Origin of the sequence: Martelella mangrovi (genome assembly GCF_040545495.1) — a bacterium.
Taxonomy (GTDB): domain Bacteria; phylum Pseudomonadota; class Alphaproteobacteria; order Rhizobiales; family Rhizobiaceae; genus Martelella; species Martelella mangrovi.
The window spans coordinates 172065-229735 of record NZ_JBEPLY010000006.1 but is presented as its reverse complement, the minus strand read 5'-3'; the positions used below and the strand labels follow the sequence as shown (position 1 = coordinate 229735).

The window sequence follows — 57671 nt, the reverse complement described above, 5'->3', positions numbered from 1 at the left end:
ACGTCACAAGGGCAGCCGGCAAATGCGCTGGGCAGGACGCTGGCCGATATCCAGAGCGGAAACGACGTGTCGGCACAGACCAACGGTCCCGACGAACTCTATATCACCAACAGTACCCTCGGCTTCACGCAGCATGGCGAGACAACCATCGTGAAAAACGTCAATGCCGAGCTGGACTGGCCCGTTTTGTCCGGCCGGGCACAGCTTTCCGGTTCGGCATTGCTTGCCGACCGGGACACGCAGGTGAACCTTGACGCCGGACAGGCTGCCGCCATTCTCGCGGGCCACTCTTCACCGATCCAGCTGGGCATTTCCAGCGACACGGCAAATATCAACTTTGACGGCACCGCCTCCAGAAACCGCCCTTACCTGCTTGACGGGACATTCTCGCTTTCCACGAATGCGCTTCAGGACCTGATGGCGAAACTGGGCGTCGAATCGCGCCTTTTGAGCCACGTCGACAACGCATCCCTCAACGGCAAGGTATCGCGCAGTGGCGATTCGCTGCGTTTTTCGCCGGTAGAACTGACCATCGGCGCTGCCGAAGGCAATGGCGTTCTGGATATCGTTCCCGCCTCACCGGACGGTCCGGTGGGCATTTCCGCGACAATGGCCTTTCAGGACGTCCCGCTTTTCGATGCGCAATCCTCTTTTCCGGCATGGATTGATGCCGTCGCCACCGGTCTGGATGACAGCGTCGACGCCGATCTACCCTTGCCGGACCTCGACCTGCGCGTTTCGGCCGGTTCCGTGCGGCTTTCCGACGTGACACTGCGCGACGTCGCCGCCAGTATCATGCGCACCAGAGAGCAGACGAGTTTTGACATTGCCGACAGCCGCCTCGATGACGGATCCCTGTTCGCCCATGTGGTCGTGCGCAATGACGGCACAGCCAGCGTCCGCATGAACGCGGAGAATGTGCGCTCTGCGCCGCTGTTCAAGCAGCTGGGCCTGTCCGTGCCGCTTGAAAGCGAAGCACTGGGTCTTGAGTTCGCATATCAGGCGATGTTCCCACTGGAACTGAATGGCAGTGACAGTCTTTCGGGCAATTTCCGCTTTTCCGCCGGCCAGGGTCAACTTACCTGGCTCGACCTCAACGCGATCCTTGAAACCGCCCGAAACAGCAACGCCTTCGCCTTCTCACCGCTGAAACAGGCGCCCTACAACTTTCGTTCGATCAAGGGGAGCGGCAGGCTGGAAGGCACAACGCTCATCCTGGAACAGATCACAATAGAGGCGGCCGACGAGACGATCACGATCGAAGGCAGGATCGACACGGATACGGGAAAGCTGGCGGCACGCCTGACGGACGTTCCACGAGATGCCAACGCGTCATCATTCTCGCTCGAAATTGACGGAAACGCGCTCGCCGCCTTCGCCCGTGTCCAGGAAATGCCACCGGAACCGGTTTTAGAATAGACACACAATTCGCGTTTTACAGATCTGCCTCGGAGCGTTTCCCGGCATAGAGAGACAATCGCGCCTTCATGAAGTGGGTCAGCCTATCGGCGACCCGGCGGATTTCGTGCCTGTGGCGGTCGTCATTATGTAGCACGAGCCACTGACCATGGGTCAGTTCCTCGATGATTGGCCCGGCGCGTTCAAGGTTCCGGTTGGTATCGCCAATGAAACACGGCAATATCGCAATACCGGCGCCCTCTTCCACCAGATCGAGCATGGAGCGCGGTCGGCTGACCGTGATGATGAGAGAATCGGCGCAATGGCGATGCGGCCAGAGCAGGTAGCCGGAAATCGCTTCTTCGCGCGTGACCGCGATCCACCGTTCGGCGTGTGACACCGGCGAATTTCTGGCTCTGAATGGCGCATAGGCAACCGAACCGATGCGACGGGCGGCAAGATTGGTCTCCTCCGGCCTGAACGCGCGCACGCCGATATGGTTTTCACGATGGGCAAGGCTCGCGCGCTGTTCTCCGACGATAAACTGGAGGCGGAGGGATTCGTCCGCGCTGCAAATCTCGTTGATATGGCGGCTGACAAGAAACGCGTTCCACGTACCAAGCGCAAGGCGCACAAGTGTCGGCGCAGCCTTCTCGCCCTGCCAGTCCTCGACACGCCGCAGATTGCCTTCGGCCTCCTTCAGCATCGCATGGAGCGTCTCGCCGTCGGCTGTAAGGTCGTAACCGCGCCGACTGCGATTGAACAGTGCTCTGCCGAGCCGCTGCTCCAGATCCAACATATGGCGGCCGACGGTGGCCGGGCTCAATCCGCTTTCCTGCCCCGCACCGGACAATCCGCCATAACGGACAACCAGAAGAAACAACTGATAGTGGGACCAGGGCGCATTTTTCATGAATGAAAAATAACCACCATTCAAGCCTGTATCAAACGATAATTTTTGCTCTTAATAAGGGCGATGGCTCTTAAAGACGGAGACATCGCCATGAACCGACACCAACGCCACCGCACTTTTTGCGACGTAGCCGCGCATCGTCGCCTTGCTGAAGAAGAATACTACAACACCTTCGCCCGGCCGCTACCCAAGCCTTGGTACAGATTGCTCGCCGTGCTGCACGCTCTCTCTGGAAGGCTCACGCAGCATCGCCGGCGGCAACGCCCGATGCCCACGCCCACTGGAAATTGTAGCCGCCGAGCCAGCCGGTGACGTCGACACATTCGCCGATGAAATAGAGGCCCGGCAGGGATCGCGCTTCCATGGTCCGCGACGACAGCGCGGCGGTGTCGATACCGCCGAGTGTGACTTCGGCAGTGCGATAGCCCTCGGTGCCTGCAGGTTTGAACCGCCAGTCCTGAACAGATGCTGCAAGCCGCCCGAGCGCCTTGTCCGAGACATCGGCAAGCGGACCGTTCAACCCGGCCTGTTCGACAAAATATTGTGCCAGCCGTTTCGGCAGATGATTTGCGAGCACGCCTGCTGCGCCCTGGCGGCCATTTTTCCGTTTCGCCGCCGTAAGTACTTCTGCCAGAGCGATATCGGGCCTGATCCGGACTGCCACTTCCTCACCCGGCGACCAGTATGAGGAGGTCTGCAGCACGGCGGGGCCGGACAGGCCGCGATGTGTAAACAACATTGCCTCGCGAAACCTTCCCGCACTGCAGGTCATTTCCACCGGCACGCCAATGCCCGACAGCGGCTTGAGTTCGGCCTGAAGCCCGGGATCGAGCGTAAACGGCACCAGCCCCGGACGCGGTTCCATGACGCGGATGCCAAACCTGGCGGCAACGTCATAGGCAAATCCCGTCGCCCCCATCTTGGGGATGGACTTACCGCCCGTGGCGAGCACCAGCGAATGGGCAATCACGGCCCTGCCGCCAACGGAAAGCCGGAACCGCTCACCGACATGCTCAATCTCCGAGACGGCCGTTTCAAGCCGGACCTCGACACCGCCGGCCGTGCATTCATCCAGCAGCATGTCGATGATCTGCCGTGCCGAACCATCGCAAAAAAGCTGCCCAAGCGTTTTCTCGTGCCACGCAATGCCATAGCGCTCGACAAGGGCAATGAAATCGGCGGGGGTGTAGCGCGCCAGCGCCGATTTGGCGAAGTGCGGGTTTTCGCTCAGAAAATTTCCCGGACCGGTACCGATATTGGTGAAATTGCAGCGACCGCCGCCCGATATGCGGATCTTTTCCGCAGGCTTTCTGGCATGATCGATAACGAGCACCTTGCGGCCGCGCTGGCCCGCACGCGCCGCACACATCAGGCCTGCAGCCCCGGCGCCGACGACGATCACATCAAATTCGTTCATGGTTTCCCTGCCCGTTCATGCAGTGTCCTGCCCCGGCGCGGTGCAGAAAGTCAACAAGCCCCCTCGCCAAGACGCATACTGTGGTTATGATACGCCCACGCGCAATGACAAACCGGCCAGGGAAATGCCAGCAAAAAAAGCCACAATCAAAGCCGCAAGCAGAACACCCACCAGCAAGGCCAAGCGGGCCAAGAAACCGGCAACGCCCCAACCACCCACACCGCCCCGTGGTGTCGAAGACTGGAAGGCCGCCGCCCGCTGGCTGAAACAGCGCGGGATCGAGGATATCGAATGCATCACCCCGGATCTTGCCGGCGTGCCGCGTGGCAAGATGATGCCGTCTTCCAAGTTCACTTCGAACACCTCGCTCGCCCTGCCCTCGGCGCTCTATCGCCACACCATTTCGGGCGATTACCCTGAGGAAACCGGCAGCTTCCGTTACGAGCCGCGGGACAACGACCTCAAACTGGTGCCGGATCTGTCGACGCTGACCACCGTGCCCTGGGAGACCGATCCCACCGCGCAGGTGATCTGCGATATCGTCGGAGCCGACGGCGAGGAAGTGCCCTATACGCCGCGGAACGTGCTGAAGCGGGTCGTTGACCTTTATGCACAACGCGGCTGGCGGCCCGTGGTGGCGCCGGAAATCGAATTCTACCTCGTGGCCCAGAACGATGATCCGGACCTGCCGCTGACCCCACCGGTCGGCCGGTCAGGTCGCCCGATCGTCGCCGGCCAGGCCTATTCGATTGCCGGCATCAACGAATTCGACGAACTGATCGACGACATCTACCAGTTCTGCGAGGATCAGGGTTTGGAAATTGATACGCTGATCCATGAGGAAGGGCCTGCGCAGCTTGAAATCAACCTGCGCCACGGCGACCCGCTGGAGCTTGCCGATCAGGTGTTTTATTTCAAACGCACCATCCGCGAGGCGGCCATCAAGCATGGCACATTCGCCACCTTCATGGCCAAGCCGATGCAGGGCCAGCCGGGTTCGGCCATGCACATCCATCAGTCGGTCGTCGACATCGAGACCGGCCGAAGCGTGTTCTCGCTGGAAAACGGCGAACCCTCGCCGGAATTCTTCCACTTTATCGGCGGGATGCAGAAATATGTGCCGGCAACGCTGGTGATGATGGCGCCCTATGTCAATTCCTACCGGCGGCTGACGCCGGACATGGCCTGTCCGGTCAACACCGCCTGGGGCTATGACAACCGCACCACGGCGTTCCGCATCCCGGTTTCCGACCCGCAGGCGCGGCGCGTGGAAAACCGGTTGCCGAGTTCGGATGCCAATCCCTATCTGGCGCTCGCCGCCTCGCTTGCCTGCGGCTATCTCGGCATCGAAAACCTGGTCGACCCTTCGGCTCCGACAGCAGATACCGCCAATGAAGGCGCGATCGACCTGCCGCGCGGCCTTCTGGAAGCGGTGGCGCTGATGGAGGGAGAACTGGCGCTTGCGCCGGTGCTTTCACGCGAGTTTGTCGATATTTATGCCGGGATCAAGCGTGGGGAGTTCGAAACCTTCATGCAGGTGATCAGTCCCTGGGAGAGGGAATTTCTGCTTCTTCATGTATGATGAAGCGACCATCATCCTCTCATAGACAATGGAGCGACCAACAGAATGGTATGGCAAAGCCCGATTGCACCAGGCATTTCATGGTATCAGGCGACGCTTCCAGAACGCCCGACCTATCCCGCCCTTGACGGTTCGACGACGGCGGATGTGGCGATCATCGGCGGCGGCTTCACCGGGCTGCAGGCCGCCTGTCAGCTTGCCGAGGACGGGGTCGATGTGGTGCTGATCGATGCCGCCCGTTTCGGCGACGGGGCTTCCGGGCGCAATGGCGGCCAACTCGGCACCGGCCAGCACTGGTGGCCGGAGGAGCTTGAAAACCATCTCGGCAAGGAGCGCTCCCAGGCGTTCTTCCGGGTTGCCGAAGACGCCAAGTCGCATCTGCTGGATTTCGCGCGCAACCACGAGATCAATATCGACTTCACCCCCGGACAGCTCAGTGTCGCCCACAAGAAGGGCATGGAATACACCTATCGCCACCATGTCGACACGCTGGCCGAGCGCTACGACTATCCGCACCTTTCCTTCATGAGCAAAAACGAGACGGCCGAAAGGCTAGGGTCGGACCGCTTTTTCTGCGGCATTCGCGATATCGGCACCGGCCATATTCATCCGCTGAAACTTCTGATCGGCACAGCCAGAGCCGCAGCAGCAGCCGGCGCACGCCTTCACGAAATGACCAAGGCGGACAATATCGACCGTGTTGACGGCAGGAACGTGATCGAGACGGCCCGCGGCACAATCACTGCCGAGCGGGTGCTGGTTGCCTGCAACGGCTATATCGAGGACCATCTGGAGCCGAAAACGGCGTCGAAAATCATGCCGATCCGCTCGTTCATCGCCGCGACGACGCCCGTTGCCAGGGAAAGCAAGATCCTGCCCGGCGGCGAATCCGTTGACGACAGCCGATTCGTGGTGCGCTATTTCCGCAAGGCGCCGACCGGCGAAATGCTGTTCGGCGGACGCGAGGTCTATTCGGCAGACAATCCGAAGAACATCTCCAAACACCTGCGAAAACAGATTGCCGAGGTCTATCCGCAATTAAAGGACGTCGAGATTACCCATGCCTGGGGTGGTTCGGTGGGGATCACCATGCCCCGGCGCCCTCTGGTCGAGGAAATCATGCCCGGCGTCACCTCGATCGGCGGTTTTTCCGGCCATGGCGTGATGCTGTCAAACTATTGCGGCAAACTGTATGCCGACGAGGTTGCCGGACGTTCGCGTGATCTGGAACTTTACCGGGATTTGGATATACCATCGTTTCCGGGTGGCGGTCCGCTGCGCAAGCCCTTGCTGTTTCTGGCGCTCACATGGTTCGCCCTGCGCGACCGCTTCTAGCCGGAGATGCTGCGTTCGAAACGCCGAAAACACAAAAAATCCGATTTTTCGGATTGGGACTGGCATTTTTAAATCGATTTGATAAAACAACTCCAACCCTGTTGACGATTGAGAGGACTGACCATGAGCAGTCAAATGATCCCCGTTGAACCCTTTGACTATGTCGTCTTCGGCGCCACCGGCGACCTGACGGAGCGGAAGCTTCTGCCCGCGCTCTATCACAGGCAGATTGCCGGCCAGTTCACCGAACCGACGCGCATCATCGGCGCCTCCCGTTCGGAACTGACCTCCGACGATTTCCGCAAGCGCGCCCAACAGGCGCTGAAGGAACATCTCAAGGACGGCGAATACGACAACGACCAGGTTGCCAAGTTCCTGGCGCGCATCGAATATGTGCCTGTCGACGCGACGACGAACAAGGGCTGGGACGCGCTCAAGAAGATGCTTGAGGAAGGCAAGGACCGGGTTCGTGCTTTCTACATGGCGGTTGCGCCGAGCATTTTCGGGCCGATCTGCGATGGCATCCGTGACCACAAGCTGATCACCAAACAGACCCGCATCGTCGTTGAAAAACCGCTCGGTCGCGACCTCGAATCGGCGCTGGAACTCAACAACACGATCGGCAAGGTGTTCCGGGAAGAACAGGTCTTCCGTATCGACCACTATCTCGGCAAGGAAACCGTGCAGAACCTCATGGCGCTGCGCTTTGCCAATGCCCTTTACGAGCCGCTGTGGAACGCCAACCATATCGACCACGTGCAGATCACCGTGGCCGAGGAAGTCGGGCTGGAAGGCCGTGCCGGCTATTATGACAAGTCCGGCGCGCTGCGCGACATGGTGCAGAACCATATCCTCAACGTGCTCTGCATGGTGGCGATGGAAACGCCGCATTCGATGGAATCCGAAGCCGTCCGCGACGAAAAGCTCAAGGTTCTGCGCTCGCTGAAGCCGATCACCGCCGAAAATGCCGGTTATCTGACCGTGCGCGGCCAGTACCGCGCCGGCGCCTCCAAGGGCGGCCCGGTCAAGGGCTATCTGGAAGAACTCGACGGCGAATCCAACACCGAGACCTTCGTGGCCATCAAGGCCGAGATCGAAAACTGGCGCTGGGCGGGCGTTCCCTTCTATCTGCGCACCGGCAAGCGGCTTGCAAACCGGCTTTCGGAAATCGTCATCACCTTCAAGCAGATCCCGCATTCGATCTTCGGTCCCAATGCCGGACGGATCGCCTCCAACCAGCTGGTGCTGCGTCTGCAGCCCGACGAAGGCGTGAAACAGTGGCTGATGATTAAGGACCCGGGCCCCGGCGGCATGCGCCTGCGCGAGGTCGCGCTCGACATGAGCTTTGCGCAAGCCTTCGACGTGCGCAATCCGGATGCCTATGAACGGCTGCTGCTCGACGTGATCCGCGCCAACCAGACCCTGTTCATGCGCCGTGACGAGGTTGAAATTGCCTGGAACTGGGTCGATCCGATTCTGAAAGCCTGGGAGGAAACCAGCCAGCCGGTTCAAGGGTATACCGCCGGCACCTGGGGTCCGAGCAAGTCGATCGCCCTGATCGAGCGTGACGGCCGGACCTGGCACGAATAGCGCCGCACCAAACCCGTTGAGAGCATGCAGAGAAGATCATGACCGAGAAAATGCATAAGTTTGAAAACGGCAGTGCGCTGGCGGCAGCGCTTGCCGCCGAAGTTGCCGACAAGCTCGCGCTCGCCATCGCAGACAAGGGAACGGCATCGATCGCCGTTTCCGGCGGCTCGACGCCGAAGGCATTCTTCAAGGCGCTCTCGTCCGCGCCGATCGACTGGGAAAAGGTGACCGTCACCCTCGTTGACGAACGCTTCGTGCCGGAAGACAGCCCGCGTTCGAACCACAAGCTGGTCAAGGAAAACCTGCTTTTGGGCCCGGCCGCCCAGGCCCGTTTCATTCCGCTTTACCAGAATGTCGAAAATGTCGGGGAAGCGGCCGAAATCGTCACCAACAAGGTGTCGGCAACAAGCCTGCCCTTCGATGTCGTGGTGCTCGGCATGGGAACCGACGGTCACACGGCCTCGTTCTTTCCCGGCGGCGACACGCTGGCCAGGGCGCTCGACATCAACACGCCTGCCGGCGTGATGGCCATGCATGCCGAAGGCGCCGGCGAGGCCCGCCTCACCTTCACCTTCTCCAGCCTGGAAAATGCCGGCCTTCTGATCCTTCACATCGAAGGCCAGGAAAAAATGGAAGTTCTGAACAAGGCCCTCGAGGGTAACGACGAAACGGAAATGCCCATCCGCGCCGTTCTTTCCCGGGCATCCTCCCCCGTTAATATCTACTGGGCGCCCTGACAGTTCTGCCGGGCGCCTTCCGCGTTTCTTTTGAAAACAGGAAAAGCCCATGACCGCCGATCCCCGCATTGCAGAGATCACCGCCCGCATTGTCGAGCGGTCCAAACCCACGCGCGAAGCCTATCTCGATCGCGTCAGCCAAGCCATTTCCAAGGGCGTGCACCGTTCGGTTCTGTCCTGCGGTAACCTTGCCCATGGTTTTGCCGTCTGTTCCCCCGCCGAAAAGGACGCGCTGTCGGGTGACAGCGTGCCCAATCTCGGCATCATCACCGCCTATAACGACATGCTTTCGGCGCATCAGCCGTTCGAGACCTTCCCGGAAACCATCCGCACCGCCGCGCGTGAGGCTGGTGGCGTGGCACAGGTGGCCGGCGGCGTTCCGGCCATGTGCGATGGCGTCACCCAGGGCCAGCCGGGCATGGAACTGTCGCTTTTCTCCCGCGACCTGATTGCCATGTCGGCCGCTGTCGGCCTGTCGCACAACATGTTCGATGCCGCCGTCTATCTCGGCGTCTGCGACAAGATCGTGCCCGGCCTTGCCATGGCGGCATTGACCTTCGGCCACCTGCCGACGATCTTCATTCCCGCAGGCCCGATGACCACCGGTCAGGGCAATGACGAAAAATCCCAGATCCGCCAGCTTTATGCAGAGGGCAAGGTCGGCCGCAAGGAACTGCTGGAATCGGAATCGAAATCCTATCACGGCCCCGGCACCTGCACCTTCTACGGCACGGCCAACTCCAACCAGATGTTGATGGAAATGATGGGCCTGCACATGCCGGGTTCCTCCTTCATCAACCCGAATACGCCGCTGCGCGATGCGCTGACCAAGGAAGCGGTGAAACGCGCCTTCGCCATCACCGTCAACGGCAACGAGTTCACCCCCGTCGGCCAGATGATCGACGAACGTTCGATCGTCAACGGCGTGGTCGGGCTGCATGCCACCGGTGGATCGACCAACCACACCATGCACCTGATCGCCATGGCGCGGGCCGGCGGCATCCAGCTCACCTGGCAGGATATTTCCGACCTCTCCGACATCGTGCCCCTTCTGGCCCGCGTCTATCCGAACGGGCTGGCCGATGTGAACCACTTCCACGCCGCCGGCGGCATGGGGTATCTGATCCGCCAGCTTCTGAATGCCGGCTACCTGCATGACGATGTCCGCACTGTGTTCGGCGAAGGCATGGAAGCCTATGCCATCGACGTCAAGCTCGGTGAGAATGGCACGGTCAAGCGTGAGACAATCGGCAACGGCCCGAGTGCCGATCCGAAGGTGCTGACGACCCATGACAAACCGTTCCAGCCCAATGGCGGGCTGAAGATTCTGACCGGCAATATCGGCAAGGCCGTCATCAAGATTTCTGCCGTTAAGCCGGAGCGCCGGGTCATCGAAGCGCCGGCCGTGGTGTTCCACGACCAGCAGGAACTGCAAGATGCCTTCAAGGCGGGCGAACTCAATCGCGATTTCATCGCCGTCGTGCGCTTCCAGGGACCAAAATCGAACGGCATGCCCGAACTGCACCGCCTGACGCCGCCGCTCGGCGTGCTGCAGGACCGCGGTTACAAGGTGGCGCTCGTCACCGACGGCCGCATGTCGGGCGCTTCGGGCAAGGTGCCCGCTGCCATTCACGTCACCCCCGAAGCCAAGGATGGCGGGCCAATCGCCAAAATCCGCGATGGCGACATGCTGCGGCTCGACGCCGAAACCGGCACGCTGGAAGCGCTCGTCCCGGCTGCGGAATTCGATGCCCGCGACGTGGCCAGCGCCGATCTCTCCGGCAATGAATTCGGCATGGGCCGCGAACTCTTCGCCCCCTTCCGCCACCACGTCGGCACCGCCGATCAGGGCGCAAGCGTCGTCTTCGGATAAACATGAAGGGCCATCGGCTGATCAGCCGGTGGCCCGCTCTTATCATCGATCCGGTTTGCAGCCAGCCGCATCAAGTGTGGCAAAGTCCTCGGCTGACAGAACAAGCACGGGTTCCTCGGCCCTGGCAAGGGATGGAGAACGGCGGCGATAGGCTGCACACTACCCCTCTGATCTGCCGCCGGTTTGAAGATGTTCCCGGGTTCGTTAACACACTGAATCAATCCGTGATCGCCCGCCGCAATGCGCGCGTCTTGCTGCCACTAAATAGACATAACCACTCTCTAATCGGGGGCCACGGGAAACAATTTCCCGGTCCTTTTCGTTTGGGAGACATGAATGCAATCGGGCAGCCTTGGGGGTGTTACATTCCGGCAACACGGCCGATCGATTTCACGCTTAAGGCAATATTTTAATTGAACGATTGATCATTCGAACCATTTATCCCTCATCGAAAGTCAAGATGGAGACAGTTATGAAAAAGATTCTTCTCGCTTCCGCCGCGATCATCGCAATGGCCGCCACCGCAGAAGCTGCGGATGTCGTCACCCAGGCACCGGCAGAACCCTATGTTGCACCGCAGGTTATCCCGCAGAGCTTCGACTGGTCGGGCTTCTACCTTGGTGGCACCGCCGGTTATGACTGGGCAAGCGCCAACCTGCACGCCAACGGCGTCAAAGTCGGCAGCGAAGATTTCGACGGCGCCAAGCTCGGCGGCTTTGCCGGCTACAACTACCAGTTCGACAACAACATCGTTGTCGGTGTTGAAGGTGAACTCGACTACAACTGGAATGAACAGACCATCGCGCCCGGCATCAAGGCCGGTTCTGACTGGGAAGGTTCTGTCCGTGGTCGTCTCGGTTATGCCTTCGACAACGCCCTGCTTTATGCAACGGGTGGTTGGGCGCTTGCCAACGGTTACATCGAAGGTGATGGCCTGGATCAGGACCAGACCTTCAGCGGCTGGACGGTCGGCGCCGGTCTCGACTACGCCTTCACCGAAAACCTCTTCGGTGGTCTTGAATACCGCTACACCGACTTCGGCAAGAAGAGCTTCGACGGCGCTCTTTCCGGCCTTGAAGGCAAGGACTACGAATCCAACCGCGTCATGGCTCGCGTTGGTTACAAGTTCTGATAAAGCTGACAGGGCGCCCTCCCGCCCTGTCACATTTTCCCGGCGTTCCCTCCTCCCTTTATTGCGCCAGGAAAGAAAAAGCCCCGACGGTATTGCCGCCGGGGTTTTTTATATGCGCCGATTATGTGCGTTCGGGTCAGCGGTAGAGGTAGCTGCGGCCGTTTTCGTCGAAGATATGGCGCTTTTCCGGATCGGCGACGAAGCGCATCGTGTCACCCGGCTTGCCTTCGTGAATACCGGGCAATTTGACGATGATCGGATCGTCATCGACGAGGTCGCCCTCGATATAGATAAGCGTCACTTCACCGAGCGCTTCGATGATCGATATCTTGCCTTCGAACAGGAAGTCATCGTCCTCTGCGGCCTCGCGCACATCTTCCGGGCGCACACCGAAGCTCACATCCTTGCCCATCTCCTGTTCACCGGTCTTAACCGGCACCTCAAGGCGCTTGCCGTCACGAAGTTCGAGTTCCGTGACCTCGCCGGTCCGGGTGATCTTGGCAGGCATGATGTTCATCGCCGGTGAGCCGATGAACTGGGCGACAAACAGGTTTGCCGGGCGTTCGTAAAGTTCAAGCGGTGCGCCGACCTGTTCGATATAGCCGCCCGAAAGCACCACGATCCGGTCGGCAAGCGTCATCGCCTCCACCTGGTCGTGGGTCACATAGATCATCGTCGTATCGGGCATCTGGTCGTTGAGCTTGGCAATCTCGATACGGGTTGCGACGCGCAGCGCGGCATCGAGGTTCGACAACGGCTCATCGAACAGGAACACCTTGGGATCGCGGCAGATGGCCCGACCAATGGCGACGCGCTGGCGCTGACCGCCGGAAAGCGCCTTGGGCAGACGATCAAGGTAAGGCGTGATCTGCAGCATATCGGCGGCAGCCCGCACGCGCCGGTCGATCTCGGCCTTGCTTTCCTTGGCGATCCGCATGCCGAACGCCATGTTGTCATAGACCGACATATGCGGATAGAGCGCATAGGTCTGGAACACCATGGCGATGCCGCGCTTCGACGGCGGGATCTGGTTGACCACCTGATCGTCAATCGAGATCTCGCCACCGGAGATTTCCTCCAGACCCGCGATCATACGCAGCAGGGTGGACTTGCCACAGCCCGAAGGACCGACAAAAACCACGAATTCGCCGGGGTTGATTTCAAGGTCAATGCCGTGAAGAACCTCGACATTGCCGTAGGATTTCTTGACCTTATTGAGGGTTACACCAGTCATCTTTCGCCCCTTTCCCCTATTGTCCTTGGCGGGCGAAATAGCCGCCCCAGGCAGGAAGTTTTACCATGGTCCCGTCCTCCTCGTAGGAAAAACCATGGTCGCCGGTTGAAAAAGCAGTCCATGCACCTTCGGGCAGGCGCACCGTTGCCGGCTCGGCCGACATATTGAACACGCACAGGATCGTTTCATCCGAGAGATCGCGTGCAAAGACCAGCACCGTTTCGTCATCGCACGGCAGGAAGCGGATCGCGCCTTTGGCAAGCGCCGGATGCGCCCTGCGGAAGGTGAGGAAACGCCGATAGTGCTCCAGCACGGACGCCGGATTGCCGGCCTGCACATCCACCGCTTTCATCACATGGTCGGCAGAGACCGGAAGCCAGGTCTGCTCCGCCGTCGAAAAGCCGGCATTCTTGGCACCCGCCTGCCACACCATCGGCGTGCGGCAGCCGTCGCGGCCCTTGAATTCGGGCCAGAACTCGATGCCGTAGGGGTCCTGCAGGTCCTCGAAAGCGATGTCGGCCTCGGTCAGACCAAGTTCCTCGCCCTCGTAAAGGCAGATCGAGCCTTTCAGCGTCATCAAAAGACTGCCCAGCATTTTCGCATAGGCCGTCTGGTCGGCGATATCCGCGCCCCAGCGGGTCAGGTGACGCACGACATCATGGTTGGAAAACGCCCAGCAGGCCCAGCCTTCGGGGGCAGCCGCATCAAAGGCATTGATCGAATCGACCACCCGTTTCGGCGTCACACGTTGCGGCGCCAGGAACTCGAAGGCGTAGCACATCTGCATCTTGTCATCGCCGGAGGTATATTCGCCGACGATCTTAAGCCCGCGCTGGCTGTCGCCGACCTCGCCGACGGCGGCGATAGCCGGATATTCCTCCATCAGTGCACGCAACCGCTTGAGGAATTCCAGATTTTCAGGCCGGCTCTTGTCGTAGAGATGTTCCTGATAATTGTAGGGATTGACGGCGGGCGCGGTGCTGTCGTTTCTCAGTTCCGGCGCGAGCGCCGGATTGTCGCGCAGTTCCCTGTCGCAGAAATAGAAGTTGATCGTATCGAGCCGGAAGCCATCGACACCGCGTTCCAGCCAGAACTTCGCCGCATCGAGCAATGCGTCCTGAACATCCGGATTGTGGAAGTTGAGGTCGGGCTGTGAGACCAGGAAATTGTGCATGTAATATTGCAGCCGGCGCGAATCCCACTGCCATGCCGAACCGCCGAAAATCGACAGCCAGTTATTGGGTGGCGAGCCATCGGGCCTGGCCTCGGCCCAGACATACCAGTCGGATCTGGGGTTGTCGCGGCTTGCGCGGCTTTCCACGAACCAGGGATGCTGGTCGGAGGTGTGCGAGAGCACCAGATCGATCATGATCTTGAGGCCGAGAGAATGGGCCTTCTCGATCATCGCGTCGAAATCCGCCAGCGTGCCGAACATCGGGTCGATGTCCTTGTAGTTCGACACGTCATAGCCGAAATCCTTCATCGGCGAGGTAAAGAACGGCGAGATCCACACGGCATCGGCCCCGAGCCCGGCAATATAGTCGAGCCGGTCGGCAATGCCGCGGATATCACCGACGCCATCACCGGATGAATCCTGAAACGAACGCGGATAGACCTGATAGATGACGGCGCCACGCCACCAGTCCTTGTCCGCCTGAATGAGATTGCTGTCGGTCATTGTTTTTCTTTTCTGTTTCTGATGTCGCGATTGTCCATCGGGGCGGCATCAGCCGCCCTTGACCGAACCGGCCAGAAGGCCGCGCACGAGATAGCGCTGCAGGGCGAAGAACACGACCAGCGGCACGATGATCGACACGAAGGCGGAGGCCGTCAGAATTTCCCAATTGCCGCCGCGTGAGCCGAGCAATTCCCGCAACCGCGCCGTCAGCACGATCGTCTGCTCGGAATTACCGAGGAACACGGTTGCCACCAGCAGGTCGTTCCAGGTCCACAGGAACTGGAAGATCGCAAAGGAGGCGAGGGCCGGATAGGACAGCGGCAGGATGATCTTGTTGAAGATCATGAAGTCATTGGCCCCGTCGACGCGCGCCGATTCCATCAGTTCGCGCGGCAGGCCGGCGATATAATTGCGCAATAGATAGATCGCCAGCGGCAGACCGAAACCCATATGCGCCAGCCATATGCCGACATAGGTTTTCGCCGGCACATCGAAGGTCTGGCCGATGGCGTTGTACATCTTCAAAAGCGGGATCAGCGACATCTGCAGCGGCACGACCAGAAGGCCGACAATGATGGCCAGAAGCAGGTTGCGAAACGGAAACTTCATCCAGGACAGCGCATAGGCCGCATAGGCCGCCACCAGAACCGGAATGATGGTCGAGGGGATGGCAACCGTCAGCGAATTGAGGAAGGACTGCCCGATCCCCTCCGCCGTCAGCACGTTGCGATAGTTTTCAAACGTGAAGCGCGGCGGAATTTCTGCGGTGACGAAGATGCGCTCGCCCCGTCGGCCGAAGGATTCCGGCGAGGTCAGACGATAGTCGCCGTTTTCCTCGACGGTCAGTTGCATCCCGTCGTCGAGATCGACGGTCTGGCCGACCTCGAATTCCTGCGGACGCAGCGAGGACGTGCCGAAACGCGAAACCTTGCCTGCACCATCTTCCAGCGCATTGCCGGTATTGATGTAGAGGCCGTCCTCCTCGGTCTGCCCGGCCTCGCCCGGCGTGCGGTAAATCAGGTTCTGCGTCGAAGTGGACAGCGAGGTCCACCAGCCGGACGCGACGATCTGGTCTTTATCGCGCAGCGACGTCACCAGAAGGCCGAAGGTCGGGATGGTCCACAGCACGACAAGCACGAGAACGGTGATGTGCGAGAACCAGACAAGCGGCGATTTCTTGTGCGAATACATTTACCGGCCCTCCATCTCTTTGCGCGCATTGCGGATGTTCCAGACCATGATCGGAATAACCAGGACCATGATGACGATGGCGATCGTCGCGCCACGGCCGAAGTCGCCGCCGCCGCGGAACATCCAGTCGAACATGAGATTGGCGAGCACTTGTGTATCCCATTGCCCGTTGGTCATCGCGAGAACGATATCGAAGATCTTCAGGACAATGATGGTGATCGTGGTCCAGACGACCGCGATGGTGTTGTATATCTGCGGGATCATGATCTTGAAGAAGATCTGCACCCCGTTGGCGCCGTCGATGACGGCGGCCTCGATGGTTTCTTCGGGAATACCGCGCAGTGCGGCCGACAGCAGCACCATGGCAAAGCCGGTCTGGATCCACAAAAGGATGATCATCAGGAAGAAATTGTTCCAGAACGGCATGGCGATCCACACATGCGGCTCGCCGCCCATGGCCACGACAATGGCGTTCAGAATGCCGATCTGCTCACTGCCCTCGCCGCGATAGTCATAGACGAATTTCCAGATGACCGAGGCGCCGACGAAGGAGATCGCCATCGGCATGAAGATCATCATCTTGGCAAAGGAACCCCACCATATCCGGTCCGTCAGCCAGGCGATGATCAGCCCGAAAAAGGTCGACAGCGCCGGCACGAAGATCAGCCAGAGCATGTTGTTGAACATCGATTGGCGGAATTCGGAATCGCCGAACATCCAGCGGTAGTTGGCCAGCCCGACGAAATTGTCGCCGGTCGGCCCCCTGAACGATATCCAGGCAGAGGCAACGACCGGATAGACGAGGTAGATGCCAAGCGACAGGAGTGCGGGACCGAGAAACAGCCAGGGGCGTATCATCCCGGAGATGCGCAGATTGTTTGCGCCCTCGGCGGGGTCCTTGGTCTGCGACGGAAAAATCAGGTCGAGTAACTTGTTGGAGCCGTAGAAATAGATCACGGCAGCCAAAACGCCCGCGACCACAGCCAACAAGGCTATTAAAATCTGTTCCACGCCGTTTGTCTCCCTAGAACCTTTCCGTGTTTCCCGGATTAGCGAAAAGGCTCTATCTCTTTGTTTTTCCGCAATTCCGGACGGTGAACCGGTGTCCACTGCACCCAGAATTGCTCCAGAACGGATATGAAACTGAGTTCGCCGGACCGTTCTGTTCTTGTCTTCTCAGCTTTTCGACACGCGCGCGGCAAGACCAACCCAGCCGCAAGACGCACATCTTCCTGTCCATGCGCGTCTTCGGAACAGTGCGCTGCCGCGCTATCTCATTTTCGAGGAGTAGCGCACCGGCCCCTCCCGGGCCCGGTGCAGTATGACAAAACACAAGCCGTTTGACGACCGTTACTTGAGCGTGTCCCAGGAGTTCTGGATTTCGGTCGCCGCATCTTCGGCAGACTGGCCGCCGACGAAATCGATCATACCGGTCCAGAATGCGCCTGCGCCGATCTTGCCGGGCATCAGGTCGGAACCGTCGAAGCGGAAAGTCGTGGCTTCCGTCAGGATTTCGCCTTCGCCACGCAGCGTGTCGTTGGCATAGGCTTCCGGGTTGACGTCCTTGAAGGGTGTCAGGAAACCGGACTGGGCCATCCAGATCTCGTGGGCAATCGGCGTTTCGAGGAACTCGATGAAAGCCTGAGCCGACGGGCTATCCTCGGTGATGCCGAACAGCGTGCCGGCGCCGAGAACAGGCTTACCCAGATCTTCGCCCTCATAGGCCGGGAAGTAGAAGAAATCGGCATCAAGACCGAGTTCCGTGCCTTCCGGGAAGAATGAGGGTATGAACGATGCCATGTGGTGCATGTAGCACTTCGGCGGGCTGTCGAAGAGGCCCTTCGGGCTGTCGCGGAAATCGGTCGAGGCAACGGCATCGGCGCCGCCGTCAACGAACTGATCGTTCTTGGCGAACCAGCCGAACTCGTCGATCGCGTTGACGACACGCGGATCGTTGAACGGAATTTCGTTCGTGACCCACTGGTCATAGACTTCCGGCGGCTGCGTACGCAGCATCATATCCTCGACCCAGTCGGTCGCCGGCCAGCCGGTCGCACCGCCGGAACCGAGACCGATGCACCAGGGCGTGCCGCCGTCGGCAACGATCTGCTCGGTCAGCGCCTTCAGCTCTTCCATGGTTTCGGGAACGTCGTAACCGGCATCGTCGAAGTTGTCGGGAACATACCAGACCAGTGATTTGACGTCGGCTTTGTAAGGGAAGACATAGAGGTGGGACTCGCCATCCGGCCCTTCATAGGTCGAAAGATCGACCCAGGACTGTCCAGCCGCATATTTTTCCGCCAGGAATTCACCGGTCTCTGCGGGCAGTTCCGTCAGAAAACCCTTGGCTGCGAGGTCGGCGGCAAGGCCGGGCTGCGGGAACACGGCGATATTGGCCGGGCTGCCGGCCTGCGTGTCGATGACGATCTGCTGTTCGAAGGAGTCGGAGCCGGAATATTCGACATTCGCGCCGGTGGCTTCCTCGAAATAAGCCAGTACGCTTTCGATCAGATCCTTGTCGGGCCCGAGCCAGGGGCCGAAGATCGTCAGCGTCTGGCCGCTCAGATCGTGGGAATCGGAAAACTGGGTAAAGCTGTCCCAGTTGAAGCGGGAATCCTCGCCGGGGGCGAACTTCAGGTCGGCAGCCTGGGCCGCACCGGTAACGAGGGCGAGCGTAGCGACGCCCGTCAACAGAACTTTATGCATGTGATTTACCTCCCATCACATTCGACCCTCTCGAAGGTCTCGGTTGTCATTCGGCGCTCAATTCAAAGCGCTTTGACATCTCCAGAGAATTCGCGTGTGATGGGCTTGAGTCAACCCCTTTCCCTAAAACAAGACCAAATTTTGCCGTTTTTTCGGAGCTGGGACGTTTTTTAATCGATTTTTCCCAAAAAGGGCTTTCCACATCGCCACAAGGGTTGATAAAAAACTCAAACCGCTTTGGAAAGACACTGAGGGAACCGCTTCACGTTAAGCGCGACGCGCCGGAGCCGTGCAGAACATATTTTCCCAGAACCAACCTTGCCGGTAAACGTTTTGGAGCGCAGGAAGTTTCACAGAATTTTCAATGTGTAGCGCGCCTCCAGGGAGGACACGGGAGTGAATCTGAAACAATTGTCGGCGCAGCTCGGTCTTTCGCCGACGACTGTGAGCCGGGCCCTGAACGGATATCCCGAGGTTAACGCCGCGACCCGCGAACGCGTGCTGAAGGCTGCACGCGAAACGGGCTACAGACCCAACCGCACGGCACAGCGGCTTGCAACCGGCAAGGCCGGCTCGATCGGCCTGTTGATGCCGATCGGCGACCAGGTGATTTCCGACCTGCATTTCGGGGAGTTTCTGAACGGACTGGGGGAAAAGGCCCAGGCGGAAGATTTCCATCTCGTGGTCATGCCGGCCAATCCCGCCGACGAGGTCTCCGCGCTTCAAAGCCTGGCGACCAGCGGTTACGTCGACGGGCTGTGCCTCGCCTATATCCGCGAGAGCGACAGCCGCATCGACCTGATGGAATCCTTCGGGTTACCGTTCATCGTTCACGGTCGTTTTTTCGATCCGCCGCATCCCTACCCTTCGCTCGATGTCGATAACGAAGCGGCATTTTATGACGCGACGCGGCTTCTGCTGCAGCTCGGCCACCGTCGCATCGGCCTTATCAATGGCGACGAGAAATTCGGGTTTGCCATCAGACGGCGCGATGGCGTGATCAAGGCGCTGGCGGAGGCCGGCCTCAGCCTCAGCGAGGATTTCCACGTCTCCGCGCAGATGACCGAGGCTGACGGTCAGCGCGCTGCCGAACGCTTTCTCGACGGCCCCGAAACGCCGACCGCCATGCTGTGCTCCAGCATGGTACAGGCGCTCGGCATTGTGCGGGCCGTCGCTCATTCCGGCAAGCAGCTCGGCAAGGACGTTTCGCTGATATCCTATGACGATGTCCTGCCCCTGCTGCGCCCGGAACTGTTTTCCGTGCCGCTGACGACCACGCGTTCATCGCTGCGCACGGCGGGCAAGCGCATTGCCGAAAGGCTGATTCACCGTATCAACGGGCTGGAAAAAGACGAAACCCAGGAATTGTGGCGCCCTGAACTTGTGGTGCGCGCCTCGACAGGCCGGGCCCCTGAATAACCTGCACCTCTTTCAAGAAACGCGCTATTTTACAAAGTAAAAATTTTGGCAGGCAGCAAAACCAAAACAGCCTCCCGTTGAACAGGTCCCGACGACATAACCCTGACGGGCACAGCGCCGCAACCAGTCACGAAAACCCGCATTGCCACCTGAGCCATAGAGGAAAAACCAACCGTCCGGTCTCAAAGGCGCACATGCCTGTCTTCAAAATGACGTCAGAACTGCCGGATCCAGCTGCTAAGTGCCGAAAACCCTTCAGGATTAATGGCATAGAAACGCTTCGTGCCAACCGGGGTCACCCGGACAAGCTTGCTGTCCAGCAAGGCTTTGAGGTGCTGGGACACCGCCGGCCGGCTGATCGGCAACCCTTCCGATAGCTCGGTCACCGTTTTCGGCTCGCGCCGCATAGCCATCAGAAGATGGCGGCGATTGGGGTCGGCGATTGCGACAAAAGGATCAAACGTGGTCATGCCGGCACATTACGTCAAAGTTATCGGCGCGACAAGTACTTCTTTTATGCAAAAGTAGACGTTAAAACCTATCCTGATCGAAATACTCAACAATGGAACGTTGATTTGTATTTCCGTCTGCTTTTCTTTCTAAACTTGCAGACTGATATCCATTACTTGTTTCATTACTTATATCTGACGTATCAGCACCCTCGCCGGCACTGTCCGAAAGAACCGACCCCGGACGGTCACCCTTGACCGGCGCTTCAGGTGTCGTCGCGTTGATGCGCGCAACACTCGGGCGGAACAGGGTTCTGAAGTCATTGTCCTCGTTATAGGCCACTTCGGTGGTTTCGCCCATGACCGACAGCTTGCGCGCCAGTTCGCTATGCGCTGACTTGCGCGGGTCACGCGTCGGCTCGGGCACACCGGCAGACGTGCGGCTTGCCGCCTGAATCTGCTCCGGCGTGATCTGCGCGCCTTCATCCAGCCCGGCATAGGCAAGACGCGGGCTTGGAACCGGCACTTCGCCATCGATAAAGCCGAAGCGATCATTTTCGAAACCGGCATCATTGCCGAACGAAGCAACCTCAACCGGCGCCGGCTCGACAGGTGCCGCAGCATCGGCCACGAGCACATCCCCCACCGTCATGCCCTGCTCCGGGCCGAGTGAGGCCGGTCGCGAGCGGGGAAGCGGAATGTTGGCCGCGATCGCCAAACCAGGTTGCGCCTCCGGCGGGTTGGGATCGACAAGGGCCGTTGCAAGCGGCGTACCGAGCTCAGCGTTATCCACGCCCGGACGGGTCAGCGGCAGAGGGATATCGAGATTGTCGAAGCTCACGGCCGCCGTCAGGATATCGACCGGCCGCTGCGCCGGCGCCGTCTGGCGCGTGGGGGTTGCCGCACGCTGCTGGGAGCCGCCGGAGCTGCTGCTGTCATTGCCGGAGCGATCGCGGTTGAACAGCATCGAAAGCAGGGTCCGCCCCTCGTCCTCGTCACCGTCATCCGCGGTATTATTATTGCTGGCGACCCGTACGGGCTGCGAACCGGACACACTGCCCTTGGCCTTGTATTCGGCCAGAGCCTGCTGATATCCGGGCAAAGGCTTGCCGTCGGCTGGAAGGTGAAGCGTATGCCCTTCCGGGAACAGAGAAACAAGCTGGCTTCGGCTCATGCGCGGCCATGCACGCACGCTCGCCACGTCCAGATGCACGAAAGGAGACCCGGAACGTGGATAATAGCCCACGCCGCCGCGCTGCATCTTCATCGCGGTCGCGCGCAGTTTTGCCAGCGGCACGCCGGGAATGAAGAAGTCCATGGCATTGCCGAGCATATGCTGGGACTTCTTGGCCACGCCGGACGATGTCTTGCGCAGCATCGCGTTGGTCTGCGGCGAACGATAGGCGGAGACGACATTGATATAATCCGTCGCGCCGACCTGCTGGTATACTTCCCAGACCAGATCGAACAGCTTGGGGTTCATCGTGGTCGGCTCCTTGCGGCGCCAGTCGCGCAGGAACCAGTTGAGTTGCTCGAGCCCCTTCTTGTCATAGCGGCCATTGCGCTTGAAGGTGATCTCGGCTTTTTCGCCTGTGTGAAGGAAATAGAGTTTCAGCGACCGGGTTTCCGCCCGTGCCTGATCAAATCCGAAAACGCAGAACATGGCCGCAAGCATCGCCAGAACGGCAAAGGTCCGTTTCAGGAATATGCTTGATGGACGGTCAGTCAAACCGAACTCTCCCTGGATACTCTGAATGTCTTGATCGGGGCCCCGCTTTGTCCGCGCTCTTCAAAGGTCCCGGACAGCGACCCTTTTTTGAAGGTCCAATGCGGCGCAAACGAGGCAGATTTCCCGCCTGACTTTCAGCTTGCCATTTTATAGGCAATATTTGGTTAAATTCCTAGAGCCATCGATAACCGATTAACCTTTCGCAAGTGTTAAGTCCTTGTCGCAAATCAACCCGACACTTCCTCCATCGGAGCCTATTTTTATCAATAGAAGACTGGCGCGATATTTTCCGCGCTTGCGATTGCGGGGCGACATCGTGACACATATGTTGAAGCCGAGCCCAACGGCGACGACCGCATAAAAAACAGGAAAGACAGATCCATGTTCAACGCTTCATTTCCGCGCATTCCGGCTGACAGCTCCGCTCAGGCGGCCGAGACCGGCGACGAGGCCCTGGGCCAGCTGCCCGAATGGGATCTCACACATCTTTATCCCGGCGCGTCCTCGCCCGAATTCAACAATGCTTTCGATGAAGCCGCCAAACAGGCCCGCTCCTTCTCAACCCGCTGGAAGGGCAAGCTTGCAGAGGCAGCCGCCAAAACCGGCGATGACGGCCTTGGCGCCGCCATCGAAGCCTATGAAGCGCTTGGCGACACGCTCGGACGTCTCGGTTCGTTTGCAGGGCTTTCCTATTATGCCAACGCCGCAGACCCGGCGCTGCGCAAGCTTTACGGCGACACCTCTGCACGGATTACCGAAATCTATGCCGACCTTCTGTTCTTCGAACTGGAGCTAAACCGGCTGGACGAGGACACGATCAACAAGGCGCTTGAAGCCGATCCGCGCTTTGCCCGCTACCGTCCCTGGGTGCTGGACCTCAGGCTGGAAAAGCCGCATCAGCTCGATGACCGGATCGAACAGCTGTTCATGGAAAAATCCACGACCGGCAATCAGGCCTTCAACCGCCTGTTCGACCAGACCATGGACCGCATGCGCTTTACCGTGGACGGCGAGGAAATGCCGATCGAAAAGGCGCTCAACCTTTTGAGCGACACCAAGGAACCGGTACGTCGCAAGGCGGCGGAAGCGCTGGCCGCCACCTTCAAGGACAATCTGCCGACATTTTCGCTGATCATGAACACGGTGGCGAAAGACACCGAGATCAACAGCCGCTGGCATGCCTTCGAGGATATCGCCGACAGCCGTCACCTGTCCAACCGGGTCGAGCGCGAGGTTGTCGATGCGCTTACCGAAGCCGTGCGCGAAGCCTATCCGCGCCTGTCCCATCGCTACTACGCGATGAAGGCGAAATGGCTCGGCATGGACCAGATGAACTACTGGGACCGTAACGCGCCGCTGCCCGACACTGCCGAACGCGTTATCCCGTGGGACGAGGCACGCGACACGGTGCTTTCCGCCTATGGCGCGTTTTCGCCGGAAATGGCCGGCATTGCCCGACGCTTTTTCGACGAGCAGTGGATCGATGCCCCGATCCGCCAGGGAAAACGCACCGGCGCCTTTGCCCATCCGACCGTGCCCTCCGCCCACCCTTATGTTCTGGTCAACTACCTCGGCAAGCCGCGCGATGTGATGACGCTCGCCCACGAGCTCGGCCATGGCGTGCATCAGGTGCTGGCGGCCAAACAGGGCGCGCTGATGTGCTCGACCCCGCTGACGCTGGCCGAAACGGCATCCGTCTTCGGCGAAATGCTGACCTTCCGTGCACTGCTTGCCCAGACCTCCGACAAGGCCAAGCGCAAGGCGATGCTCGCCCAGAAGGTCGAGGACATGATCAACACGGTCGTGCGCCAGATCGCCTTTTACCAGTTCGAGCGCAAGGTCCATACCGCCCGCCGCGAGGGCGAACTGACGGAAGACCAGATCAACGACATGTGGATGTCGGTACAGGCCGAAAGCCTTGGGCCCGCGATCAAGCTTGCCGATGGCTACGAGACCTATTGGAGCTATGTGCCCCACTTCATCCATTCGCCGTTCTATGTCTATGCCTATGCCTTTGGCGACTGCCTGGTGAATTCGCTCTATGCCGTCTACCAGAATGCCGAAAGCGGCTTTCAGGACAAGTATTTCGAGATGCTGAAGGCCGGCGGCACCAAGCACCATTCCGAACTGCTGAAGCCGTTCGGCCTCGACGCATCCGACCCGGCCTTCTGGAGCAAGGGGCTTTCGATGATCGAGGGCCTGATCGACGAACTCGAAGCACTCGACAAGGAATAGGATGAAGCGCGCCGTCTTCCGGGACGACCTTGCCGGTCGCATGCTGAGCTTTTGCGACCCGCATGCGCTGATTGTGGCCGAAACCCCGGCAGATGTGCCGGGCGCCTTCGCCCACATGGAAGAAGCCCGCGCCGCAGGCCACTGGCTGGCGGGCTACATCTCTTACGAGGCGGGGTTCCTGCTGGACCCCGCCTTTTCCGCGCATCCGCCTGAAAAAGGGGAAACGCCCTATATCTGTTTCGGGGTTTTCGATGCGCCCGCAAAGACCGGTCTCGCGACCGCCAGCGTGGAAAGTCCCTTCCTCTCCGGCGTTCGCCCCGCCTGGGATTTTGCGGCCTATCGCCGGCGTTTCGAAAACCTGCATGCCCATCTGATGGCCGGCGACTGCTACCAGGGCAATCTGACATTCGCGGTTCATGCCCGCTGGAGCGGCGATCCGGTTGAAGCCTTTCATGGCTTTGCCGAACGTCAGCCGGTGCGCTACGGCGCCTATGTCGACCTTGCCGGACCGCGCATTCTCTCGCGTTCGCCGGAACTGTTCTTTTCGGTCGACAGCGACGGTTTCATCGAAACCCATCCGATGAAGGGAACGGCCGCGCGCGGGGCCACTCCGGCCGAAGACGAGGCGATCATCGCGGCAATGCTGGATGACGACAAGACGCTTGCCGAAAACTGCATGATCGTCGACCTGCTGCGCAACGACATCTCGCGGATTGCCGAACCGGGCAGCGTGCATGTGCCGAAACTGTTTGCAATCGAGACATATCCGACCCTTCACCAGATGGTCAGCCATGTGCGTGCGAAGCTGAATGCCGATGCTGACCTGCAATCGATTTTCGCCGCACTGTTTCCCTGCGGCTCGATCACCGGCGCGCCGAAGATATCGGCGATGAAAATCCTGCAGGCGCTGGAAGACGGGCCGCGTGGCGCCTATTGCGGCGCGATCGGCCATATCGCGCCGGACGGCACCATGCGCTTCAATGTCGCCATCCGCACGATCACGCTGTTCGATGACGGGCGGGCGGTGTTCAATGTCGGCGGCGGCGTTGTCCTTGATTCGACCGCGCGCGCCGAATATGAAGAAGCCTTGCTGAAAGCCCGTTTTGCCGCCGGCGACCTGTCCGCCGCGCCGGCCGGTTAACCGGCCGATTAAGGAGACCGCGATGATCCTGATTTCGCTGACCTATGTGGCGCCCATGGAAGCTGTCGAGAAGCATTTCGACGGCCATATCGAATGGTTGAACCGCCATTATGCCAGTGGCGATTTCATCGCCTCGGGACGCAAGGTTCCCCGCACCGGCGGCGTCATCATCGCGCGCGGCAGCCTGGAGGCGGTGCGCACGATCTGCGAAACCGACCCCTTCGTCAGCGAGGGCGTGGCAACCTACGAACTGACCGAAGTGGATTTTTCCAGAACCATCGCCAGCGCCGAAGGGCTGAAGTCGTCGTGACGGTATGACCAGCGAACGCCCCTTCCGGATGTTGCCCTGCGCCCGATCCTACAAGGGCATGAAGGACGCCGATATCGATGCCCTTCGCGATCATCTTGGAGAAGTTTTGAACTGACTTCTGGAATGGCGGCAACAAATCCGCTTTACTGTTGCGCGACGCTGTGGTCACGCTTCATGCGCGACAGCAGGCGTCGGGGAACAAAACAGCCGCGCCAGGATTTCCCTTGCGTTCGCGGCAATCGCTTCGTGCGCTGGCACCAACCGAGAAGGAAACGGAAATGCTTCAGGAATACCCGATCCACGCCGAAATCACCGGACCCATTGTCATGATCGGTTTCGGGTCCATCGGGAGAGGCGCCCTGCCCCTGATCGAGCGGCATTTCAATTTCGACAAGTCGCGCATGGTGATTATCGACCCCAACGATGCCCACGCCAATATCGCGGCGAACCACGGCGTCCGCTTCATCCATGCCGCCGTAACCAAGGACAATTACGAGGAACTGCTGGAACCGCTTCTGACCGAAGGCGATGGCCAGGGCTTTTGCGTGAACCTGTCCGTCGACACCTCGTCGCTCGACCTGATGAAGCTCTGCCGCTCGCTCGGCGTGCTTTACATCGACACCGTGATCGAACCCTGGCTCGGGTTTTATTTCGACGAAAACGCCGACAATGCCGCACGCACCAACTACGCGCTGCGCGAAACGGTGCGCAAGGAAAAGCGCAAGAACCCCGGCGGCACCACCGCCGTTTCCTGCTGCGGGGCCAATCCCGGCATGGTGTCGTGGTTCGTCAAGCAGGCGCTCGTCAATCTGGCCCGCGACACGGCCATGAATTTCGTCGAGCCGATGGCGGACGACCGCGAGGGCTGGGCGCAGCTGATGAAGGATGCCGGCGTCAAGGGCGTTCATATCGCCGAACGCGACACCCAGCGCTCCAAGTTTTTGCGCCCGCAGAACACATTCTGGAACACATGGTCGGTCGAAGGCTTCGTGGCCGAGGGCATGCAGCCCGCCGAACTTGGCTGGGGCACGCACGAAAAATGGATGCCGAAAAATGCCAAGAACCACAAGAAGGGCTGCAAGGCCTCGATCTATCTCGAGCAGCCCGGCGCCAATACGCGGGTGAGAAGCTGGTGCCCGACGCCCGGTCCCCAATACGGCTTCCTCGTCACCCACAATGAATCGGTTTCGATTGCCGACTACTTCACGGTTAAAAACGACAAGGACGAGGTGACCTACCGGCCAACCTGCCACTATGCCTACCATCCGGCCGATGTCGCCGTACTCTCCCTTGATGAAATGTTCGGCAATGGCGGCAATGCGCAGCCGGAAAGCCTGGTGCTGGAAGAAGCCGATATCCTGACCGGGATCGACGAACTCGGCGTGCTGCTCTACGGCCACGACAAGAACGCCTACTGGTACGGCTCAAGGCTTTCGATCGAGGAAACCCGCGATCTGGTGCCCTATCAGAACGCAACGGCGCTTCAGGTCACCTCCGCCGTTCTCGCCGGCATGGTCTGGGCGCTGGAAAACCCGGAAGCCGGTATCGTCGAAACAGACGAAATGGACTATCGCCGCTGCCTTGAAATCCAGTCTCCCTACCTCGGCCCCGTCGAGGGCCACTACACCGACTGGACCCCGCTCACCGACCGCCAGACCTTCTTCGAGGAGCGCAAGGACGAGAAAGACCCCTGGCAGTTCAAGAACATTCTGGTGCAGTTCTGAGAACTGGTTCGCCAATCGCGATGCGTCATCCTCGGGCTTGACCCGAGGATCCAAACACGTGTCCACACGGCCGACGCTGGCGGTCGGCTCGCCGCAGCGCCAGCGCTTACGTTTCTCGCGACAGACGTAGCTGGATGCTCGGGTCAAGCCCGAGCATGACACACGTTGAAGGAGACCGCGTTCGGGAAACACCGAAGATGTGCCCCAACGCCGGCAATTCGACCGCCCGGTTTCCTTGCTCGAATCCGCGTCTCACCCCACCCGAAAATGCTTCGACAGCTTCAGCCCCTGCGCCTGATAATTCGAGCCCAGCCCCGAGCCGTAAAGCGCCGTCGGCGGGTCCATCATGTGCTCGTAGACAAGGCGGCCGACGATCTGGCCGTGCTCGAGGATAAACGGCACCTCGTGGCTTCTGACCTCCAGCACCGCGCGCGCGCCCTTGCCGCCGGCACCCGCATGGCCGAAGCCCGGATCGAAAAAGCCGGCATAATGAACGCGGAATTCGCCGACCAGCGGATCGAATGGCGTCATCTCCGCGGCATAAAGCGGCGGCACGTGGACGGCTTCGCGCGAGACGAGAATATAGAATTCGTCCGGGTCGAGGATCAGCTCCCCCTTGCCGCGCCCCTCGATCGGCTCCCAGAAATCGAGAATATCGTAACCGGCCTTGCGGTCGACATCGATGACACCGGTGTGGTGCTTGCCGCGATAACCGACCAGCCCTTCGCCCTCCAGATCGATCGAAAGCGCGATGCCGCCATCGGAAATGTTGGGCATGTCGCTGGCCACCAGCGTTTCGGCGCGGTGCAGCACCATCAGCGCATCTTCGGCAAGCACCGCATGGCCGGAGCGGAAGCGGATCTGTGAAAGCCGCGAGCCCTGCCGCACGATGACAGGAAAGGTCCGCGGTGAAATTTCGAGATAAAGCCGTCCCTCGTAACCTGCCGGGATGATATCGAATTCCTGTGCGAAATCGGTGATCACCCGGGTGAAGATATCGAGCCGTCCGGTCGAGCTTTTCGGGTTGGTCGAGGCCGACAGGTTTTCCGGCAGGTTCAACCCCTCCATCAGTTCGACAATATAGACGCAGCCGGTTTCCAGCACCGCGCCTTGCGTCAGGTCGATCTCGTGCATGCTGAGCCGTTCAAGCTTGTCGCTCACCCGGTGTTGCGGGCCAGGCAGAAAACTGGCGCGCACCCGATAGGCTTTGGCGCCAAGCCTGAGGTCGAGACTTGCGGGCTGAATCTGGTCATGATCGAGCGGACTGACAGTCGTCAGGTTGTTGTGCTCGAGTAATGCGGCAATGGCGTGATCGGCCAGTATTCCGGGCTTCTTTGACATGTTTTGCTCCTGTTGGCCGACAAAACCAATCTTTCAGAATTGACGCAAGCGCTTAGAGGGATTATGCCGCATTATCCCTGTGGTGATTTGGCCGGTCGGCTTGCAGCCACGTAAAACAACTCGCTAAAAGACCGGGTAACCGGTCCCTTCGCGACCGGTTTTTTTGTTTGGAGAAAGAAGATGAAGAAGTCCTTGCGTCCGCAAACCAAACTCGTTCATGCAGGCAGCCTGCGCTCGCAGTATGGCGAGATGTCGGAAGGCATCTTCATGACGCAGGGCTTTCTTTATGAAAACTCCGCCGCAGCCGAGGCGCGCTTCAAGGGCGAGGACGATGGCTTCATCTACGCCCGTTACGGCAGCCCGACCAATGCCATGTTCGAGCAGCGCATGTGCGCGCTGGAAGGGGCGGAAGATGCCCGCGCCACAGCATCGGGCATGGCCGCCGTCTCCGCCGCCATCCTGTGTCAGCTGAATGCCGGCGATCATATCGTTGCCGCCCGTGCGCTGTTCGGTTCCTGCCGCTGGGTCGTGGAAACGCTGGCGCCGAAATACGGCATTGAATGCACGCTGGTCGATGGCCGCGATATCGCCACCTGGGAAGCCGCCGTCAGGCCCAATACAAAACTGTTCTTCCTCGAAAGCCCGACCAATCCGACGCTTGAGGTTGTCGATATCAAGGCCGTCGCCGACCTTGCCCATCAGGCCGGTGCCCGCCTCGTGGTCGACAACGTATTTGCCACCGCGCTCTACCAGAAGCCGCTCGAACTGGGCGCCGATGTCGTCATCTATTCGGCCACCAAGCATATCGACGGTCAGGGCCGCTGCCTTGGCGGCGTCATCCTGTCGTCGAAGGAATGGATCGAGGAGGAACTGCAGGACTATTTCCGCCATACCGGTCCGGCACTTTCGCCCTTCAATGCCTGGCTGTTGATGAAGGGGCTGGAAACCTTCCCGCTGCGTGTGCGCCAGCAGACGGCCAGTGCGGGAAAGATCGCCGACTTCCTCGCCGATCAGAAACAGGTGGCCCGCGTAATCTATCCCGGCCGTGCCGACCACCCCCAGGCCGACATCATCAGCAAGCAGATGACGGCCGGTTCGACGCTGATCGCCTTTGAACTGAAGGGCGGCAAGGAAGCGGCCTTCGCGCTGCAGGACACGCTGGACATCGTCTCGATCTCCAACAATCTCGGCGATGCCAAGAGCCTGATCACCCATCCGGCGACCACGACGCACAAGAACCTTTCCGACGAGGCACGCGCCGAACTCGGCATTACCGGCGGCACGATCCGGTTTTCCGCCGGCATCGAGGATACCGATGATCTGATTGACGATTTTGCCCAGGCACTTGCAAAACTGCCGGGATAAGCGTCAAGATTGCGGCTCGGGACCGATCGGAGGCGGCCATTGGAGAGCATAACGACGGATGAAGTCGAAGTCAGGGTGGAAACCCGTTTTCTCGACGAACACTCCTCCCCTTCAGAGGACCAGTTCGTCTGGGCCTATGACATCGAGATCGTCAATCACGGTGCAATCGAGGTCCAGATCATCTCCCGCTACTGGACCATCACCAATGCCGACGGGGCTGTTGAAGTCGTCAACGGCCCCGGCGTTGCCGGCAAACAGCCGGTTCTCGCCAGCGGCGAACGCTTTTCCTATCAGTCAGCCGCTCCGCTCGATACGGCCTCGGGCATCATGGTCGGCCATTACGTGATGCGCACCGGCGATAACCGTCTGCTAAAGGTGGCAATCCCACCGTTTTCTCTCGATTCGCCCTACGAAGATCGCCCGCATCACTGAGCGCGGAAACGAAAACCGCCCCTCCTGCTGGAAAGAGCGGTTTTCCGATTTCACCAAAACCTTAGCGCTTACCCGCGTGACATGACATCCTCGACATCGTCGCCGTCATATTCCTGCAGCTCGATATCGCGCTGTTCCCTGCGGAACCGGTCGAAGACCTCCTGCGAAACCCGGCCTCGCACCGCCATCAGGAACACCAGGATCGACAGCAGGGCAGCCAGGATCGAATCGATCGGATGAGGGATGACCCCGAGACCGCCGCCATAGCCGCCGAGATAGGAGAGAACGGCGATCCCGGCCATATAGACGCCGAACCAGACCGCGCTCATCGGCTCAAGGTCCTCACGCCCGATCACCGCCAGCCTGAGGAAGAACAGCGCCGCGCCAACGGCCAGAAGCGCAATCAGCAGCCAGATCGTGCTCCAGCCCGACCAGTAGATCATCAAGCTTGCAATCATGAAGGCAACAGCGCCGGTGAGGCCGGCTGCCGGCACCACAAAGGGACGGTGTGCATTGGGCGCGAGATAGCGGAAGGCGACCATCGAAACCGGACCGGCAATGAACGACAGAACCACAGCTGCACTGTTGAGCGCGAGAATTTCCTGGAACGGCAGGACGACCAGCATGAACAGCGCCACGACATAGTTGAGGAGCAGCGCCCACAGCGGCACGCCATGGACGTTCAGCCTCGCAAAAAGGCGCGGAAATACGCCATTATTCGACATCGCAAGCGCCAGACGGGCGTTGGAGCCGACCGAGACGAGGCCGCTGCCGGCCGGCGAGATCACGGCCGCGACATTCAACATGCTCAGCAACCAGAGAACGCCGACCGAGGTGGCCAGCGCACCGAGCGGGCCCAGTTCGTGGCTGGCCTCGATCGTCTGCCAGCCATTGGCCAGAGACGCCGGGTCGATGGCGCCGACAAAGGCGACCTGCAGACCGATATAGATCGCCAGGCAGATGAGCACCGAGAAAATCAGCGCCAGCGGGATCACCCGTTGCGCATTTTTCACTTCACCGGCCAGATCAATGGCATGCCGGAACCCGATAAAGGCAAAGACAACCCCGCCGGTCGATACCGCGGCGAAGATGCCCGGCACCCCGAACGGCGCAAAACCGCCCGCAGATGTGAAATTCGATGGCTCGAACCGTGCAGCAATGATGGCGACGATGAAAATCACCGGGACGACCAACTTGAACCAGGTCATCGTCGTGTTGATACGGGCAAACCAGGCAACACCGAAAACATTGACCACCGTCAGCACCGCGAGGAAGAGGGCGGCGGCAAGATAGCCCGCCAGGGTCAGCCCGCCGGCGGCATTGGTCAGCCACGGAAGGTAGGAGGAGGCATAGCCGAGCGAGGCCTTCACCTCGATCGGCGCGGTGGTGCAATAGCCCACCCATGCGCTCCACCCCATGGCCAGCGCCAGAAGCCGCCCGTGGGAAAATTGCGGAATACGGGCGATGCCGCCCGCAATCGGAAAAAGTGTCGAGTTTTCTGCATAGGTCAGGGCGATCAGCAGCATCGCCACTGCCCCGATCAACCAAGAAATAATCGAGGCCGGACCGGCCAGCTGGGCCGTATCGAGTGGTGCAAACAACCACCCCGATCCCAGAACGCCGCCCACGGCGACAAAAGTCAGTCCAACCAGGCCAATATCGCGTCGCATTGCCATTTTGGTGCTCCCCCAGCGTAACGCGTTTTATCGAACGCAGCTGACCACCCCTGCTGGCTCACTACAGTGAATTTGCATTTCTGCAATTATGAGTATTCATGCGCACGTAATTTCGTGTCAACTTATTTACGCGTCGTTCCGTCAGATTCTGCTGTCGACGTGAACACAGGCTTTGACCCGAAAGTCGAGAAATTCTCCGCTCTTATTGCGGAGAAAGAAGGGCGCTCGGGCCAAGCATTGGCCGGACTAGGCATTGCTCGCCCGAAGCTTGACCAGATCTTCGACCGGGCGGAAGCTGTCGGAACTTGCCGCACGCCACCAGTCGGCATAGATCGTGGAATCCGGATCGGACAACAGCACGCCTTCAGCCAGGAAGGGATGCAGCTTGTCCAGCGGCACGGATTCATGCGAGCCAACCCGGTGCATGATGTGGTGCGGCTGCAGGTCCTGCGGATGGGCGTAGCCACAGGCCGCGACGATATCGGCCAGTGCTTCAAGCGTCTTCTTGTGAAAGCGGGCGGCGTGGCGCCCCTGTTCCTCGGGCACAAGGGCGCGCTGGCGCCACTTGTCCTGGGTGGTCACCCCGGTGGGACAGGTGCCGGTGTGACAGCGCTGGGCCTGAATACAGCCGACAGACATCATGAAGGCGCGCGCCGCGTTGCACCAGTCGGCGCCCAACGCCAGATTGTGGGCAAGCCCCATGCCGGAAAACACCTTGCCGCTGCCCGCCAGCCTGACATGCTGTTTCAGACCCGCGCCGACCAGCGCGTTGCGCATCAGAAGAAGCCCGTCCCAAAGCGGCATGCCCACCCAGTCGGCAAGCTCAAGCGGCGCTGCCCCCGTGCCGCCTTCCGCGCCGTCGACGACGATGAAATCCGGATAGATGCCGGTGGTCATCATCGCCTTGACCAGCGCGAAGGGTTCATGCGGCTGACCGACGCAGAATTTGATGCCGACGGGCTTGCCGCCGGAAAGCTCGCGCATCGACGCGGCAAATTCCAGCATCTGCGCGGGCGTGGAAAACGCCGAATGCCCGCGCGGCGACAGACAGTTCTCATAGACCGGAACACCGCGCACCTCGGCAATCTCGGGCGTGACCTTGGAACCCAGAAGCATGCCGCCATGGCCGGGCTTGGCCCCCTGGCTGACCTTGATTTCGGTCATCTTGACCGCATCATTGGACGCCTTGTCGCGGAATTTTTCCGGATCGAAGTGGCCATCCTTGTCACGCGCGCCGAAATAGCCCGAGCCGATTTCCCATACGAGGTCACCGCCATATTCGAGGTGGTGGCGGCTGAGACCGCCCTCGCCCGTATCCTGATAGAAACCACCGTCGCGGGCGCCGATATTCATCGCCTTGACGGCATTGGCGGAAAGCGCGCCGAAACTCATCGCCGAAATATTGAGGATCGAGGCCGAATAAGGTTTCGAGCTCTGTTCGTTGCCGACCATCACCCGCGGAGACAGATCAGGGTTCCGCTCGGGCACCATGGAGTGCGAGATCCAGTGATGCGGCTCCTCGTAGAAATCAAGTTCCGTCCCGAAGGGAATAGTATCGGCAAGCCCGTGCGAGCGGGTCTTGATCAATTCGCGCGCGGCATAGGAATAGGGCGTTCCGTGCGTATCGTCTTCCACCGCATAGGCGCGGATGAAGGGCCGAAGCGACAGCGCCAGCCAGCGCAGACGCCCCGCAGCAGGATAGTTCCGTGTGATCGTCCAGGATGACTGGAACCAGTCATAGGCCGCAACGGCAAGTGCCGGGATCGTGAACAGCAATATCCAGAACCATCCGGCCGCAATCGCCACCACCGTAAAGAAAGCAGCCGCAATCGGCACGATGCACCGCAGAAGCATATCAACCATCGGGAACCTCTCCTTTGTTGTCTTCCTGCGCTACCAGAACACGTGCAATCTGGCTAGCATACACAGCGCAACCTCAGGGAATAATGGATTCCTTTGCTACCGCAAGTAAGAACTAGTGTTCCCAGGGCTTTTTCCTGTGCGGCGCCAGCGGCTTGACCGGATATTTGCCAAACTGGGTCGGCTTGCCCAGAGCCTGCGCCACAATCCGGTAGGCACGACGATAATTGAGAAGACCGCCGACGAAAAACAGAACACTGCCGACAAGGTACTGCCAGGCGAGGAAGGCATCCAGCCTGGCCTCGTCGGCCGCGTTTGCGAGGTTCCACAGATAGGGGATCGAGGCGACGGCAAACAGGGTTGAGCCGACCACGAAGGTCACCGCGGTCAGGTTCATCATCTGAAGGGTGACGAGGTCGTCCGCCTGCACGATCTGGATGACGTTGATCACGGCACCGATCACGAAAAGCACGCTGCCGATGATGAAACACCAGGCACCGGCGATGTACCAGCCGACATCGGAGAGAAAAAAGATACTGCCGGCCACGAACAGAAGCGTGCCGGAAACATAGGTCCAGGCAGCCCAGAACTCCAGCCGGTCCCAGATGGTGGCCGGGTTCTTGCGCTCCCTGGCATAGGCGAACACTTCGATCAGGTCATGTCCGGTGACGAGCAGATAGAGAAGCGATCCGAAGAAAAAGATCCACGCCCCGAGATCGGCATAGGCCGAAAGCGAGGGGAAAAAACAGATACTGCCGAAAATGAAGACTGCACCGCCCAGCTGATAGGCCGCCGCGTTGATGGTTTCCCATCGGAAGTTCTTTCTGACTGCCGGATCGTCAGCAACGAAGTCATGCATGCGCGGGCGGTTCACGAACATATGCGGCATTGGGGGTGCTACTCCTTCTGTCGCGGCGATCATGGCGTGCATAAAAGCGGTTGAAAAGCCCCGGTAATGCACAAAATCCGGGCGGGCGCCCTGCCGTCCCGGCCTAGATCGCCAGAGCCTCTTTCAGCGTCAGGCCGTCGCGCGGGCGCAGATCGAGGTCGCTTTCCATCAAATCGAGATGATGCAGCATGGTCTGGGTCGCGCGTTCGCCGTCACCGGCCTCCAGCGCGTTCAGAATATCCTCGTGTTCGGAATGACCGCAGCTCGACACGCCGGAGCGGCCGTAAAGCGCAATCACCAGCGAGGAGCGCACCACCAGTTCGTTCATGAATTTTTCCAGCACGGCATTGCCGGAAAGGGCGGCAATCATCAGGTGAAAATCACCGGAAGCCTTGATCTCAAGCCGTTTCGCCGCCACGCCGCGCTGCGCCTTGTGGTGGTTTTCATGCGCCAGATGCGTGCGGAATCGTGCGATATCGGCGGGCGTCATGTGCCCGATCGCCATCGTGATCAGGCTCGGTTCGATCAGCCGCCTTGCGGCAAACACCTGTCGCGCTTCTTCCGGCGTCGGATTGGATACACACGCCCCCCGGTTGCGCTCGGTCTGGACAACACCTTCGAAGGTCAGCATCTGCAATGCAGAGCGGGCAACCGTGCGGCTGACATTGAAAAGCGTGCCGACTTCGGCCTCCGGCAGGCGCGTTCCGGGTGCAAGCCTTCTGTCGACAATCGCATCCCGCAATGCGTCGCGAATACTGGCCGCCCTGTCTTCCTGCGACGCATCCGGCGGAAGTTGCGGTGTCTCCGAGAGTTCGATCTGATGTTTCATAATCTGCCTTTTAGCGCCGCATTTTTTGTTTGCAAACAGCCGAACTGAACCTTTCTCCAGATTGCACACAATTTGACCTTCTCATTGCGTGCAAAGATTACTTTTTACGCATGCACCATCGCATGCCTGTTTACGCTGACGTCAAGGAATAAATTAATTCAGCAAAATCAATTCTCTAAATTTTATGCGTCAAACTGGCACGTTTGATGCTTCACAGTTTACCAGTGAAACGGGGACCTGTGATGACCAAAGCAGCCGCGATAGAGATTGCCTCTGTATCCAAAATCTACGGGCACACGACTGCAGTTGATGCCATTGACCTGAAAATTCCCGCCGGCACCTATTGCTGTCTGCTCGGCCCGTCCGGCTGCGGCAAGACGTCGACGCTGCGGATGATTGCCGGCCACGAGTCGATATCGAAAGGCGATGTCCTTCTCGGCGCCAAGAACGTCACCGGCCTGCCGCCGGCGCGCCGCGGCACGGCGATGATGTTTCAGTCATATGCGCTGTTCCCGCATCTCGATCTGATCGAAAACGTCGCCTTCAGCATGAAGATGAAGGGCGTTGCCAAGGCGGAGCGCAATGAAAAGGCGCTCGACATGCTGAAGCTGATGCAGCTCGAGGCCTATGCCGAGCGGCGACCCGCCCAGCTTTCGGGCGGCCAGCAGCAGCGCGTGGCGCTTGCCCGCGCCCTGATCACCGATCCGGAAGCCCTGCTGCTCGACGAGCCGCTTTCCGCGCTCGACCCGTTTTTGAAGGTGCAGATGCGCGCGGAGCTGAAAAAGCTGCAGACATCGCTCGGCATCACCTTTGTTCATGTGACCCACAGCCAGGAAGAGGCCATGGCGCTTGCCGACCTGATCGTGGTGATGAATGACGGCCGCATCGAGCAGGCGGCAACCCCGCGTGAGGTATTCGAAAAACCGGCCACGGCTTTCGTTGCCCGTTTCATGGGCGATCACAATGTCATTTCCGGCAAGGTTGCGGAAAAGACCGGCGCCGGCATCATGCTCAAGGTTGCCGAGGGCGGACAGTTCGCCGCCGTCGGCCGCGCATCCGAGGTCGGTGAAAAAGCCGATATCGCGGTGCGCAACGACCATATCCGCATCGGCAAGACAGAAACGCCGGGGCTTGGCTTTACCGGCATCGTCACCACCGTCGAATATCTCGGCGCGACGGTGAAGCTGATCCTCAACGGCGCCGGCGTCGAGGATTTCACCGTCATTCTTTCCGATTCCCGTTTCTTCGAAACCCCTGTTCGCGTGGGTGAGGCCGTTTCCGTTCACTGGAACGCCTATGACGCGATCATTCTCGGACAAAAACAACAATAAATGTCTTCAAAGATCTTCACAGGAGAACTGTAACGTGACTGACACTTCGAAAAAGAAATCCTCGGGCCTGACCCGTCGCAAACTGCTCAAGACCGCCGCAGCCGCCACCGGCACCGCCATCGGCTCCGGCGCCATCACCGGCTTCCCGACAATCTGGGCGCAGAACCCGATCACGCTGCGCCAGTTCGGCACGGGCGTTTCCAACATCAATGCCGTTGCCCAGAAGTGCAAGGAAGACCTCGGCATCACGCTGGAAATGACGGCGATGGATTCCGACGCCGCCGCCCAGCGCGCCGCAACCCAGCCGAATTCCTACGACATTGCCGATGTCGAATACTGGATCCTGAAAAAGATCTGGCCGACCGGCGTAATCCAGCCGATGGAAGTCGAGCGCCTCACCTATTACGACGATATCGTGCCGCTGTTCAAAACTGGCAAGCTGACGCCGGACAGCGAAATCGCGCAGGGCACCGCCCCGCATACGGTCGGCTTCGTCAATGCCCCCGGCGACAAGACCTTTGCCTCGTCCGAGACCGGTTACATGACGATGGTTCCGACCATCTACAACGCCGATACGCTCGGCATCCGCCCCGACCTCGTCGGCCGCGAAATCAACTCCTGGGCCGACATTCTCGATCCCGCCTTCAAGGGCAAGACCTCGATCCTCAACATCCCGTCGATCGGCATCATGGATGCCGCTATGATCATGGAAGCCGATGGCCAGATCACCTATGGCGACAAGGGCAACATGACCAAGGACGAGATCGACCAGACGATCGAATTCCTGATCAAGACCAAGCGGGACGGCCAGTTCCGCGCCTTCTGGAAGACCTTCGATGAAAGCGTCAACCTGATGTCGTCGGGCGAAGTGGTCATCCAGTCGATGTGGTCGCCGGCCGTTGCCGCCGTTCGCGCCAAGGGCATCCCGTGCAAGTATCAGCCGCTGAAGGAAGGCTACCGCGCATGGGGCGGCGGTCTTGGCCTCGCGTCCCATCTTCAGGGCGCCCAGCTCGATGCCGCCTACGAATACATCAACTGGTATCTCTCCGGATGGGTCGGCGCCTACCTCAACCGCCAGGGCTACTATTCCGCCTGCATGGACACCGCAAAACAGTACATGACCGACAATGAATGGGGCTACTGGATCGAAGGCAAGCCGGCGAGCGAAGATATCCTGTCGCCCGAGGGCAAGGTCATGGAAGAAGCCGGCGCCGTGCGTGACGGCGGTTCGTTCGAAGAGCGCATGGGCCACGTTGCCTGCTGGAACTCCGTCATGGACGAGGACCGCTACATGGTTCGTCGCTGGAACGAGTTCATCGCTTCGTAATGAAAACCGGGGGGAGCGGCGCCTGCCGCTCCTTCCCGCTCTTTGCGTCCGGTCATGCCGGACATGCAAGGCTCTAAAAAGACGACATGCCCTTCCCCAAGGCCCGACCGGAGGCTTTTGGAAATGACATGGCGAACGACAAAACGGATGAGCCCATGACCACGACCGCAAATGCCAAGCCGCAAAAGCTTCCCCGAAAGGGCCCGAAGCTGTCGGCAGGACTGATTTCCTGGCTGCAGGCCGCCCCGCTTGCCGTCATTCTCGGCGTCTTCCTGGTTCTGCCGCTGATCCTGATCGCCGTCGTCAGCTTCTGGGATTACGACTTCGCGATGATGTATCCCGGTTTCTACACCTTCAACTATGCCGAAACCTTCGGCTCCTGGGTCACGTGGAAGACCTATCTCAACACGGTCAAATATGCGGCCATGGTCTGGGGCATCACGTTGGTGATCGGTTTCTGGGTCGCTTATTTTCTCGCCTTCCACATCCGCACGGCGGCTATGCAGACCATCCTGTTTCTGATCTGCACCGTGCCGTTTCTGACGTCCAACATCATTCGCATGATTTCGTGGATACCGGTTCTCGGGCGTCACGGCATCGTCAATTCGGCACTGGTCAACGCAGGCATTGTCAGCGAACCGGTGGAATGGCTGCTCTATTCGGATTTCGCGGTCGTGCTGGCCATGGTGCATCTTTATACGCTGTTCATGGTCGTGCCGATCTTCAATTCGCTGGTCCGCATTGACCGGGCCCTGATCGAGGCGGCGCGCGATGCCGGCGCCTCCGGCGTCCAGATCCTCACCAATATCATCATTCCGCTGGCCAAGCCCGGCATGGCAATCGGCACGATTTTCGTCGTGACGCTGGTGATGGCCGATTTCATCACCGTGCTGGTCATGTCCGGCGGCCAGAGCGCCTCCGTCGCGCTGATGATGCGCAACCAGATGTCGCTGTTGCAATATCCGGGAGCGGCGGCGAACGCCGTCGTGCTTCTGATCGTCGTGTTGATGATGGTCGCCGGAATCCTGCGCGTCGTCGATATTCGCAAGGAGCTTTGATCCATGAACGGCGAAAACCGCACCCGCGAATTCTATATTCTGGCCGCCTTCTTCATCCTGTTCGTGCTGTTTCTCTACGGCCCGCTGTCGGCAATCCTGATCCTGTCGTTCCAGGGGCCGAACGGCGGCCTGACCTTCCCGCTGAACGGGGTTTCGCTGCACTGGTTCTTCAATCTGTTCGAAACCCAGGCCGTCGGCGATTTCGGCGGCAGTTTCAAGCGGTCCCTTACGCTTGGAATGATGGTGATGATCGTCACCGTCGTCGTCTCGCTTCTGGCCGGTCTTGCCTTCCGCCGCAGGTTTGTCGGCGCGACCGTTCTGTTCTATCTGGCGATTGCAAGCCTCGTCGTGCCGTCCATCATCGTGTCGCTCGGCATTGGCGTCATGTTCCAGCAATCGGGCATAGCGCCGGCCTGGTTCACGTCCGCCTTCGGCGCGCAGCTGACATGGTCGCTGCCGTTCGGGGTTCTGATCATGTTTGCGGTCTTCAACCGGTTCTCGCCATCCTATGAGGAAGCTGCCCGGGACCTCGGCGCATCGTCGTGGCAGGCATTTCGGTATGTCGTCCTGCCGATGATCGCGCCCAGCCTGATCGGTGTTGCGCTGTTCGGCTTCACGCTGTCCTATGACGAGTTTGCCCGCACGCTTCTGACCGCCGGCACCTACAATACGTTGCCGCTCGAAATCATGGCGATGACGACCAATGTGACGACGCCCGTGCTCTATGCGCTTGGCACGGTCACGACGGTCTTCTCCTTCGCCGTCATCGGCATTGCGCTGGGGCTGATCCGTTACCTCAGCCGCAGCCGCGCCAAAGGCTGACTCGCATGCGCATTCTTGTCGTCAATCCCAACACCACCGCGTCCATGACGCAGACCATCGCCCATGCGGCGCTGCAGGTGGCCGGCCGGGATACCGAGATTTCGGCCCTCACCTCCCCCATGGGACCGGTCTCCATCGAAGGTTATTACGATGAGGCCTTTGCGGTTCCGGGCCTGCTGATGGAAATCGCCAAAGGGCAGAAGGCGGGCGCCGATGCCGTCGTGATCGCCTGTTTCGACGATACCGGCCTCGATGCCGCACGCGCCTTTGCGGATATTCCCGTTGTCGGCATCTGTGAATCCGCGGTGAAGATGGCAAGCTTCATTGCCCGCCGTTTCACGATCGTCACCACCATGGAGCGCTCCCGCATCCCGATCGAGGAACTGGTGAAACGCTACGGCGTGGCCGACAGCGCAAGGGTGCGCGCCGCCGATATCTCCGTTCTGTCTCTGGAAGACCCGCAATCGAACGCGCGCGACCGTCTGCGCTCCGAAATCGACGCGGCAACGCGCGAAGACCGGGCTGAAGCCATCATACTCGGCTGCGCCGGCATGGCCGACCTGGCGCATGATCTTACCCGCGAATTCGGCCTTCCGGTCATCGACGGCGTTTCGGCAGCGGTCAAGCAGGCCGAAGCGCTGGTCGGGCTCGGCCTTTCCACCGCAAAGCGCGGTCCCTACGCCACCCCGGTGGCCAAAAAATATACCGGCCAGCTGGAGGCCTTTGCGCCGCAGACCCTGAACAGCGAGGTTTCGACCCGTTGAAAAACCGGGAGGCGACGCCTGCGGAGAAGCCGGCGACGCCATCCTCCCGGGCAATCCATCGCGACCGCGCGAACACAATGAACGGATTGCGAAGTCTTTCGCGCGGGCAGCACTACTTGACCCCTCCCCGCTTTAATGGCACTCACCGGTCATTCTTCCAGTGAGACCGTAGGCCATGTCCGAAATACCGCCCCATATGCACCCCAAGCGCTCCTTTCAGGGGCTTATCCTGACGCTCCAGTCCTACTGGGCCGACAAGGGCTGCGCCATTCTGCAGCCCTATGACATGGAAGTGGGCGCCGGTACGCTGCATCCCTCGACCACGCTTCGCGCGCTCGGTCCCAAACGCTGGAATGTCGGTTATGTGCAGCCCTCGCGCCGTCCTGCCGATGGCCGCTATGGCGAAAACCCGAACCGGCTGCAGCATTATTACCAGTATCAGGTTCTGCTGAAGCCCTCGCCGCCGGACCTGCAGGAGCTTTATCTCGGTTCGCTGAAGGCCATCGGCCTCGACCCGCTGCTGCATGATGTGCGCTTTGTCGAAGACGACTGGGAAAACCCGACAACCGGGTCCTGGGGTCTAGGCTGGGAATGCTGGTGCGACGGCATGGAAGTCTCGCAGTTCACCTATTTTCAGCAGGTCTGCGGCATCGAATGCGCGCCGGTTGCCGGCGAGCTGACCTATGGTCTCGAGCGCATCGCCATGTATGTGCAGGGCGTCGACAATGTCTACGATCTCAACTTCAATGGCCGAGACGGCGACGAAAAGGTCACCTATGGCGATGTCTTCCTGCAGACCGAGCAGGAATATTCGCGCCACAATTTCGAATACGCCAATACCGAAATGCTGCACCGGCACTTCCTCGATGCGGAAGCCGAATGCAAGGCGCTGCTCGCCGCCGGTGCCCCCGGCGAACCCGGAATGCTGCACAAATGCGTGTTCCCGGCGTATGACCAGTGCATCAAGGCCTCGCACATCTTCAACCTGCTCGATGCGCGCGGCGTGATTTCGGTCACCGAGCGTCAGAGCTATATTCTGCGCGTGCGCACACTGGCCAAGGCCTGTGGCGAGGCCTATCTACTGACCGATGCGGGCGGATTTGAACCCAAGGCAGCCTGACGTCCCGAAGGCGTCACGGACGGATGCGAGATCGTCCGCCTGTGACGACCCCACAAACCCGGAAGTGCGCCAATGCTTGTGACATTCATCATTCTCATCGTCATCGTCGGGGCCCTCGCCGGCTTCGTCATCTCGCTTTACAACGCGCTTGTCCGCGCCCGCCAGATGGCGGAAGAGGCATGGTCCGGCATCGACGTGCAGCTCAAACGCCGCGCCGATCTCATTCCCAACCTCGTTGAAACCGTCAAAGGCTATGCCAGCCACGAGCGCGGCACGCTGGAAGAGGTCGTTGAAAAGCGCAACAAGGCGCAGTCGGTTGCCACCAACGATGTCGCCGGACGCGCCCAGGCCGAAGGCGAACTGACCCAGGCGCTGGGCCGGCTTTTCGCGCTTTCCGAAGCCTATCCGGACCTCAAGGCCAACCAGAATTTTTCCGAGCTGCAGGCGGCGCTGGAAAGAACCGAAAGCGAAATCCAGATGGCCCGGCGCTATTACAATGGCGCAACCCGTGATCTCAACGTCCGGGTCGAGAGCTTCCCGAGCAATATCATCGCCGGTCAGTTCGGTTTTCAAAAACGCGACTATTTCGAGATCGAGGATGCGGCGGACCGCGCCGTGCCGAACGTTTCGTTCTGACAACGCCCCGTTATTTGCGGGGTTTGAAGAAAGTTTTTGAGGATGAATGCAGACCGTGTCACCGTCGTCCCTCCCGCTCACGCGCTGAACGGGCAGGTGAGCCCGCCCGGCTCGAAGTCGATCACCAATCGCGCGCTGTTGCTCGCCGGTCTTTCAAAAGGCAAAAGCCGGCTGACGGGCGCACTGAAAAGCGACGATACCAAGCATATGGCGAATGCGTTGCGGGCAATGGGCGTTACCGTCCATGAGCCTGACGAGACCACATTCGTGGTGACCGGCACAGGCCGGCTCGAAGCGCCTTCCGGCCCGCTGTTCCTCGGCAATGCGGGCACGGCCACGCGGTTTCTGACAGCCGCTGCGGCAAGCGTCGATGGCACGGTCACCGTCGATGGCGACGAGCATATGCGCAAACGCCCCATCGGCCCGCTGGTCGACGCGCTGAAGCGGCTCGGCATTGATGCCGAGGCCCCGACCGGCTGCCCGCCGGTCACCATCTCCGGCAATGGTCATTTCGGCACGGGCCGCGTCGAGATCGATGCCGGGCTTTCCAGCCAGTATGTCTCCGCGCTGCTGATGGCCGCACCGCTTGCGCCCGAACCCGTGACCATCGCGCTCACCGGCACGGAAATCGGCGCGCGCGGCTATATCACCCTCACACTCGACGCCATGGCCGCCTTCGGCGCCAGGGTCGAGCAGGTGGATCAGGCGACATGGAAGGTTCTGCCAACCGGATACCAGGCCGCCGATTTCCATATCGAGCCGGATGCCTCGGCCGCGACCTATCTCTGGGCGGCGGAAAAACTCACCGGCGGCAGGATTGATATCGGCACGCCCGCGGAAAAATTCACCCAGCCGGATGCCAAGGCCTATGACGTGATTGCCGCCTTTCCGCATATGCCGGCTGAAATCGACGGCAGCCAGATGCAGGATGCGATTCCGACCCTTGCCGTTCTCGCTGCCTTCAACGAAAATCCGGTACGCTTTACCGGCATCGAGAACCTGCGGGTCAAGGAATGCGACCGCACCCGTGCGCTGTCCCTCGGCCTCAACAACATTCGTGCGGGCCTTGCCGAGGAGGATGGCGACGACCTGATCGTCCATGCCAATCCCGCGCTTGCCGGGCAGAGCCTTTCCGCTGAAATCGATACATTCGCCGATCACCGCATCGCCATGTGCTTTGCGCTCGCCGGTTTGAAGATTTCCGGCATCACCATCCTGGACCCGCTTTGCGTGGGCAAGACCTATCCGGGCTATTGGGACGCGCTTGCCGCACTCGGCGTGGAATACAAAACCTGAAGGAAATATAATGGCGACAGCGAACCGAAGCCTCCGGTTTACGGAACTGAGGGTCACAGTCACGCTACGGATGGCGTTTGCCATTCTGTCTCTTGCTCTTTTCATGGCGTTCGGCGCGTTTTCCCACGCGCAGGCGGCGGAATATATCCGGCAGTTCGTCTCCGATGTGACCGTCAAGAAATCCGGCGTTTACGATGTCAGCGAGATGATCACCGTCCATGCCGAGGGCGACCAGATCCGGCGCGGTATCTATCGTGATTTTCCGCTGCGCTTCAAAACCGCTGACGGCCGCACCGGCGATGTGACCTTCAAGCTCAAATCGGTTTCGCTTGATGGCGAACCGGTGGCCTATCACACCGAAAGCATCACCAACGGCATCCGCATCTATCTCGGCTCCGCCGATACGCGGCTGGCGCCCGGCGAATATTCCTTCGTCATCAATTACGAAACCGACCGTCAGGTCCGTTATTTTGACGATCACGACGAGGTTTACTGGAACGCGACCGGCAATTTCTGGGCCTTTCCGATCGACAAGGCCTATGCCCGCATCACCCTGCCGGAAGGCGTCACGCCTGATGACGTGACCTATTATACCGGGGCCTACGGCTCGACGGCACAGGACGCCCGGGCGCAGGTCGACGGCAATGTCGTTACCTTCATGACGACGGCGCCACTGGCACCGCAAGAGGGGCTTTCCGTGGTCGTGGCTTTGCCGAAAGGCGCGATCGACGCGCCGTCGGTCTCCGAAAGCGCAGGCTGGTTCCTGAGTGACTATCGCAACTATTTCATCGGCATTATCGGCCTGCTGGTGATTTTCGGCTATTATTACTGGTCTTGGTCCTCGGTCGGCCGCGACCCGAAACCGGGCGTGATCGTGCCGCGCTGGCATCCGCCGGAAGGCCTATCGCCCGCCCTCGTCTCCTATATCGAAAATCAGGGTTTCGGGACGTCGCGCTTTGATGCCATTGCCGCCACGGCCGTCGATCTGGCGGTGAAGGGCTTTGTCACCATCGACAAGCCGAAAAAGGGCATGAAGATCACCCGCACGGACAAGCCTTTTGACCCGACCCTGCCGCCGGGACAGAAGGCATTTCTGAAATCGGTCGATGATGCCGGCGGGGTCTTCATCGTCGACAAGGCGCACAGCTCCAAGGTCTCGTCGATGGCGAGCAAGTTCACTTCCGCCATCACCAACGAGCACCGCGGCGATTATTTCGTTTCCAACCTGGGCTATACCCTCGGCGGGGTCGCGCTTTCGGCTGTGGCGGCCGTGGCGCTGTTTACCTTCGGCTCTGTCAATCTGGCAATCGCGCCGGTTCTGTTCATGTCGGTTTTCGCCGCCGTCTTCATCGGCATTTTCTCAAGCGTCTTTGCCAAGATGTTCAGCCGGCGCGGCCGGTCCGTCGGATCGGTGATCAAGGCGCTGTTCCTCGCCGGCTTTGTCGGGTTTTTCATCATCCATATCGTCGGCGGGCTGATCGTCTCCATCGTCAACCCTGATCTTGGCCCGAATGACTGGATGCTGGTCGGCACACTCGGCGGCATCCTGCTGATGAACGTCCTGTTCTTCTTTGCCATGGGCGCGCCGACACCCGCTGGCCGCAAGAAGATGGACGAGATTGCCGGGCTGAAACAATACCTGACGCTGGCCGAGGCCGACCGGATGAATATGACCGGCACGCCGGAAATGTCGCCGCAGCATTTCGAAACGCTTTTGCCCTATGCCATCGCGCTCGGTGTCGAAAAGCCGTGGTCGAGAACCTTCGACAAATGGCTGACCGCAGCCGTTGCGGCAGGCACGACCGGCTACTATTCGCCTCACTGGTATTATGGCACGTTCAGCCATGACAGCCTGTCGCGCGACATCGGCAACTTCTCCTCGTCCATGGCCTCCACCATGTCGTCGTCGATGCCGACACAAAGCTCGTCGTCCTCCGGCTTTTCCGGCGGCGGCGGCTTTTCCGGCGGCGGCGGCGGCGGTGGTGGTGGCGGCGGCTGGTAGGCTGCTCACTCCACGCGGGTGAAACGTATGGCCGATGGTTCTTCGGGATAGCCGGCGGCGGCATCCCAGACCATCGGCATGCGGCCGAAATGGATCGCGTCGTCATTGCCCCAAAGGCTGTCCTTCAGCACCGTTCCGGCCTCCGGAAAGGCGTTGGGGGCGCAGGTGCGTCCGGTAACGTCGCGCGGCGCATCCGTCTGCCAATCATCGATGCCGCATCCGGCGGTGTCGGCATTTGCGTTGTAATAGGCGGTCACGTCATCGGCGAGCAGCGTATAGAGAAAGCGACCGGTCTCCTGCGTGAAGTCGACGCGATCATCCTTGCCGGTGGCGGCGGTGATTGTGCCGCGATAATCGACCTGCACCGTCGGCACGTCACAATCATTATGGGCATAACTTTGCGCGAAAGCTGAAATATCGCGGCCTTCAATCGTGATCTCGGCAATGAAACCGTGGCGGTCGTTCTTGCCGATCGGCAGGCATTCGGTTTTGAAATGCCCCTGCGGCAGCAGCGGGGCGGCGGAAGCGGATGTGCCTGCCACAAGCAGGAACGGTAAAAGGGACAGGGTACGCAAATTTGTTCTCCTCGATATCGCATCAGCATATCGACAAATGCGGCCGGGTACGGGCGCAAACGCGGTTCTTTTCCGGCGACAGCGCGAAAACGAGTATTGCCGGATGACTTTTTTCGCGGAGCTTGCTAACACCGGCGCCACATAGACCAGAACATGATAGAAGCCCGCTCCTATGCCCGACCTTTTGCTTGAACTCCGCTCCGAAGAGATCCCCGCCCGCATGCAGGCCAAGGCGGCCGGCGACCTGAAGAAGCTTGTCACCGATGCGCTGGTGGATGCGGGGCTGACCTATGAGGGCGCCAAGGAATTCTTCACCCCCCGGCGGCTGACGTTGAACATCAAGGGGCTGACGGCGCGTTCCGCCGATGTGCGCGAGGAACGCAAGGGTCCGCGCGTCGGCGCGCCGGAAAAGGCGCTTGCCGGTTTTCTGCGCGGCGCGGGGCTTTCCGATATCGCCGAGGCGAAAATCCAGTCGGACCCGAAAAAGGGCGATTTCTACGTGGCTGTGATCGAAAAGCCCGGCCGCGACGCGCAAGCCATCATCCGCGATGTGATGCCCGGCATCATCCGCAATTTCCCCTGGCCGAAATCGATGCGCTGGGGGGCGGCATCCGCCGAGCCGGGTTCGCTGCGCTGGGTGCGCCCGCTGCAATCCATCGTCTGCACCTTCGGTACGGAGATCGAGGAAACAGAGGTCATCGATTTCGAGATCGACGGCATTGTCGCTTCGAACATCACCCGTGGCCACCGTTTCCATGCGCCGGAACCCTTCACCGTCAAGCGCTTCGACGATTACGCAGCAGGGCTTGAAAAGGCTTGCGTCATTCTCGATGCCGAGCGCCGTAAGCACATCATCCGCGACGATGCCGCCAATCTCGCCTTTGCAAACGGGCTGGACGTGGTGGAGGACGAAGGGCTTCTGGACGAGGTCGCCGGTCTGGTCGAATATCCGCAGGTGCTGCTTGGCGAATTCGAGCAGGATTTCCTGCAGATCCCCGATGAAATCACCCGGCTGACGATCAAGACCAACCAGAAATGCTTCGTCACCCGCAAACACGGCGATGACAAGCTGACCAACAAGTTCATTCTGGTCGCCAATATCGCCGCCACCGATGGAGGCAGGGAAATCTGCCACGGCAACGGCAAGGTGGTGCGCGCGCGGCTTTCCGATGCGCTGCATTTCTGGCATGTCGACCAGCGCGACCTGCCGGATATGGACGGGCTGACGGCCTCGGCCGAAAAGTTCGGCCTCGACCTGAAAAAGCCGCTCGACCAGCGCATGGCCAAGCTCGACGCGCTGAATGTCACCTTCCACGCCAAGCTCGGCAGCCAGGGCGAACGGGTCGCCCGTATCCGCGCATTGGCGGCAAAACTTGCCCCGATCGTCGGCGCGGATGCCGCCGCCGTCGACCGCGCCGTGGTGCTGGCCAAGGCCGATCTGCGCACGGAAGCCGTTGGCGAATTCCCCGAGCTGCAGGGCCTGATGGGCCGCAAATACGCAGTCCTTCAGGGCGAAAGCGACGATGTCGCCGCCGCAGTCGAGGAACACTACAAGCCGCTCGGACCCTCAGATGTCGTGCCGCGCAGCAAGGTTTCGCTGACGGTGGCGCTGGCCGACAAGCTCGACACCCTCACCGGCTTCTGGTCGATCGACGAAAAGCCCACCGGCTCCGGCGACCCCTATGCTCTGAGACGGGCCGCCCTCGGCGTCATCCGCATCATTCTGGAACGCGGCGTGCGTCTGCCGCTGAAGTCGGTAATCGCGAATACTTTGCAAGCTCCGTTCGTTCCGCCTGAAGGCTGGGGGGGCGGTTTCATTGGCGATACCATGTTCGAATATTTCGTCGCTTTGTCAGGAGGCGGATATGGTGTTGGCGAGCCGGATAGGAAGGCCGTTGTTTCAACTGATATTGAAGCGCTTGCCAATGATCTCCTCTCCTTCTTCCACGACCGCTTCAAGGTTTACCTGCGCGACATGGGCGCGCGTTACGACCTGATCGACGCGGTGCTTTCGCCCGACGCCGACGACCTGGAAACGGTTGCCCGCCGGGTCGAGGCGCTGACGAAATTCCTCGATTCCGAAGATGGCCAAAACCTGCTGGCGGGTGAAAAGCGCGCCGGTCAGCTTCTGGCGGCGGAAGAGAAGAAGAAAACCAGGGTGGCCGAAAAGGTCGATCCGACGCTTTTCGAGACGGATGCGGAAAAGGCGCTTTACGAGGCCATCGTTTCAGCCTCTGCCAAAGCGCGCGAAGCCTCGGTGAAGGAAGACTATTTCTCCGCCATGGAGGCACTTTCGGCCCTGCGCGCCCCGGTCGACACCTTCTTCGAGGAGGTGCTGGTCAATGCCGATGACGAGGCCGTGCGCGCCAACCGTCTGGCGCTGCTGGCGATGATCCGCGAGGCGACCGGCACGGTGGCCGATTTCTCGAAGCTTTCCGGCTGAGGTCGGCGCGGCTGAATATTCTGGCCGCGCAAGCGGCCGTCAATCTCCCCTCAAGGGGATTACCCAGGCTGATGGCAAAGCCTTTACAGTCCGTCATGCCGGCCTTGAGCCGGCATCCAGGGCCGTTTGTCGAGACATTGCCGCAAAACACTCCTGAAGGCACGTATCGTGTCGCCCTGGACCCCGGATCAGGTCCGGGGTGACGGAGAAGCGTAAGCGAAACGTCGGGATTTGCTTGCGCGCCTTGCCCGCGTTCTTTGCCAAAACCAAGGCCCCTACGCGCCGCAGTTAACGCTTCCTCACCGACGCGTTCACGCTCTCTCAACCCTGACAGATCGGATTTTGATAACCATTCATGCGCGTTGGATTTTCTTAACCCTGCTTGTTAAGGCGGCTGGTAATAACCGCGCCTATGATGGCCCTCAGACGGACGGAAAAGTCCGCAGAAAAAAGCCGGATACCGGCAAGAGAGCCAAAGGGTGATCAGATGACGAATTCGCAGGTCAAGAGGGGGAGTGAGGAACCGGTTCTCAGAATCGATCCCGCGTATTTCCCGCAGAAATTCTCCTACGTCGCCAAGGGGGCCGAAACCCGCATCGGCGTCAAGCTCGATCAGCGCGGCGCCGTTGTCCGCCGCAACCTGCCTTCCAGCAACCTTCCCTTTTCCATCGCGCTGCCGGGCCGCGCCTTCAAGGGCGTTGCCGCCCGTGCCGTCGCACACGCCGATGGCGGCATCACCGTGACGCTGGAACTGCACCACGCCGATCCCGAACTCTGCATTCCGCTGCTTGTCGCCCATGATCTGAGCGAGATTGTGGCCGACTGGCAGAACTGGGCGCTGCTTTACGATATTCCGATGATGATGGTCGAGGCCGACGGCGTTGCCCGCCCGGTCGACTTCAAGCCGCATCAGGCGATTGCCGCCAATGACGATGCGGGCCCGGCCCGACGTACAGCCGCGCATAGCATCCAGCGTCTTGCAATGCGCCTGCGCGATTGCCCGATCGGCGTGACGATGAAGGTCAAGGGCCGTGAGATCGCTGCCTGAGCGGCGGTTTCAGCCAATAAAGATCGCGGCCACGAGCCCGGCGAAAATCACCATGCCGACATAGTTGTTGAACACGAACAACCGTTTGCACTGGTCGCCGTCGTCGATATTCAAAACGACGATCTGGTAAAACAGCATGGCACCCGCAATGATGAGGCCGCCAAAGGCCGGCCAGCCCAGCCCGGCAAGGCTGAACGCCGTGGCCAGCAGCAACAGCACGAGGCTGTAAAAGGCGATAAGCCAGGGCTTGGTCTTTTCCCCAAACAGCCGCGCCGTGGAGCGCACACCGATCAGCGCATCGTCTTCCTTGTCCTGATGAGCATAGATCGTGTCATAGCCGATGGTCCAGAAGATCGCCGCGACATAAGCCAGAACCGCCGGCAACGACACCGTGCCGAAAACGGCAGCCCAGCCCATCAACGCGCCCCAGGAAAAGGCAAGGCCAAGAAAGAACTGCGGCCAGTCGGTAAACCGCTTGGCGAAGGGATAGACAGCAACCACCGCCAACGATGCGAAACCGAGCAGAATTGCAAACAGATTGAACGACAGCAGCACGGCAAGACCGGTCAGCGCCTGCAGCAGGATGAATATCCAGGCCTGCCGCCGTGACACACGACCCGATGGCAGCGGCCGCGAGCGCGTGCGCGCCACCTGATCGTCAATCCGGTGGTCGACGAGATCATTATAGGTGCAGCCGGCGCCACGCATGGCCACGGCGCCGAGCCAGAACAGAAACAGATGCGCAATGAACTGGCCGGGCCGAAACGCACCGGCATTGGCCGTCACGCCGGCGGCCATTGCCGCCGACCAGAAACAGGGCCACATCAGCAATTGCCAGCCAATCGGCCGGTCCCACCGCGCAAGCTGGGCATAGGGCCAGAGCCAGCGCGGCAGCAGGCTGTAGACGAAATTATCGGACGGCGCATCGAAAACGCGGCCGTCATCCTCGCTGATAGTGCCCATAAATCCTCAACGCATCATGCTGGAAGCCAACGCATCACACAAAGGCGATGCATCGTCTGTCTGGCAAAATCCGGAAAAAGCGCTGCGCGAGCCGCAGCGGGCACGCAATGCCTTAGTCGAATTCGACCGGTTCGAGAGGAGCCCTGCCGGCTTCCGCAGCCTTCAGCTTCTCCTCGGCCTCGAACATATAACGGCGGTTGTTCGGCGTGGCAAACTGGCTCTTGGAAAGCTGCATCTGGAACACGAACATCTTGTCCCATTCAAACGCCATTTCCGAACCGGCCAGATAGAATTCCCACATGCGGAAGAATTTTTCGTCATAAAGCTTGATGGCTTCTTCCTTGCGGGCGACGAAACGTTTCCGCCATGCCCGCAGCGTGTGGGCATAATGCATCTGCAGGATTTCGGTATCGCGCACCAGAAGGCCGGATTTTTCCACCGCCGGCAGCACTTCCGCCAGCGAAGGGATATAGCCGCCGGGGAAAATATACTTCTCGATGAACGGGTTGGTGTGGCCATGGCCGGCAACATCGCGCCCGATCGAATGCAGCAGCATGACGCCGTCATCATCGAGCAGTTCGAAACATTTGTCGAAGAAGTTGCGGTAGCGGCCGATACCCACATGTTCGAACATGCCGACCGAAACGATCCGGTCGAAGGGCTTGGCCTTCATCGTGCGATAGTCCTGGAGCTGAAACCGGACCCTGTCGGACAACCCGCGTTTGGCCGCGCGTCGTTCCGAAATGCCATGCTGTTCATGCGACAGAGTGATCCCGGTACAGTCCACACCGGCCATTTCGGCGAGATACATGCTGAGCCCGCCCCATCCCGAGCCGATCTCGAGCACGCGCTGGCCTTCGTTCAGCCTGAGTTTGGCAGCGATATGACGCTTCTTGGCAAGCTGTGCCTCATCGAGCGAAATGTCCGGCGGATCGAAATAGGCGCAGGAATATTGCCAGTCGTCGTCGAGAAACAGGCTGAAAAGCGGCGGCGTCAGGTCGTAGTGATGGGAAACATTCTTGCGGTTTTTGTTGATCGGCAGATGCGTATTAAGCTGCGCAAGACCGATGCGCCAGAACAGTTTGGCCGCCATAAACGGGCTGAAGACGATATCGAGCGTATTGCGCCGGACGAGGGACAGGAAGTCGTAGATATCGCCTTCTTCCACCAGGAAGCGGCCCTGCATATACATCTCGCCAAGGGTGAGCGCGGGGTCCTTGGCAATCAGGTCCTGGGCTTGCCTGTCCGTGAAGCGCACGCTGACCGGATCGCCCGTACCATCTCCGAATGTGGTGATTTCCCCTGTTTCCGTCTTGACCTTGAGTGTCCCGGTTTTAATGATCTTTTCGATCAGGTTGAACAGCGGTGAAGCCATCACAATCCCCCGAATGCCTGCTAATGTCACATATTATTAATCGTACAATATTCGTTTTATGCCAAGAAACAAGGCAGTTTGCTGCATTTGCCTGAAAACGGATAAATACTTTAATTTCAATATTTTGCAGGAAATTCGGCCTGAAAGAACGGTAAAGCGCACGCCGCGAAATCCCATCGTGCAGGACACAAAACCGCATTGATTCGAGGCGCGAAGGATGTGCACTTCGCCTCGAAATCAGCATTGAGACGCTCTGCGTGAGCGCCTTCAGGCTTCGTTTTCCAGACCAAGGTGAGTAGCAGGCGCTACTTCTTGCGCATGGCATCGGCCAGCGCCGCCCCAAAGGCGCCCTGGCTTTTCCCGCTGTCTTTCCCGTTACCGCGTTGCGGCTTGCGTTCATTGTTGCGCGGGCCCCTGGCGGCCGGTGCGCCGTCGTCCTTCTTCATCGAAAGGCCGATACGCTTGCGGCGGACATCGACATCGACCACGCGCACCTTCACCACATCGCCGGCCTTCACCACCTCATGCGGATCCTTGACGAACCGGTCGGCAAGCTGGGAGACGTGGACGAGCCCGTCCTGATGCACGCCGATATCGACGAAAGCGCCGAAGGCGGCGACGTTGGTGACCGTGCCTTCCAGCACCATGCCGGGCTTCAGGTCGGAGATTTCTTCAATGCCGTCGGCAAAGCTCGCAGTCTTGAATTCCGGACGCGGGTCGCGGCCGGGCTTTTCAAGCTCCGCCAGAATGTCGCGCACCGTCGGCAAGCCGAAGCGCTCGTCAACAAAGGCGCGCGGATCAACCGATTTCAGCGCGGCGCTATCGCCCATCAGCGAACGCAGGTCCCGCCCGCAGGCTGCGACAATCTTCTTGGCGACATCATAGGCTTCCGGGTGCACGGCGGAGGCATCCAGCGGCTCCTTGCCGTCGCGGATGCGCAAGAAGCCGGCGCATTGCTCGAAGGCGCGCGGCCCGAGGCGGGCGACCTTCAGAAGCTGCCTGCGGCTCTGGAACGCGCCATTTTCATCCCTGTGCAGCACAATGGCTTCGGCAATCGAAGGACCAAGGCCGGAAACGCGCGCCAGAAGCGGAGCGGAGGCCGTATTGAGATCGACGCCAACGCCGTTCACCGCATCTTCGACCACGGCATCGAGCGAACGCGACAATTTGATCTGGTCGACATCATGCTGGTACTGCCCGACGCCGATCGATTTCGGCTCGATTTTCACCAGTTCGGCAAGCGGGTCCTGCAGGCGCCGGGCAATCGAAACCGCACCGCGGAGTGAAACGTCAAGGCCGGGGAATTCCTTCGCTGCCGTTTCGGACGCCGAATAGACCGAAGCGCCGGCTTCCGAGACGATCACCTTGACCGGTTTCGGCTCCGGGATCTCCTTCAGCAGATCGGCGACCAGTTTTTCGGTTTCCCGGCTTGCCGTGCCGTTGCCGATGGCAATCAGCGAAACCTTGTGGCGGACAATCAGCGCCTTCAGCGCAGCCGTCGCGCCCTGAACATCATTGCGCGGCTGGAAGGGATAGATCGTGGCTGTATCGAGCAGCTTGCCGGTGCCATCGACAGCCGCCACCTTCACGCCCGTGCGGATGCCCGGATCGAGCCCCAGCGTGACGCGGGAGCCGGCAGGGGCTGCCAGCAACAGGTCTTTCAGGTTGCGGGCAAACACATGGATCGCCTCGTCTTCCGCCCGTTCGCGCATTTCCCGCATCAGGTCGAGCGACAGCGAGGTGGAAAGCTTCACCCGCCAGCACCAGCCGGCCACCTGCATCAGAAATTCGTCCGCCTTGCCCTTTTGACCGATATCGAAGAAACGGGCGATCATCTGCTGGGCGGGTTTGACGGGCGAAGGGTTGTCGCGGTCGGCTTCGATCGCCACCGTCAGCACCTCCTCGTTCCAGCCGCGCAGCATGGCAAGCACACGGTGACCGGGTGCGGTAGCGAATTTTTCGGAATGCTCGAAATAGTCGGAAAATTTCGCGCCGGCTTCCGCCTTGCCGTCCACCACCTTGGCGTAGAGCACGGCATTGTCGCGCAGATACTGGCGCAGCCGGCCGACGAGATCGGCGTTTTCAGCAAACTGCTCGGCAAGGATATCGCGGGCGCCGTCAAGAGCCGCACGGGTATCGGCAACCGTCTCGTTCACATAGGCGGCCGCAAGCACTTCCGGATCGGCGGTGCGATCTTCAAAAATGGCGTCGGCCAGCGGCTGCAGGCCGTTCTCGCGCGCAATCATCGCCCTTGTGCGGCGCTTGGGCTTATAGGGCAGGTAAAGATCTTCAAGCTCGGATTTGGTGGCAACACCGGCGATCCTGCCCGCCAGCTCATCCGTCATCTTGCCCTGACTCTGGATCGATTCCGTGATCGTCGTCCGCCGCGCTTCCAGTTCGCGCAGATAGGTCACCCGCTCCGACAAAAGCCGCAACTGCGTATCGTCGAGCCCGCCGGTCGCCTCCTTGCGGTAGCGCGCCACAAACGGCACGGTCGCGCCGCCGTCGAGCAGCTCCAGCGCTGCATTCACCTGGTCGGGCCGCGCCTTGATTTCATCGGCAACGATACGGGCGATCTTGTTGTCACTCATGGAGCAGGTCTGTCCGGTCTGTTTTCTCTGGGCGCGGAAGGTAACGAACCCGCACGAGATGACAACCGCAATTCGTGTCGGAACAATGACCATCCCCATGGGATACGCTGTTGCGGCACTAACAAGCCCGGACAATCGCCAGCCGGACCTGGCCGAACAGAAGCGGCAGAAGGCTTGCGGCGGCCGCCAGCGCCAATCCCCCATGTCGGGTGCTGCAAGCCTCAGGACTGACAAAAGCTCCGGAAGCCAGAGTGCCGCGCCAACCAGCAGCAGGCAGAGCGCAAGAGCGCCCCAAATGACAGGTTTCCGCGTCACATTGTTGGCAACCGGCCACCTTCCAGAAGCACCACATCGCCGGGAACGAGATCGCGAGTGTCGACCATCCGGACGAGGCTGTCTCTGCGCACGCGGGTGCGCACTTCGGCGATCTGAAACAGGGCTCCATCGAACGGGCCGCTCTCAGTTCGGTGACGGCCCCATCAGGTCCGGGCTCGCAGGTTTCGATCAGTCATAAGCCGGATCCTACCCCCTCACAAGATCACGCGCCTTCCGCCATCCCCTGCACTTTCAGCAGCCGGATTATCGCCGCACAGCAAAGAAACCGGCATTGACGAGAGTCATTGTATCGTGCCGCGAACCTGACAAAATGCGCGATGCGATTGGGCGCGCATCCGGACAAGACAGGGACGCCAGTCCTGTTTCCGCGAACGACCTTGTCCGCGCGGACCAAAGAACGGAGGCACAAGATATCATGCGAGCGATGGTCCTGGAGAAGCCGAACGCCCCACTGATCCCGCGCGATCTGCCAATTCCGGCCCCGGGGCCGGGCGAGGTACGGCTGAAGGTCGAAGCCTGCGGCGTTTGCCGCACCGATCTGCATATCCTCGATGGCGAGCTGTCCGAACCGGCCCTGCCGCTGGTGCCCGGGCACGAAATCGTCGGGCGCGTGGACGCGCTTGGCGCGGGGATCGAAGCTCCGGCACTGGGCCAGCGGGTCGGGGTGCCCTGGCTTGGCCGAACCTGCGGGACCTGTCCGCATTGCCGCGCACATCGCGAGAACCTTTGCGACGCGCCGGAATTCACGGGCTATACCCGCGATGGCGGCTATGCCGAATACTGCATTGCCGACGCCGCCTATCTCTTTCCTCTGCCCGACGATGCGGACCCCGTGCGGCTGGCGCCGCTGCTGTGTGCGGGACTGATCGGATACCGCACGCTGAAACTCGCCGGCCCCGCCGACCTTATCGGGCTGTATGGCTTCGGGGCGGCGGCGCATATCCTGTGCCAGCTTTGTGTTTGGCAGGGCAAGAAGGTCTATGCCTTCACGCGGCCCGGCGACGAGACGGCGCAGGCTTTCGCCCGCCGCCTGGGCGCTGTCTGGGCAGGCTCGTCCGACGACACCCCGCCCGAACCGCTGGACGCCGCGCTGATCTTCGCGCCGGTCGGCGCGCTCATCCCAAAGGCGCTGAAGGCGGTGCGCAAGGGCGGCAGCGTCGTTTCCGGGGGCATCCATATGAGTGACATTCCCGCCTTTCCCTATGCCGATCTCTGGCATGAACGGATCATCCGTTCGGTAGCGAATTTAACCCGTGCCGATGGCGACGAATTTCTGCCGCTGGCCGTTAAGGCCGGCATAGAGACCGAAACCACGACCTATCCCCTGGAACAGGCCAATCGCGCGCTGGACGATCTTCGCTCCGGGCAGTTGACCGGCGCCGCGGTGCTGGTTCCGTGACGACGGCCCGGCTCTCGACGGCTAAAAGCTGCCCCTTCGGCCACTGCATCATCGGCCCCGTGACGTCTGCGTCCGGAACACGCGAAAGCGCCAGTGCCTCGGTCTAGGCAACCTCATCTGTCGGCCTAGGCCCCGTTCCTCCGACATCGGACGCTTTCACCAGGTCGATCAGCGCCCGCAGCGCTGCGGGCACATGGCGATGGCCGGGATAATAAAGCATCAGGCCGGAGTCTGGCGGGCACCAGTCTTCGAGAAGGGCGATCAGTCGGCCTGCTGCGAGGTGATCGTTCACCGTGGTTTCGGGCACATAAGCGATGCCCAGACCACGGATTGCCGCTTCGATGATCAGGTCATTGTCGTTCAGCGTCAGAGACCCCGGGGGATCGAGCGCGATTTCATG

General features: G+C 60.3%; 45 protein-coding genes and 1 riboswitch (2 of these 46 cut by a window edge). Of the genes, 26 read left to right on the top strand and 19 right to left on the bottom strand.

Annotation, left to right across the window (positions count from 1 at the left end; translation table 11 throughout):
* Positions 1–1419: the 3' portion of an AsmA family protein gene (locus ABID12_RS11195; protein WP_354434261.1), read on the top strand. It extends 408 nt beyond the left edge of the window; only the last 1419 of its 1827 coding nucleotides appear in the window; the start codon falls outside the window, past its left edge; its stop codon occupies positions 1417–1419.
* A 16-nt stretch (positions 1420–1435) separates the two neighbouring features.
* Here ABID12_RS11195 and ABID12_RS11190 read toward each other — a convergent pair whose 3' ends face one another.
* Positions 1436–2311 carry a LysR family transcriptional regulator gene (locus ABID12_RS11190; RefSeq protein ID WP_354434260.1) on the bottom strand — a complete coding sequence of 292 codons (876 nt, stop codon included), beginning with the start codon at positions 2309–2311 and terminating at the stop codon, positions 1436–1438.
* 238 nt (positions 2312–2549) lie between these two features.
* Complete coding sequence (locus ABID12_RS11185; RefSeq protein ID WP_354434259.1) at positions 2550–3728, bottom strand: BaiN/RdsA family NAD(P)/FAD-dependent oxidoreductase; 1179 nt, start codon at positions 3726–3728, stop codon at positions 2550–2552.
* 124 nt (positions 3729–3852) lie between these two features.
* On the opposite strand from ABID12_RS11185, the gene ABID12_RS11180 reads away from it, so the two are divergent.
* The 6 genes from ABID12_RS11180 (at position 3853) to ABID12_RS11155 (ending at position 11977) form a co-directional block, all read left to right on the top strand.
* A complete protein-coding gene (locus ABID12_RS11180; protein WP_106308122.1) occupies positions 3853–5310 on the top strand; it encodes a glutamine synthetase family protein in 1458 nt (485 codons plus the stop codon).
* Between the two features lie 45 nt (positions 5311–5355).
* Positions 5356–6645, top strand: a complete 1290-nt coding sequence (locus tag ABID12_RS11175; protein ID WP_354434258.1) for an NAD(P)/FAD-dependent oxidoreductase — start codon at positions 5356–5358, stop codon at positions 6643–6645.
* Positions 6646–6768: 123 nt separating this feature from the next.
* Positions 6769–8235, top strand: a complete 1467-nt coding sequence (gene zwf, locus ABID12_RS11170; RefSeq protein ID WP_319517772.1) for a glucose-6-phosphate dehydrogenase — start codon at positions 6769–6771, stop codon at positions 8233–8235.
* Positions 8236–8273: 38 nt separating this feature from the next.
* Positions 8274–8972, top strand: coding sequence for a 6-phosphogluconolactonase (gene pgl, locus ABID12_RS11165; protein ID WP_354434257.1), 699 nt, complete (start codon positions 8274–8276; stop codon positions 8970–8972).
* Between the two features lie 49 nt (positions 8973–9021).
* A complete protein-coding gene (gene edd, locus ABID12_RS11160) occupies positions 9022–10845 on the top strand; it encodes a phosphogluconate dehydratase (protein ID WP_354434256.1) in 1824 nt (607 codons plus the stop codon).
* A gap of 472 nt (positions 10846–11317) precedes the next feature.
* The gene (locus ABID12_RS11155) at positions 11318–11977 is read left to right on the top strand and encodes an outer membrane protein (RefSeq protein ID WP_354434255.1); all 660 of its coding nucleotides are present in this window, start codon (positions 11318–11320) and stop codon (positions 11975–11977) included.
* Positions 11978–12113: 136 nt separating this feature from the next.
* Here ABID12_RS11155 and ABID12_RS11150 read toward each other — a convergent pair whose 3' ends face one another.
* From ABID12_RS11150 to ABID12_RS11130, 5 genes are all read right to left on the bottom strand, one after another.
* On the bottom strand, positions 12114–13211 hold the full coding sequence (locus ABID12_RS11150; protein WP_354434254.1) for an ABC transporter ATP-binding protein: 1098 nt from the start codon (positions 13209–13211) through the stop codon (positions 12114–12116).
* A 16-nt stretch (positions 13212–13227) separates the two neighbouring features.
* Positions 13228–14889: a beta-galactosidase BglA gene (bglA, locus tag ABID12_RS11145; protein WP_354434253.1), complete on the bottom strand. Its 1662-nt coding sequence runs from the start codon at positions 14887–14889 to the stop codon at positions 13228–13230.
* 48 nt (positions 14890–14937) lie between these two features.
* A complete protein-coding gene (locus ABID12_RS11140) occupies positions 14938–16080 on the bottom strand; it encodes a carbohydrate ABC transporter permease (RefSeq protein WP_106308149.1) in 1143 nt (380 codons plus the stop codon).
* Positions 16081–17091 (bottom strand): carbohydrate ABC transporter permease, encoded by a 1011-nt coding sequence (locus ABID12_RS11135; protein WP_354434252.1) that lies wholly within the window; start codon positions 17089–17091, stop codon positions 16081–16083.
* 339 nt (positions 17092–17430) lie between these two features.
* Positions 17431–18786 carry an ABC transporter substrate-binding protein gene (locus tag ABID12_RS11130; RefSeq protein WP_354434251.1) on the bottom strand — a complete coding sequence of 452 codons (1356 nt, stop codon included), beginning with the start codon at positions 18784–18786 and terminating at the stop codon, positions 17431–17433.
* A gap of 396 nt (positions 18787–19182) precedes the next feature.
* On the opposite strand from ABID12_RS11130, the gene ABID12_RS11125 reads away from it, so the two are divergent.
* Positions 19183–20205, top strand: coding sequence for a LacI family DNA-binding transcriptional regulator (locus ABID12_RS11125; protein WP_106308158.1), 1023 nt, complete (start codon positions 19183–19185; stop codon positions 20203–20205).
* 215 nt (positions 20206–20420) lie between these two features.
* On the opposite strand, the gene ABID12_RS11120 is transcribed toward ABID12_RS11125, so the two are convergent.
* Together ABID12_RS11120 and ABID12_RS11115 are read right to left on the bottom strand one after the other, a co-directional pair.
* Positions 20421–20675, bottom strand: coding sequence for an ArsR/SmtB family transcription factor (locus tag ABID12_RS11120; RefSeq protein ID WP_106308161.1), 255 nt, complete (start codon positions 20673–20675; stop codon positions 20421–20423).
* 61 nt (positions 20676–20736) lie between these two features.
* Positions 20737–22383 carry a peptidoglycan L,D-endopeptidase MepK gene (locus tag ABID12_RS11115; RefSeq protein WP_435528214.1) on the bottom strand — a complete coding sequence of 549 codons (1647 nt, stop codon included), beginning with the start codon at positions 22381–22383 and terminating at the stop codon, positions 20737–20739.
* A 381-nt stretch (positions 22384–22764) separates the two neighbouring features.
* Between ABID12_RS11115 and ABID12_RS11110 the strand changes: the two genes are divergently transcribed.
* The 4 genes from ABID12_RS11110 to ABID12_RS11095 all read left to right on the top strand — a co-directional run bounded on the left by ABID12_RS11110 (position 22765) and on the right by ABID12_RS11095 (position 27793).
* A complete protein-coding gene (locus tag ABID12_RS11110; RefSeq protein ID WP_354434250.1) occupies positions 22765–24618 on the top strand; it encodes a M3 family oligoendopeptidase in 1854 nt (617 codons plus the stop codon).
* 1 nt (position 24619) lies between these two features.
* The gene (locus ABID12_RS11105) at positions 24620–25759 is read left to right on the top strand and encodes an aminodeoxychorismate synthase component I (RefSeq protein WP_354434249.1); all 1140 of its coding nucleotides are present in this window, start codon (positions 24620–24622) and stop codon (positions 25757–25759) included.
* Between the two features lie 22 nt (positions 25760–25781).
* Positions 25782–26069 carry a YciI family protein gene (locus ABID12_RS11100; protein ID WP_319517783.1) on the top strand — a complete coding sequence of 96 codons (288 nt, stop codon included), beginning with the start codon at positions 25782–25784 and terminating at the stop codon, positions 26067–26069.
* A 278-nt stretch (positions 26070–26347) separates the two neighbouring features.
* On the top strand, positions 26348–27793 hold the full coding sequence (locus ABID12_RS11095) for a homospermidine synthase (protein WP_354434248.1): 1446 nt from the start codon (positions 26348–26350) through the stop codon (positions 27791–27793).
* A 252-nt stretch (positions 27794–28045) separates the two neighbouring features.
* Here the strand turns inward: ABID12_RS11095 and ABID12_RS11090 are convergent, their stop codons facing one another.
* Positions 28046–29134, bottom strand: coding sequence for a 2'-deoxycytidine 5'-triphosphate deaminase (locus tag ABID12_RS11090; protein ID WP_354434247.1), 1089 nt, complete (start codon positions 29132–29134; stop codon positions 28046–28048).
* Positions 29135–29203: 69 nt separating this feature from the next.
* Positions 29204–29281: riboswitch (SAM riboswitch) on the top strand.
* Between the two features lie 33 nt (positions 29282–29314).
* Here ABID12_RS11090 and ABID12_RS11085 point away from each other — a divergent pair.
* On the top strand, positions 29315–30499 hold the full coding sequence (locus tag ABID12_RS11085; protein WP_354434246.1) for an O-succinylhomoserine sulfhydrylase: 1185 nt from the start codon (positions 29315–29317) through the stop codon (positions 30497–30499).
* Positions 30500–30538: 39 nt separating this feature from the next.
* Positions 30539–30931, top strand: coding sequence for a Co2+/Mg2+ efflux facilitator ApaG/CorD (apaG, locus tag ABID12_RS11080; RefSeq protein ID WP_106308179.1), 393 nt, complete (start codon positions 30539–30541; stop codon positions 30929–30931).
* 68 nt (positions 30932–30999) lie between these two features.
* Here the strand turns inward: apaG and ABID12_RS11075 are convergent, their stop codons facing one another.
* The 4 genes from ABID12_RS11075 to ABID12_RS11060 form a co-directional block, all read right to left on the bottom strand.
* The gene (locus tag ABID12_RS11075) at positions 31000–32607 is read right to left on the bottom strand and encodes an APC family permease (protein WP_354434245.1); all 1608 of its coding nucleotides are present in this window, start codon (positions 32605–32607) and stop codon (positions 31000–31002) included.
* 246 nt (positions 32608–32853) lie between these two features.
* Positions 32854–34470, bottom strand: a complete 1617-nt coding sequence (locus ABID12_RS11070) for an FMN-binding glutamate synthase family protein (RefSeq protein WP_354434244.1) — start codon at positions 34468–34470, stop codon at positions 32854–32856.
* 112 nt (positions 34471–34582) lie between these two features.
* Positions 34583–35356: a YrhK family protein gene (locus ABID12_RS11065; RefSeq protein WP_354434243.1), complete on the bottom strand. Its 774-nt coding sequence runs from the start codon at positions 35354–35356 to the stop codon at positions 34583–34585.
* A gap of 103 nt (positions 35357–35459) precedes the next feature.
* On the bottom strand, positions 35460–36185 hold the full coding sequence (locus ABID12_RS11060; protein ID WP_106308191.1) for a GntR family transcriptional regulator: 726 nt from the start codon (positions 36183–36185) through the stop codon (positions 35460–35462).
* Between the two features lie 242 nt (positions 36186–36427).
* Between ABID12_RS11060 and ABID12_RS11055 the strand changes: the two genes are divergently transcribed.
* The 9 genes from ABID12_RS11055 to ABID12_RS11015 all read left to right on the top strand — a co-directional run bounded on the left by ABID12_RS11055 (position 36428) and on the right by ABID12_RS11015 (position 46541).
* Positions 36428–37516 (top strand): ABC transporter ATP-binding protein, encoded by a 1089-nt coding sequence (locus ABID12_RS11055; RefSeq protein WP_106308194.1) that lies wholly within the window; start codon positions 36428–36430, stop codon positions 37514–37516.
* A gap of 34 nt (positions 37517–37550) precedes the next feature.
* A complete protein-coding gene (locus ABID12_RS11050) occupies positions 37551–38843 on the top strand; it encodes an ABC transporter substrate-binding protein (RefSeq protein ID WP_106308197.1) in 1293 nt (430 codons plus the stop codon).
* A 155-nt stretch (positions 38844–38998) separates the two neighbouring features.
* Positions 38999–39901 carry an ABC transporter permease gene (locus tag ABID12_RS11045; RefSeq protein ID WP_354434242.1) on the top strand — a complete coding sequence of 301 codons (903 nt, stop codon included), beginning with the start codon at positions 38999–39001 and terminating at the stop codon, positions 39899–39901.
* Between the two features lie 3 nt (positions 39902–39904).
* Positions 39905–40723, top strand: coding sequence for an ABC transporter permease (locus tag ABID12_RS11040; protein WP_354434241.1), 819 nt, complete (start codon positions 39905–39907; stop codon positions 40721–40723).
* 5 nt (positions 40724–40728) lie between these two features.
* Positions 40729–41487: an aspartate/glutamate racemase family protein gene (locus tag ABID12_RS11035; protein WP_354434240.1), complete on the top strand. Its 759-nt coding sequence runs from the start codon at positions 40729–40731 to the stop codon at positions 41485–41487.
* Positions 41488–41662: 175 nt separating this feature from the next.
* Positions 41663–42607 carry a glycine--tRNA ligase subunit alpha gene (locus ABID12_RS11030; protein WP_106308206.1) on the top strand — a complete coding sequence of 315 codons (945 nt, stop codon included), beginning with the start codon at positions 41663–41665 and terminating at the stop codon, positions 42605–42607.
* A gap of 72 nt (positions 42608–42679) precedes the next feature.
* Positions 42680–43243, top strand: a complete 564-nt coding sequence (locus tag ABID12_RS11025) for a LemA family protein (protein ID WP_354434239.1) — start codon at positions 42680–42682, stop codon at positions 43241–43243.
* Positions 43244–43285: 42 nt separating this feature from the next.
* Positions 43286–44539, top strand: coding sequence for a 3-phosphoshikimate 1-carboxyvinyltransferase (locus ABID12_RS11020; protein WP_354434238.1), 1254 nt, complete (start codon positions 43286–43288; stop codon positions 44537–44539).
* Between the two features lie 70 nt (positions 44540–44609).
* Positions 44610–46541 carry a DUF2207 domain-containing protein gene (locus ABID12_RS11015; RefSeq protein ID WP_354434292.1) on the top strand — a complete coding sequence of 644 codons (1932 nt, stop codon included), beginning with the start codon at positions 44610–44612 and terminating at the stop codon, positions 46539–46541.
* A 5-nt stretch (positions 46542–46546) separates the two neighbouring features.
* Here the strand turns inward: ABID12_RS11015 and ABID12_RS11010 are convergent, their stop codons facing one another.
* Positions 46547–47116, bottom strand: a complete 570-nt coding sequence (locus ABID12_RS11010) for a hypothetical protein (protein ID WP_354434237.1) — start codon at positions 47114–47116, stop codon at positions 46547–46549.
* Between the two features lie 172 nt (positions 47117–47288).
* Here ABID12_RS11010 and glyS point away from each other — a divergent pair, with 172 nt between their 5' ends.
* Together glyS and ABID12_RS11000 are read left to right on the top strand one after the other, a co-directional pair.
* Positions 47289–49559, top strand: coding sequence for a glycine--tRNA ligase subunit beta (glyS, locus tag ABID12_RS11005; RefSeq protein ID WP_354434236.1), 2271 nt, complete (start codon positions 47289–47291; stop codon positions 49557–49559).
* A gap of 487 nt (positions 49560–50046) precedes the next feature.
* Positions 50047–50607, top strand: a complete 561-nt coding sequence (locus ABID12_RS11000) for a DUF6101 family protein (RefSeq protein WP_354434235.1) — start codon at positions 50047–50049, stop codon at positions 50605–50607.
* 9 nt (positions 50608–50616) lie between these two features.
* On the opposite strand, the gene ubiA is transcribed toward ABID12_RS11000, so the two are convergent.
* The 3 genes from ubiA to ABID12_RS10985 form a co-directional block, all read right to left on the bottom strand.
* Positions 50617–51570 (bottom strand): 4-hydroxybenzoate octaprenyltransferase, encoded by a 954-nt coding sequence (gene ubiA / locus ABID12_RS10995; RefSeq protein WP_354434234.1) that lies wholly within the window; start codon positions 51568–51570, stop codon positions 50617–50619.
* 112 nt (positions 51571–51682) lie between these two features.
* Positions 51683–52945, bottom strand: coding sequence for a cyclopropane fatty acid synthase (locus ABID12_RS10990; protein ID WP_354434233.1), 1263 nt, complete (start codon positions 52943–52945; stop codon positions 51683–51685).
* A gap of 305 nt (positions 52946–53250) precedes the next feature.
* Positions 53251–55536, bottom strand: a complete 2286-nt coding sequence (locus tag ABID12_RS10985) for a Tex family protein (protein WP_354434232.1) — start codon at positions 55534–55536, stop codon at positions 53251–53253.
* A gap of 751 nt (positions 55537–56287) precedes the next feature.
* On the opposite strand from ABID12_RS10985, the gene ABID12_RS10980 reads away from it, so the two are divergent.
* Entirely contained in the window at positions 56288–57271 is a 984-nt protein-coding gene (locus ABID12_RS10980) for a zinc-dependent alcohol dehydrogenase family protein (protein ID WP_354434231.1), read from the top strand.
* Positions 57272–57374: 103 nt separating this feature from the next.
* Here ABID12_RS10980 and ABID12_RS10975 read toward each other — a convergent pair whose 3' ends face one another.
* Positions 57375–57671, bottom strand: the 3' end of a protein-coding gene (locus ABID12_RS10975; protein WP_354434230.1) for a LysR family transcriptional regulator. It continues 633 nt past the right edge of the window; 297 of the gene's 930 nt are visible here — the last part of the coding sequence; the start codon falls outside the window, past its right edge — the gene reads right to left on this strand; the stop codon is at positions 57375–57377.

Coding starts and splice junctions, on each gene's coding strand:
- ABID12_RS11060 (WP_106308191.1), bottom strand. CDS start 36,185: ATGAAACATCAGATCGAACTCTCGGAGACACCGCAACTTCCGCCGGAT.
- ABID12_RS11140 (WP_106308149.1), bottom strand. CDS start 16,080: ATGTATTCGCACAAGAAATCGCCGCTTGTCTGGTTCTCGCACATCACC.
- ABID12_RS11150 (WP_354434254.1), bottom strand. CDS start 13,211: ATGACTGGTGTAACCCTCAATAAGGTCAAGAAATCCTACGGCAATGTC.
- ABID12_RS11090 (WP_354434247.1), bottom strand. CDS start 29,134: ATGTCAAAGAAGCCCGGAATACTGGCCGATCACGCCATTGCCGCATTA.
- ABID12_RS11040 (WP_354434241.1), top strand. CDS start 39,905: ATGAACGGCGAAAACCGCACCCGCGAATTCTATATTCTGGCCGCCTTC.
- glyS (WP_354434236.1), top strand. CDS start 47,289: ATGCCCGACCTTTTGCTTGAACTCCGCTCCGAAGAGATCCCCGCCCGC.
- edd (WP_354434256.1), top strand. CDS start 9,022: ATGACCGCCGATCCCCGCATTGCAGAGATCACCGCCCGCATTGTCGAG.
- ABID12_RS11120 (WP_106308161.1), bottom strand. CDS start 20,675: ATGACCACGTTTGATCCTTTTGTCGCAATCGCCGACCCCAATCGCCGC.
- ABID12_RS11035 (WP_354434240.1), top strand. CDS start 40,729: ATGCGCATTCTTGTCGTCAATCCCAACACCACCGCGTCCATGACGCAG.
- ABID12_RS11015 (WP_354434292.1), top strand. CDS start 44,610: ATGGCGTTTGCCATTCTGTCTCTTGCTCTTTTCATGGCGTTCGGCGCG.
- ABID12_RS10980 (WP_354434231.1), top strand. CDS start 56,288: ATGCGAGCGATGGTCCTGGAGAAGCCGAACGCCCCACTGATCCCGCGC.
- ABID12_RS10990 (WP_354434233.1), bottom strand. CDS start 52,945: ATGGCTTCACCGCTGTTCAACCTGATCGAAAAGATCATTAAAACCGGG.
- ABID12_RS11000 (WP_354434235.1), top strand. CDS start 50,047: ATGACGAATTCGCAGGTCAAGAGGGGGAGTGAGGAACCGGTTCTCAGA.
- ABID12_RS11175 (WP_354434258.1), top strand. CDS start 5,356: ATGGTATGGCAAAGCCCGATTGCACCAGGCATTTCATGGTATCAGGCG.
- ABID12_RS11130 (WP_354434251.1), bottom strand. CDS start 18,786: ATGCATAAAGTTCTGTTGACGGGCGTCGCTACGCTCGCCCTCGTTACC.
- zwf (WP_319517772.1), top strand. CDS start 6,769: ATGAGCAGTCAAATGATCCCCGTTGAACCCTTTGACTATGTCGTCTTC.
- ABID12_RS11025 (WP_354434239.1), top strand. CDS start 42,680: ATGCTTGTGACATTCATCATTCTCATCGTCATCGTCGGGGCCCTCGCC.
- ABID12_RS11045 (WP_354434242.1), top strand. CDS start 38,999: ATGACCACGACCGCAAATGCCAAGCCGCAAAAGCTTCCCCGAAAGGGC.
- pgl (WP_354434257.1), top strand. CDS start 8,274: ATGACCGAGAAAATGCATAAGTTTGAAAACGGCAGTGCGCTGGCGGCA.
- ubiA (WP_354434234.1), bottom strand. CDS start 51,570: ATGGGCACTATCAGCGAGGATGACGGCCGCGTTTTCGATGCGCCGTCC.
- ABID12_RS11065 (WP_354434243.1), bottom strand. CDS start 35,356: ATGCCGCATATGTTCGTGAACCGCCCGCGCATGCATGACTTCGTTGCT.
- ABID12_RS11155 (WP_354434255.1), top strand. CDS start 11,318: ATGAAAAAGATTCTTCTCGCTTCCGCCGCGATCATCGCAATGGCCGCC.
- ABID12_RS11110 (WP_354434250.1), top strand. CDS start 22,765: ATGTTCAACGCTTCATTTCCGCGCATTCCGGCTGACAGCTCCGCTCAG.
- bglA (WP_354434253.1), bottom strand. CDS start 14,889: ATGACCGACAGCAATCTCATTCAGGCGGACAAGGACTGGTGGCGTGGC.
- ABID12_RS11190 (WP_354434260.1), bottom strand. CDS start 2,311: ATGAAAAATGCGCCCTGGTCCCACTATCAGTTGTTTCTTCTGGTTGTC.
- ABID12_RS11095 (WP_354434248.1), top strand. CDS start 26,348: ATGCTTCAGGAATACCCGATCCACGCCGAAATCACCGGACCCATTGTC.
- ABID12_RS11070 (WP_354434244.1), bottom strand. CDS start 34,470: ATGGTTGATATGCTTCTGCGGTGCATCGTGCCGATTGCGGCTGCTTTC.
- ABID12_RS11020 (WP_354434238.1), top strand. CDS start 43,286: ATGAATGCAGACCGTGTCACCGTCGTCCCTCCCGCTCACGCGCTGAAC.
- ABID12_RS11055 (WP_106308194.1), top strand. CDS start 36,428: ATGACCAAAGCAGCCGCGATAGAGATTGCCTCTGTATCCAAAATCTAC.
- ABID12_RS11100 (WP_319517783.1), top strand. CDS start 25,782: ATGATCCTGATTTCGCTGACCTATGTGGCGCCCATGGAAGCTGTCGAG.
- ABID12_RS11085 (WP_354434246.1), top strand. CDS start 29,315: ATGAAGAAGTCCTTGCGTCCGCAAACCAAACTCGTTCATGCAGGCAGC.
- ABID12_RS11075 (WP_354434245.1), bottom strand. CDS start 32,607: ATGGCAATGCGACGCGATATTGGCCTGGTTGGACTGACTTTTGTCGCC.
- ABID12_RS11030 (WP_106308206.1), top strand. CDS start 41,663: ATGTCCGAAATACCGCCCCATATGCACCCCAAGCGCTCCTTTCAGGGG.
- ABID12_RS11180 (WP_106308122.1), top strand. CDS start 3,853: ATGCCAGCAAAAAAAGCCACAATCAAAGCCGCAAGCAGAACACCCACC.
- ABID12_RS11185 (WP_354434259.1), bottom strand. CDS start 3,728: ATGAACGAATTTGATGTGATCGTCGTCGGCGCCGGGGCTGCAGGCCTG.
- ABID12_RS11105 (WP_354434249.1), top strand. CDS start 24,620: ATGAAGCGCGCCGTCTTCCGGGACGACCTTGCCGGTCGCATGCTGAGC.
- ABID12_RS10985 (WP_354434232.1), bottom strand. CDS start 55,536: ATGAGTGACAACAAGATCGCCCGTATCGTTGCCGATGAAATCAAGGCG.